47 protein-coding genes (2 of these 47 only partly in view) are annotated in these 57,671 nt (G+C 71.9%); 29 read left to right on the top strand and 18 right to left on the bottom strand.

Annotated elements, in window-relative coordinates; translation table 11 throughout:
• The 4 genes from AAME72_RS03245 to AAME72_RS03230 form a co-directional block, all read right to left on the bottom strand.
• Nucleotides 1-1,466: the 5' portion of an ABC transporter ATP-binding protein gene (locus AAME72_RS03245; RefSeq protein WP_348788804.1), read on the bottom strand. It extends 190 nt beyond the left edge of the window; 1,466 of the gene's 1,656 nt are visible here — the first part of the coding sequence; its start codon is at nucleotides 1,464-1,466; its stop codon lies off the left edge, out of view.
• Between the two features lies 1 nt (nucleotide 1,467).
• Nucleotides 1,468-2,385, bottom strand: a complete 918-nt coding sequence (locus AAME72_RS03240; protein WP_348788803.1) for an ABC transporter permease — start codon at nucleotides 2,383-2,385, stop codon at nucleotides 1,468-1,470.
• Nucleotides 2,382-3,422 carry an ABC transporter permease gene (locus AAME72_RS03235; RefSeq protein ID WP_348788802.1) on the bottom strand — a complete coding sequence of 347 codons (1,041 nt, stop codon included), beginning with the start codon at nucleotides 3,420-3,422 and terminating at the stop codon, nucleotides 2,382-2,384. The genes AAME72_RS03240 and AAME72_RS03235 overlap by 4 nt, the downstream gene beginning before the upstream one ends.
• Before the next feature lie 100 nt (nucleotides 3,423-3,522).
• Nucleotides 3,523-5,382 carry an ABC transporter substrate-binding protein gene (locus AAME72_RS03230; protein ID WP_348788801.1) on the bottom strand — a complete coding sequence of 620 codons (1,860 nt, stop codon included), beginning with the start codon at nucleotides 5,380-5,382 and terminating at the stop codon, nucleotides 3,523-3,525.
• A gap of 341 nt (nucleotides 5,383-5,723) precedes the next feature.
• Here AAME72_RS03230 and AAME72_RS03225 point away from each other — a divergent pair, with 341 nt between their 5' ends.
• The gene (locus AAME72_RS03225; RefSeq protein ID WP_348788800.1) at nucleotides 5,724-6,833 is read left to right on the top strand and encodes a C39 family peptidase; all 1,110 of its coding nucleotides are present in this window, start codon (nucleotides 5,724-5,726) and stop codon (nucleotides 6,831-6,833) included.
• An 11-nt stretch (nucleotides 6,834-6,844) separates the two neighbouring features.
• Here AAME72_RS03225 and AAME72_RS03220 read toward each other — a convergent pair whose 3' ends face one another.
• A complete protein-coding gene (locus AAME72_RS03220) occupies nucleotides 6,845-7,951 on the bottom strand; it encodes a M20/M25/M40 family metallo-hydrolase (protein ID WP_348788799.1) in 1,107 nt (368 codons plus the stop codon).
• A 114-nt stretch (nucleotides 7,952-8,065) separates the two neighbouring features.
• Between AAME72_RS03220 and AAME72_RS03215 the strand changes: the two genes are divergently transcribed.
• The 5 genes from AAME72_RS03215 to AAME72_RS03195 are packed head-to-tail and all read left to right on the top strand — an operon-like array spanning nucleotide 8,066 to nucleotide 14,385.
• On the top strand, nucleotides 8,066-8,920 hold the full coding sequence (locus AAME72_RS03215; RefSeq protein WP_348788798.1) for a GNAT family N-acetyltransferase: 855 nt from the start codon (nucleotides 8,066-8,068) through the stop codon (nucleotides 8,918-8,920).
• Nucleotides 8,917-10,041, top strand: a complete 1,125-nt coding sequence (gene menC / locus AAME72_RS03210) for an o-succinylbenzoate synthase (protein ID WP_348788797.1) — start codon at nucleotides 8,917-8,919, stop codon at nucleotides 10,039-10,041. Before AAME72_RS03215 ends, menC begins: the two co-directional genes overlap by 4 nt.
• A 13-nt stretch (nucleotides 10,042-10,054) precedes the next feature.
• Nucleotides 10,055-10,936, top strand: coding sequence for an aminotransferase class IV (locus tag AAME72_RS03205; RefSeq protein WP_348788796.1), 882 nt, complete (start codon nucleotides 10,055-10,057; stop codon nucleotides 10,934-10,936).
• A gap of 3 nt (nucleotides 10,937-10,939) precedes the next feature.
• Nucleotides 10,940-12,880 carry a membrane dipeptidase gene (locus AAME72_RS03200; protein WP_348788795.1) on the top strand — a complete coding sequence of 647 codons (1,941 nt, stop codon included), beginning with the start codon at nucleotides 10,940-10,942 and terminating at the stop codon, nucleotides 12,878-12,880.
• Nucleotides 12,877-14,385: a serine hydrolase domain-containing protein gene (locus tag AAME72_RS03195; RefSeq protein WP_348788794.1), complete on the top strand. Its 1,509-nt coding sequence runs from the start codon at nucleotides 12,877-12,879 to the stop codon at nucleotides 14,383-14,385. The genes AAME72_RS03200 and AAME72_RS03195 overlap by 4 nt, the downstream gene beginning before the upstream one ends.
• A 71-nt stretch (nucleotides 14,386-14,456) precedes the next feature.
• Here the strand turns inward: AAME72_RS03195 and AAME72_RS03190 are convergent, their stop codons facing one another.
• Nucleotides 14,457-15,395, bottom strand: a complete 939-nt coding sequence (locus AAME72_RS03190; RefSeq protein WP_348788793.1) for a LysR family transcriptional regulator — start codon at nucleotides 15,393-15,395, stop codon at nucleotides 14,457-14,459.
• 99 nt (nucleotides 15,396-15,494) lie between these two features.
• Here AAME72_RS03190 and AAME72_RS03185 point away from each other — a divergent pair, with 99 nt between their 5' ends.
• From AAME72_RS03185 to AAME72_RS03165, 5 genes are read left to right on the top strand one after another with little or no spacing between them, the layout of a single operon-like run.
• Nucleotides 15,495-17,078: an amidohydrolase gene (locus AAME72_RS03185; RefSeq protein WP_348788792.1), complete on the top strand. Its 1,584-nt coding sequence runs from the start codon at nucleotides 15,495-15,497 to the stop codon at nucleotides 17,076-17,078.
• Nucleotides 17,079-17,112: 34 nt separating this feature from the next.
• Nucleotides 17,113-18,075, top strand: coding sequence for a transporter substrate-binding domain-containing protein (locus AAME72_RS03180; protein WP_348788791.1), 963 nt, complete (start codon nucleotides 17,113-17,115; stop codon nucleotides 18,073-18,075).
• Nucleotides 18,072-19,043: an amino acid ABC transporter permease gene (locus tag AAME72_RS03175; protein ID WP_348788790.1), complete on the top strand. Its 972-nt coding sequence runs from the start codon at nucleotides 18,072-18,074 to the stop codon at nucleotides 19,041-19,043. Before AAME72_RS03180 ends, AAME72_RS03175 begins: the two co-directional genes overlap by 4 nt.
• A complete protein-coding gene (locus AAME72_RS03170) occupies nucleotides 19,040-19,804 on the top strand; it encodes an amino acid ABC transporter ATP-binding protein (protein ID WP_348788789.1) in 765 nt (254 codons plus the stop codon). The genes AAME72_RS03175 and AAME72_RS03170 overlap by 4 nt, the downstream gene beginning before the upstream one ends.
• Nucleotides 19,801-20,835, top strand: coding sequence for a P1 family peptidase (locus tag AAME72_RS03165; RefSeq protein ID WP_348788788.1), 1,035 nt, complete (start codon nucleotides 19,801-19,803; stop codon nucleotides 20,833-20,835). The genes AAME72_RS03170 and AAME72_RS03165 overlap by 4 nt, the downstream gene beginning before the upstream one ends.
• Nucleotides 20,836-20,842: 7 nt before the next feature.
• Here the strand turns inward: AAME72_RS03165 and map are convergent, their stop codons facing one another.
• On the bottom strand, nucleotides 20,843-21,616 hold the full coding sequence (gene map / locus AAME72_RS03160; RefSeq protein WP_348788787.1) for a type I methionyl aminopeptidase: 774 nt from the start codon (nucleotides 21,614-21,616) through the stop codon (nucleotides 20,843-20,845).
• A gap of 47 nt (nucleotides 21,617-21,663) precedes the next feature.
• Here map and AAME72_RS03155 point away from each other — a divergent pair, with 47 nt between their 5' ends.
• On the top strand, nucleotides 21,664-21,927 hold the full coding sequence (locus AAME72_RS03155) for a helix-turn-helix transcriptional regulator (protein WP_348788786.1): 264 nt from the start codon (nucleotides 21,664-21,666) through the stop codon (nucleotides 21,925-21,927).
• A 77-nt stretch (nucleotides 21,928-22,004) separates the two neighbouring features.
• Here AAME72_RS03155 and AAME72_RS03150 read toward each other — a convergent pair whose 3' ends face one another.
• Nucleotides 22,005-22,655 carry an NAD(P)H-binding protein gene (locus tag AAME72_RS03150; RefSeq protein ID WP_348788785.1) on the bottom strand — a complete coding sequence of 217 codons (651 nt, stop codon included), beginning with the start codon at nucleotides 22,653-22,655 and terminating at the stop codon, nucleotides 22,005-22,007.
• Between the two features lie 181 nt (nucleotides 22,656-22,836).
• On the opposite strand from AAME72_RS03150, the gene AAME72_RS03145 reads away from it, so the two are divergent.
• From AAME72_RS03145 to AAME72_RS03130, 4 genes are read left to right on the top strand one after another with little or no spacing between them, the layout of a single operon-like run.
• Nucleotides 22,837-23,922: a GNAT family N-acetyltransferase gene (locus AAME72_RS03145; protein ID WP_348788784.1), complete on the top strand. Its 1,086-nt coding sequence runs from the start codon at nucleotides 22,837-22,839 to the stop codon at nucleotides 23,920-23,922.
• Nucleotides 23,923-23,946: 24 nt separating this feature from the next.
• A complete protein-coding gene (gene pip / locus AAME72_RS03140; RefSeq protein ID WP_348788783.1) occupies nucleotides 23,947-24,909 on the top strand; it encodes a prolyl aminopeptidase in 963 nt (320 codons plus the stop codon).
• A 19-nt stretch (nucleotides 24,910-24,928) separates the two neighbouring features.
• Nucleotides 24,929-25,324 carry a hypothetical protein gene (locus AAME72_RS03135; RefSeq protein WP_348788782.1) on the top strand — a complete coding sequence of 132 codons (396 nt, stop codon included), beginning with the start codon at nucleotides 24,929-24,931 and terminating at the stop codon, nucleotides 25,322-25,324.
• Nucleotides 25,317-25,934, top strand: coding sequence for a class I SAM-dependent methyltransferase (locus AAME72_RS03130; protein ID WP_348788781.1), 618 nt, complete (start codon nucleotides 25,317-25,319; stop codon nucleotides 25,932-25,934). The genes AAME72_RS03135 and AAME72_RS03130 overlap by 8 nt, the downstream gene beginning before the upstream one ends.
• Nucleotides 25,935-26,010: 76 nt before the next feature.
• Here the strand turns inward: AAME72_RS03130 and AAME72_RS03125 are convergent, their stop codons facing one another.
• Together AAME72_RS03125 and AAME72_RS03120 are read right to left on the bottom strand one after the other, a co-directional pair.
• A complete protein-coding gene (locus AAME72_RS03125) occupies nucleotides 26,011-28,356 on the bottom strand; it encodes an arylsulfatase (protein ID WP_348788780.1) in 2,346 nt (781 codons plus the stop codon).
• A gap of 123 nt (nucleotides 28,357-28,479) precedes the next feature.
• Nucleotides 28,480-30,033 (bottom strand): helix-turn-helix transcriptional regulator, encoded by a 1,554-nt coding sequence (locus AAME72_RS03120; protein ID WP_348788779.1) that lies wholly within the window; start codon nucleotides 30,031-30,033, stop codon nucleotides 28,480-28,482.
• Between the two features lie 288 nt (nucleotides 30,034-30,321).
• Between AAME72_RS03120 and AAME72_RS03115 the strand changes: the two genes are divergently transcribed.
• The 6 genes from AAME72_RS03115 to AAME72_RS03090 all read left to right on the top strand — a co-directional run bounded on the left by AAME72_RS03115 (nucleotide 30,322) and on the right by AAME72_RS03090 (nucleotide 44,402).
• Entirely contained in the window at nucleotides 30,322-34,680 is a 4,359-nt protein-coding gene (locus AAME72_RS03115) for a CARDB domain-containing protein (protein ID WP_348788778.1), read from the top strand.
• Between the two features lie 173 nt (nucleotides 34,681-34,853).
• Nucleotides 34,854-36,419 (top strand): helix-turn-helix transcriptional regulator, encoded by a 1,566-nt coding sequence (locus AAME72_RS03110; protein WP_348788777.1) that lies wholly within the window; start codon nucleotides 34,854-34,856, stop codon nucleotides 36,417-36,419.
• Nucleotides 36,420-36,728: 309 nt separating this feature from the next.
• The gene (locus AAME72_RS03105; protein ID WP_348788776.1) at nucleotides 36,729-36,932 is read left to right on the top strand and encodes a hypothetical protein; all 204 of its coding nucleotides are present in this window, start codon (nucleotides 36,729-36,731) and stop codon (nucleotides 36,930-36,932) included.
• Between the two features lie 187 nt (nucleotides 36,933-37,119).
• The gene (locus tag AAME72_RS03100) at nucleotides 37,120-42,909 is read left to right on the top strand and encodes a hypothetical protein (RefSeq protein WP_348788775.1); all 5,790 of its coding nucleotides are present in this window, start codon (nucleotides 37,120-37,122) and stop codon (nucleotides 42,907-42,909) included.
• Nucleotides 42,910-42,983: 74 nt separating this feature from the next.
• Nucleotides 42,984-44,054 (top strand): alpha/beta hydrolase, encoded by a 1,071-nt coding sequence (locus tag AAME72_RS03095; RefSeq protein WP_348788774.1) that lies wholly within the window; start codon nucleotides 42,984-42,986, stop codon nucleotides 44,052-44,054.
• Nucleotides 44,055-44,108: 54 nt separating this feature from the next.
• Nucleotides 44,109-44,402, top strand: coding sequence for a DUF4287 domain-containing protein (locus AAME72_RS03090; RefSeq protein WP_348788773.1), 294 nt, complete (start codon nucleotides 44,109-44,111; stop codon nucleotides 44,400-44,402).
• A 91-nt stretch (nucleotides 44,403-44,493) separates the two neighbouring features.
• On the opposite strand, the gene AAME72_RS03085 is transcribed toward AAME72_RS03090, so the two are convergent.
• On the bottom strand, nucleotides 44,494-45,879 hold the full coding sequence (locus AAME72_RS03085; protein ID WP_348788772.1) for an NAD-dependent succinate-semialdehyde dehydrogenase: 1,386 nt from the start codon (nucleotides 45,877-45,879) through the stop codon (nucleotides 44,494-44,496).
• Between the two features lie 150 nt (nucleotides 45,880-46,029).
• Complete coding sequence (locus AAME72_RS03080) at nucleotides 46,030-46,608, bottom strand: TetR family transcriptional regulator (protein WP_348788771.1); 579 nt, start codon at nucleotides 46,606-46,608, stop codon at nucleotides 46,030-46,032.
• 156 nt (nucleotides 46,609-46,764) lie between these two features.
• On the opposite strand from AAME72_RS03080, the gene AAME72_RS03075 reads away from it, so the two are divergent.
• The 4 genes from AAME72_RS03075 to AAME72_RS03060 all read left to right on the top strand — a co-directional run bounded on the left by AAME72_RS03075 (nucleotide 46,765) and on the right by AAME72_RS03060 (nucleotide 49,296).
• Entirely contained in the window at nucleotides 46,765-47,010 is a 246-nt protein-coding gene (locus tag AAME72_RS03075) for a hypothetical protein (RefSeq protein WP_348788770.1), read from the top strand.
• Between the two features lie 14 nt (nucleotides 47,011-47,024).
• A complete protein-coding gene (locus AAME72_RS03070) occupies nucleotides 47,025-47,498 on the top strand; it encodes a GNAT family N-acetyltransferase (protein ID WP_348788769.1) in 474 nt (157 codons plus the stop codon).
• The gene (locus tag AAME72_RS03065) at nucleotides 47,495-48,079 is read left to right on the top strand and encodes a hypothetical protein (protein WP_348788768.1); all 585 of its coding nucleotides are present in this window, start codon (nucleotides 47,495-47,497) and stop codon (nucleotides 48,077-48,079) included. The genes AAME72_RS03070 and AAME72_RS03065 overlap by 4 nt, the downstream gene beginning before the upstream one ends.
• Nucleotides 48,080-48,156: 77 nt before the next feature.
• A complete protein-coding gene (locus AAME72_RS03060; protein ID WP_348788767.1) occupies nucleotides 48,157-49,296 on the top strand; it encodes a hypothetical protein in 1,140 nt (379 codons plus the stop codon).
• A gap of 99 nt (nucleotides 49,297-49,395) precedes the next feature.
• On the opposite strand, the gene AAME72_RS03055 is transcribed toward AAME72_RS03060, so the two are convergent.
• The 4 genes from AAME72_RS03055 to AAME72_RS03040 form a co-directional block, all read right to left on the bottom strand.
• Nucleotides 49,396-50,730 carry an FAD-dependent oxidoreductase gene (locus AAME72_RS03055; protein ID WP_348788766.1) on the bottom strand — a complete coding sequence of 445 codons (1,335 nt, stop codon included), beginning with the start codon at nucleotides 50,728-50,730 and terminating at the stop codon, nucleotides 49,396-49,398.
• 3 nt (nucleotides 50,731-50,733) lie between these two features.
• Nucleotides 50,734-52,545 (bottom strand): glycoside hydrolase family 15 protein, encoded by a 1,812-nt coding sequence (locus AAME72_RS03050; RefSeq protein WP_348788765.1) that lies wholly within the window; start codon nucleotides 52,543-52,545, stop codon nucleotides 50,734-50,736.
• Entirely contained in the window at nucleotides 52,542-53,309 is a 768-nt protein-coding gene (locus AAME72_RS03045; protein WP_348788764.1) for a glucose 1-dehydrogenase, read from the bottom strand. Before AAME72_RS03045 ends, AAME72_RS03050 begins: the two co-directional genes overlap by 4 nt.
• 145 nt (nucleotides 53,310-53,454) lie before the next feature.
• The gene (locus tag AAME72_RS03040) at nucleotides 53,455-54,639 is read right to left on the bottom strand and encodes a toxic anion resistance protein (protein WP_348788763.1); all 1,185 of its coding nucleotides are present in this window, start codon (nucleotides 54,637-54,639) and stop codon (nucleotides 53,455-53,457) included.
• Between the two features lie 100 nt (nucleotides 54,640-54,739).
• On the opposite strand from AAME72_RS03040, the gene AAME72_RS03035 reads away from it, so the two are divergent.
• A complete protein-coding gene (locus tag AAME72_RS03035) occupies nucleotides 54,740-54,961 on the top strand; it encodes a hypothetical protein (protein ID WP_348788762.1) in 222 nt (73 codons plus the stop codon).
• Between the two features lie 13 nt (nucleotides 54,962-54,974).
• Here the strand turns inward: AAME72_RS03035 and AAME72_RS03030 are convergent, their stop codons facing one another.
• On the bottom strand, nucleotides 54,975-55,451 hold the full coding sequence (locus tag AAME72_RS03030; RefSeq protein WP_348788761.1) for a DUF1801 domain-containing protein: 477 nt from the start codon (nucleotides 55,449-55,451) through the stop codon (nucleotides 54,975-54,977).
• 145 nt (nucleotides 55,452-55,596) lie between these two features.
• On the opposite strand from AAME72_RS03030, the gene AAME72_RS03025 reads away from it, so the two are divergent.
• The gene (locus AAME72_RS03025; protein ID WP_348788760.1) at nucleotides 55,597-56,070 is read left to right on the top strand and encodes a hypothetical protein; all 474 of its coding nucleotides are present in this window, start codon (nucleotides 55,597-55,599) and stop codon (nucleotides 56,068-56,070) included.
• A gap of 106 nt (nucleotides 56,071-56,176) precedes the next feature.
• On the opposite strand, the gene AAME72_RS03020 is transcribed toward AAME72_RS03025, so the two are convergent.
• Entirely contained in the window at nucleotides 56,177-56,986 is an 810-nt protein-coding gene (locus AAME72_RS03020; RefSeq protein WP_348788759.1) for an alpha/beta hydrolase, read from the bottom strand.
• A gap of 193 nt (nucleotides 56,987-57,179) precedes the next feature.
• Between AAME72_RS03020 and AAME72_RS03015 the strand changes: the two genes are divergently transcribed.
• Nucleotides 57,180-57,671, top strand: the 5' portion of a protein-coding gene (locus AAME72_RS03015) for a ScbR family autoregulator-binding transcription factor (protein ID WP_348788758.1). The gene runs 87 nt beyond the window's last position; only the first 492 of its 579 coding nucleotides appear in the window; its start codon is at nucleotides 57,180-57,182; the stop codon falls past the right edge of the window.

The raw sequence follows: 57,671 nt of genomic DNA, 5'->3' as shown, positions 1-57,671 counted from the left end.
AGCCGGTCGCGCAGCGACAGCAGCAGCGCGAGGATCTCGCCGCGCACCGACGCGTCGAGCGACGCGACGGGCTCATCGGCGACCAGCAGCTGCGGGCCGACCGCCAGGGCGCCCGCGATCACGGCGCGCTGGCGCTGACCGCCGGACAGCTCCTGCGGGATGGCGCGGAAGAAGCGCTCCGGCGGCAGCAGCTCCGCGTCCGCGAGGCTCTGCGCGACGCGCTCCTGCTCGTCGCCCGCGAAGCGCTGCACCCGCAGCCCCTCGGCGACCGACTCGTAGACGCTGATCTTGGGGTTCAGCGCGGCCGACGGATCCTGGAGCACCATCTGCACTTCGCTGCGGAACGCGCGCAGGGCGCGGCCGCGGTGCGGGATGTCCGTCCCGCGGAAGCGGATGACCGAGCCGTCGTCGGCGCGCTGCAGCCCGACGATCGTCCGGGCGAGGGTGGTCTTGCCGGAGCCCGACTGGCCGACGAGCGCGAGGATCTCGCCGCGGCGCAGGCTCAGATCGACGTTCTTGACGGCGGCGAGCGGACGGCCGCGGCCGCGGTAGGTGACGGTGACGCCCTTCGCCTCCAGCAGCACCTCGTCCGAGAGCTCGCGTTCGCGCGACCGCATCGCGTCCGCGTCGGCGCGCCGGGTGACCGGATTCAGCCGGGACGCCGGGTCGCCGATCGTGGGGAACGCCTCGGCCAGCTGGCGGGTGTACGGATGCTGTGGGCTGGTGCAGACCTCGTAGGAGTCGCCCAGCTCGACGAGCTCTCCGTCGCGCATGATCGCGATCCGCTCGCACGCGGTCGCGAGCACCGACAGGTCGTGGCTGATCATCAGCAGCGAGATGCCGCGCTCGGTGACCAGCGCGCTGATCATGTCGAGGATCTGCTTCTGCACGATCACGTCGAGGGCCGTCGTCGGCTCGTCCGCGATGATGATGTCCGGCTCGCACGCCAGCGCCATCGCGATCATCACGCGCTGCTTCTGGCCGCCCGACAGCTCGTGCGGGTACGCATCCTTCTTCGCCGAGGCCAGGTCGACGGCACGCAGCAGCTCGACGACGCGGGCCGCCCTGGCCTTCTCGGTGCGCCAGCCGTCCGCGACGTGCAGCTCGAGCGCCTCGGTGATCTGCTGGCCGACCGTCCGCACCGGGTTCAGCGAGTGCATCGCGCCCTGGAAGACGATGGACGCCTCCGCCCAGCGCACCGCACGCAGCTCGCCGAACCGCAGGTCCGCCACGTCGGTGTCGCCGATCCGCACCCGGCCGGTCAGCTTCGCGTTCGTGGGGAGCAGGCGCAGCACGCTCATCGCGAGCGTCGACTTGCCCGATCCCGACTCGCCCGCAATGCCGAGCGTTCCGCCGGCGGGGAGGGAGAGGGAGACGTTCTTCACCGCCGCGACCTCGCCGCGGTCGCCCGTGCGGCCCGCCGTGCGGTACGTGATGCTCACGTCGTCGAAAGTCAGCTCCGGCATGTCAGCGGCTCCTCAGCGTCGGGTTCACGATGGTCTCGACCGCGCGGCCGACCAGCGTGAAGGCGAGCACGACCAGGACGATCGCGATACCGGGGACGAGCACGTACCACCAGTAGCCCGCGGTGGCGGCGGACACGTCCATCGAGTTCTTCAGCACGGAACCCCAGGACTGGAGCGTCGCATCCCCGAGACCGAGGAAGGACAGCGTCGACTCGGCGATGATCGCCGACCCGACGGTGAGGGTCGTGTTGGCGAGCACGAGCGGGAGCACCGCGGGGAGCAGGTGCTTGACGATGATGTGCCAGTGGCCGGCGCCGAGCACCCTGGCCCGCTCGATGTAGTCGCGGGACTCGACCGACAGCGTCTGTGCGCGCACCACGCGCGCCGTGCCCGCCCAGGAGGTCAGGCCGATGGCGATGACGATCGTCCAGACGCCGCGCGAGAGCACGGAGGAGAGGACGATCGCGAGGATGAGCGAGGGCAGCACCAGGAAGAAGTCGACGATGCGCATCAGCAGCCCGCCGGTCCAGCCCGTGAAGTGACCGGCGGCGATGCCGACGATGGTGCCGATGATCATCGAGACCGCGGTGGCGGCGAAGCCGACCAGCAGGGACACCCGCGCGCCCCAGATCATCCGCACCCAGAGCTCGCGGCCCTGGTCGTCGGTCCCGAGCGGGTGCGCGAACGACGGCGGCGCGAACCGCGGCTGGTCGAGCAGCTTGGTCACATCCAGCATCCACGACGGGGCGAGCAGCGGCGCGATCAGCGCGAGGACGATCACGATCGCGAGGAAGATCAGGCCGACCATCCCGGCGCGGTTGTGGGAGAACTCCCGCGAGAACTCGGCGAGGGCCCGGCGCCGGCGCGCCCAGGCCATGCTGCGGGGCGACCGGGTGGCGGTCGCGGTCGAGCCGCTCATCCGCGCCTCACTCTCGGGTCGAGCCGACGGTACACGAAGTCCGCGACGAGGTTCATGACGATGATGATCGCCGAGAAGACGACGAAGGTGCCCTGCAGCAGCGGCAGGTCCGGGCCCTGGATGGCCTCGTACGTGAGCTTGCCGAGTCCGGGCCAGGAGAACACGGTCTCGACCGTGACGGCGCCGGCGATCAGGCCGCCGATGTGCATGAAGACCAGGGTGACGGTCGGCAGCAGGGCGTTCGGGACGGCGTGCTTGCGGCGCAGGTCATCGTCCTTCAGGCCCTTGGCGCGCGCGGTGATCAGGTAGTCGGCGCTCTTCTCCTCCATGACGGAGGCGCGCATCACCATCACGTACTGCGCGTACACGACGGCGACCATCGTGATGACAGGCAGCACCATGTGCGAGATCACGTCGAGGGTGAGGCCGAGCGGGTCGTCCGGTGCGTCCGGCGAGACCATGCCGCCGGTCGGGAACCAGTGCAGCGTCCCGCCGAAGACCATGAGCAGCAGCAGGGCGAGCCAGAAGGTCGGTACAGACCAGAGCACGAGCGAGGTGCTCGTCGTCACCTTGTCGAACCGCGAGCCCGGCCGCCAGCCCGCGCGCTGACCGAGCCACAGCCCGAGCGCGATCGCCAGCACGGCCGAGGTGCCGGTGAGCAGGATGGTGTTCCAGAAGTACTCGCCGATCAGCGAGGCGACGCTCTGCTTGTAGACGTAGCTCTGGCCGAAGTTCAGGGTGAACACGTTGCCGAGGTAGTCGATGAACTGCTGCCAGAGCGGCTTGTCGAGGCCGAGCTGCGCCCGCAGCTGGGCCATCTGCTCGGATGTCATCGGGTGCTCGCGCGCCATCGCGGCGACGGGGTCGCCCGGCAGGATCTTGAACGCGAAGAAGCCGAGCAGGATGACCATGACCAGGCTGATCGCCGCTCCGCCGATCTTGCTCAGCGCGAACTTCAGGGCGGGCGCACTGCGGACGGTCGCCTCGCCCTGCTCTTCGAGGATCACCGCCTCGGTGACCGGGGTTGCGTTGCTCATATGCCTTCTTCTCCGAGGCGCTTCTCTGAGGCGCTTCTCTGACGCGGCGGGGGAGAGCGGTGGCCGCGGCGGGAGGGTCCCACCGCGGCCACCGTATCGGTCACTCGACGTCGACGCTCTTGCGCCGGCGGACGGCGAAGAAGACGATCGCGCCGATCACGATGACGACGATCACGCCGCCCGTGACGAGGAGGCCGACGTTCGGTCCGCCGTCGCCGCCGCCTGCGGCACTGCCGTCACCCGCGGCCTTGACGTCCATGAAGCCCCAGTAGCCGGACTGGTTGGCGATGATGCCGCCCTTGGCCGGCATCATCCGGAAGTCGGTGAACCGGTCGGAGCGGTACGCCTCGAGGCCGCTGGCGTACCAGTAGACGATCTGCGCGGTGTCGGTGAAATTGAGCTGAAGCATCTTCTGCACGATCGCCTGGCGCTTGTCGGCGTCGGTCTCGGTCTGCTGCTGCTTGTACAGCTCGTCGTACGCGGGGTTGCACCAGCCGTCCTGCGAGGTCGCGCCGGTGCCGTCGGTCTTGGTCGGCAGGCTCGAGCAAGTGTTGATGCTCAGCTGGTAGTCCGGGTCCGGTCCGACGCTCCATCCGCTGAAGTAGATGTCGTAGTCGCCCTTCACCGTCGCGGCGTTGATCGTGTCGGAGTCGGTCGCGACCTGCTTGATCTCGACGCCGATCTCCTTCATCCAGGGCTGGAAGTACTGGGCGGCGGCCTGCTCCGTCGGATCCGTCGAGTCGACGAAGAGGCGCAGCGACAGCCGCTGGCCGTCCTTCACGCGGATGCCGTCGGAACCGGCCTTCCAGCCGTCGGCCTCGAGCTTCTGCTTGGCCTTCTCCGGGTCGTAGGCGAGCTCCTTGACCGCCGAGTCGTCGGCGGGCAGGGTCCACTGCGGGTACGAGGCGGGGATGAAACTGGTGCCCGGCTCGCCGAGGCCGTTCAGGACCTTGTCGAGCAGCGTCTTGGTGTCGGTGCCGAGCCGGATGGCCTGGCGCACCTGGAGGTCCTTCAGGGCCGGGTTGCCGTTGCCGAACGCCTGGCCGTCGACGGTCTTGATGCCGGAGTTGAAGCTGAGCGACGAGAACCGGCGCCCGATGCCGGAGTGCTCGGTGATTCCCTCCGCGCCCTTCAACGCCTGGTACTGGGTCGGCGTGAGACCGGAGACGAAGTCGACGTCGCCGGAGCGGAGCGCCTGCACCTGGGCGTCGGAGTTCGTGTAGTAGACGTACTGGATCTTGTCGATCTTCGGGGCTCCCCGCCAGAACTTCGGGTTCGCCTTGAGGGTGATGAACTGGTTCGCCTTGTAGCTCTCCAGCAGGAAGGGTCCGGAGCCGACGACGTCCTTGTCGTTCGCGTACTTCGCCGGGTCGGAGACCTTCTCCCAGATGTGCTTGGGCAGGATCGGGACCTCGATGCCGGGGTTCGGAGCCTGCGGCGCCTTCAGGTCGATGATCACCGTCTTGTCGTCCGGCGCCTGCACGTCGGCGAAGTTGGCGACGAAGCTGCCGTTCGCGACCGCGAGGTCGGGGTTCGTCATCATCTGGTCGAACGTGTACTTCACGTCGGCCGAGGTGATCGGCTTGCCGTCCGACCAGGTCAGGCCGTCCTGCAGCGTGAACTCCCACTTCTTGCCGCCGTCCTCGGCCTTCCAGTGGTCGGCGAGGCCCTTGGTGGGCGAGCCGTCCTCGTCGCTGTTCTGCACGAGGTTCTCGTACATGTAGCGGAAGATGTTCGTCGGCAGCAGGTAGATCGAGGTCCACGGGTTGAAGCTGTCCACGAAGCCGGACGTGGCGATCCGCATCGTCTTGGCGTCCTTGCCGGACGTCGGGGTCGCGGTGGCGGCATGGAGGCTGTGCGGGGTCGCGGCGTTCGCGGCGCCGGCCGGAGCGGCGACGACCGCCGCCGCGGCGGCGAACGCGAGCGCCCGGATGAGATGTGTGCGGGATCTGGTGCGCATGTGAGTCCTTCCATCGGGCCCAGGTCCAGCGATTCAGGACCACCAGGGTTGGAGTAATGGAACAGCATGGAGCGCGTCCAGGTCAACGTATTCGTTCCAGATATCTGCCGACGGGTGACGAATCGGTGAACACTCTTCGCATGCCCCGCGGTCGCAAATGTTCGCAGGGTGACCAGTTCGAGTTGGTTGATTTGCCCGAATCGACCGACTGACCGGGATCACACTGAGCATTCTGCACTCCGCGATGAATCTCGAATGCGTTGACGCCTCGTCGGCGATGGGAGATGATCCGTTCCGGATCATGCCCGACTGATGTGCCCCCAACTGATGTGAGAGAGACGATGCCGCCCGAACCGCTGTCCCGTCCCGCCGCCCGCTCCTGGCGCACCCGGCTCGTGCGCGCCTCCGTCGAGCACGGCTGGAGGGGGCGCACCTGGACCTCCGCGGTGCTCGAACCGGGATGGAGCGGGGAGGCGGCGGCCGACCAGGCCGTGGCCTCCTGGAACCTCGACGCCGGTGCGACGGCGCTCGTCGAGCTGCGCGCCAGGACGGCCGACGGCGTCTGGCATCCCTGGCAGCTGCTCGCGCGGTGGGGCGCGCCGGGCGATCGCCGCAGCGCAGGGCGGGCGGACGGCGTCACGGGTCCGGTGGTGGAGACGGACGTCTTGACCGCCGGGGACGGTGACCGGTTCGATGCGGTGCAGCTGCGGGTCTCGCTGCCCGAGGGTGCGCCGGTTTCGCGGCCGCTGCGGCTCGCGGCGGTGAGCTTCTCGGCGCCTGCCATGGCGCCGAGCGATGCGGGTCGACCCGAGGACGCGGCACCCCAGGACACCGTGCCCGGCGCGGGTGCTCTCGGGGTCGCCGCGACGGTCACGCCGCTCTCCCAGCGCGCCTATCCCGAGCGCGACGACCTCGGCGGCGGCGGGCCCTCCTGGTGCTCGCCGACCTCGCTGACGATGGTGGCGCTCGGTTGGGGTGCCGCCATCCCGGACGCCGCGCCCGAGGAGGTGCCGGACGGCGCGGACCCGCGGGTGCCGTGGGTCGCCCGCGCCGCCTACGACGCGGCCTACGACGGGACGGGCAACTGGTCGTTCAACGCGGCGGTCGCCGGTGGGCTCGGTCTCGACGCGGTGGTGACCCGGCTCTCCTCGCTGCGCTCGGCGCAGGTGCTGACGGACGTCGGCATCCCGCTGATCGCCTCCATCTCGTTCGGGCCCGGCGAGCTGGCCGGGGCCGACTACGACACGGCAGGGCACCTCCTCGTGATCCGCGGGTTCGACGCTGCCGGTGACGTCCTGGTGGCCGACCCGGCGAACCCGGGAGGAGCGGCGGGCCTGCGCACGTATCCCCGTGCGGCGTTCGACGCCGCGTGGTGCCACAGCCGCCGCACGGTCTACCTGCTCACGCCGCGCGGGCATGCGCTGCCGCCCACGGCCGGCGGGGAGTGGTGAGCGCGTCGCGGTCAGGCGTCCGGGACGTCCGCGAGCACCGCCTCCAGCAGGTCGATCCGTTCCCCGAGCGACGCCAGCGAGAAGTGCTCGCTCACGGCGTGCGCGCCGCCGCCGCGCGGACCGAAGCCGTCGACGGTGGGGATGCCGATGCTGCCGAGCAGGTTGGTGTCGCCCGCGCCGCTCGCCGGCCGCCCGGTCACATCCTGGCCGATGCGTCGCCCCGCCGCGGCGATCGCGGCCAGCAGCGAGGCGTCGGCCGCCGACGGGCTCCAGGCCGGTCGGTTGCTGAGCAGCCGGGCCTCGATCTCGGCGCCGTGGCGCACCGGCGTGAGCCCGCGCAGGGCGCCGAGCACGGCGTCCTCGGTCTCGCCGTCGAGGAAGCGCAGGCCGATCTCCGCCTCGGCCTCGGCGGGCACGACGTTGGCGCGGCCGCCGCCGCGGATCGTCCCGATGTTGCAGAGCACCTCGGAGGGCAGGGCGCCGTCGCCGACGATGCCCCGCACCGTCAGCAGCTGGTCGACGAGCTCGTCGATGGCGGAGACGCCGCTCTCCGGGTCGAGCGCGGCGTGCGACGCGCGGCCGCGGACGCCGAGCAGCACCCGGGTGCTGCCGCGCCTGCCGACCTTGAGCGCGCCGTCCGGGTGCGGGGATTCGAACCCGATCGCCCCGGCGACGCCGTCCGCGCACGCGCGCAGCAGCCCCTGCGTGGTGGGCGAGCCGACCTCCTCGTCGCAGACGATCACGACCCGGACGGCGCGGTGGCGGCGTCCGCGCAACCGCTCGAGGGCGGCGATCATCACGAGCAGCCCGCTCTTCATGTCGAAGGCCCCTGGTCCGCGCACGGTGTCGCCGTCGACGGACCACGGCACGTCGCCGTCGAGAGTGCCGTGCGGCCAGACGGTGTCCGAGTGGCCGACCAGGAGCAGCGGGTCGCCGACGCCGTCCAGCTCGGCCACGAGATTCGCTCCGGCGTCCGTCCGCTCGATCCGCACCGCGGCCCCCGCGTCGGTGAACCAGCCGGCGAGGAGCTCGGCCGTCCGCTCGCTGGCGCGCACGTCCAGGGAGGGCGACTCGATGCGGGTGAGGCGCTCCAGCCTGGCGAGAACGTCGTCGGTCATGTCGTCTCCGATCGCAATTTTACGAATCATATCTGTTGCTCAATGCGACGAACTGATAAACATAACCTGCACATCAAGCTCTCAGCGTCCGAACTTAGGAAACGTATCGTGCTCATGGCTCCCACCTCATCCCTCCGGGCGGAGACGCTGACCGGCGGCGACGACTTCCGTGCCGCCGCCGCGCTCTACACGCGGGTCTTCGGTTACGAGCGCCCCGAGTTCTCGCTCAATCCGAATCTTCTCAGCGCGCTCGCGCGCAACGGCGGATCCGCGGTCGGCGTACGCGACGCGGACGGCGAGCTCATCGGTTTCGCGTACGGTTTCGCGGCGCGCGACGAGCGCGGGCGCGACTTCCACTACTCGCAGGCCGCCGTCGTCGACGCCGCGCACCAGGGCGAGGGCGTCGGCCGGATGCTCAAGGAGCGGCAGCGCGAGGTCGCGCTCGGCTGGGGCCACCGCACGATGCGCTGGACCTTCGACCCGGTGCTCTCCCGCAACGCGCACTTCAACTTCACCTCCCTCGGCGCGGACGGCGTCGGCATCGTCCGCGACTACTACGGCCGGCCGGGCACCGACCGGGTCGTCGTCGAGTGGGCGCTCGACCGCGAGGTGGACCCCGCCGCGGACCTCCGGCATGCGACTGCCCCGCAGCTCGGCCGCGAGGACTGGGGACGCATCGTCCGCAGCGCGCTCACCCGGCCCGACGGCTCCGTGCAGGACGCTGCCTGGCTCGCGCTGCCGGCCCGTGCGCCCGCGGTGAGCGACGACGAGGAGCTGCGCGCCTCCCACGACCGTCTGCGCGTCGACGTGCGGCACGCCCTGGAGGCGCTGATCGGCGACGGGCGCATCCTGGTGGCGTGCACGCGCATCGACGAGACGACCTCCGCGTACCTCGCGATCGAAGCTCCCGGTCGGCGGGTGTCGTCGCGACCGAACCATCCCGCGTCCGACCAGGAGGTCTCCGCATGATGATCCAGAGGCTGCGGCTGTTCGACGTGACCCTCCCGCTCGTCCACGGCTTCGAGACCAGCTCGCACCGCAAGACCGGGCTGAACCACCTGCTGGTCGAGCTGACCGACGCCGACGGCCGGGTCGGCTGGGGCGAGATCGCCACGCCCGCCGACCCCTACTACGGCTCGGAGACGACACGCGTCGCCTGGGACATCGCCGAGCGCTACCTCGTGCCCGCCGTGCTCGGCGCGCCGTGGGAGGAGCCGGCGGAGCTGGAGGCGACTTGGCGGCGCATCCGGGGCCACGAGTTCGCCAAGGCCGGGTTCTCGGCGGCGGCCTGGGACCTGCACGCGCGGGCGGCGGGCGTTCCGCTCGCGGTCGCGCTCGGCGGGACACGCTCCGAGGTGGTCGCCGGTGTCTCCCTCGGCATCGAGCCGACGATCGACGAGCTGCTCGCGCAGGTGTCCCGTCAGGTGGATGCGGGCTACGGTCGCGTGAAGCTGAAGATCGCTCCGGGCTGGGATGTCGAGCCGGTGCGCGCCGTGCGAGAGGCGCATCCCGGACTCGACCTGCACGTGGACGCCAACGGCGCCTACCAGGACACGGACGAGACCACCGCGGTGATGCGCGCCCTCGACGGCCTCGGCCTGACCATGATCGAGCAGCCGTACGCCCCCCGCGACTTCGTCGCCCACGCCCGGCTGCAGGCCGGCATCGGCACACCGGTCTGCCTCGACGAGTCCGTCGTCGACGTGGCCGACCTGCGCACCATGCTCGCGCTGGACGCGGGGCGCGTGCTCAACATCAAGGTCTCGCGGATGGGCGGCCTCGGCTCCGCCCGGCTGGCGCACGACATCGCCCGCGACGCCGGGGTGCCGGTGTGGTGCGGCGGGATGCATGAGTTCGGGGTCGGCAGGGCGGCAAACGTCGCGCTGTCCTCGCTGCCGAACTTCACGCTCCCCTCCGACGTCTCCGGCTCCGACAAGTACTACGCGCGGGACGTCATCGTGCCCCCCGTCGTCGCGCACGACGGGCTCGTGCAGGTCCCGACCGCTCCCGGCATCGGCCACGATGTCGACGTGGACTGGGTGCTGCAGAACGCGGTCCGCACTCTCGACACCGCGGCCGTCGCCGCCTGAACCCGAGGAAGAAATGCACACTCTCACCCTGCACCGGCTCGATCTCGCCTCGGACGCGGCGGCCGCCGACTGCCTGACCCGCGCGGAACCGCGGGAGGCGCTGCTCGCTGCCACCGACCTGGCCGCGACCCGCGGCGACGGCGTCTTCGAGACGGTCGCCATCGTCGACGGCGTGCCGCAGGCGCTGGAGGCGCACCTCGACCGCTTCGAGCGCTCCGCCGCGATGCTCGACCTGCCGGCGCCCCGCCGGGAGCTGTGGCGCCTCGCCGTCACCGAGGCGGCCGCCGAGCTGCGCGCGCACACCGACCGCGCCGCCGTGAAGTTCGTGATGTCGCGCGGCGACGAGGCGGGCGAGCCGGTGCCGACCGGCTGGGCGCTCGGCTTCGCTCCCGACAGCCGGCCGGGCGGTGTCACCCCGGAGGTCGACGTCGTGCTGCTCGATCGCGGCTACCGCCACGACGTCGCCCAGACGTCGCCGTGGCTGCTGCAGGGCGCGAAGACGCTGTCCTACGCGGTGAACATGGCGGCGCTGCGCGAGGCGAGGCGGCGCGGGGCGCAGGACGTCGTCTTCACCAGCATCGACGGTTACGTGCTCGAGGGCCCGAACTCGACGGTGATCGCGCGCATCGACGGCGCGTACGTGACGCCGCCGACCGACCTCGGCCTGCTGCCGGGCACGACCCAGGCGGACGCGTTCACGGCGCTGGAGGGCTGGGGCGAACCGGTCGCGACCCGGCGGATCACCGTCGACGAGCTGCGCGGCGCTGACGCGCTCTGGCTGTGCTCGAGCACCCGGGGCGTCGCACCGGTGCGCTCGCTGGACGGCGTGGAGGTGGCCGTCGACGCGGCCGTCAGCTCCCGGCTGAACGCGGCCCTGGATGCGCGGGAGGCCTGAGGGATGAGCGCCGAGACGATGAGCACCGAGACCCTGATTCAGGGGACGATGAGCACCGAGACCCTGATTCAGGGGACGATGAGCCCCGGCCCGTTCATCCCCGTCATCGACGGCCACAACGACCTCGCCTGGGCCCGGCGCGAGGCGCACGGCTACGACGTCACCGCGGTCGACAGCTCCTGTCCCGACCTGCACACCGACATCCCGCGGCTGCGCGCCGGCGGTGTCGGCGGCCAGTTCTGGTCGGTGTGGGTGGACCCGGTGCTCGAGGGCGCGGAGCAGGTGACGGCGACGCTCGAGCAGATCGACTTCGTGCACCGGCTCGTCGAGGCGCATCCCGACCGGCTGCGGTTCGCCCGCACCGCCGCGGACGTCCGCTCCGCGATGGCGGACGGCCGGATCGCGTCGCTCATCGGCGTCGAGGGCGGAGCGCAGCTGGGCGGCTCGCTCGCGGTGCTGCGCCAGTACGCCCGGCTCGGCGCGCGCTACCTCACCCTGACCTGGTCGCGGACGACCGACTGGGCGGACTCCGCGACCGACGAGGCGCGCCACGGCGGGCTGACCGAGTTCGGCCGCGAGGTCGTGCGGGAGCTGAACCGGATCGGGATGCTCGTCGACCTTTCGCACGTCGCCCCGAGCACGATGCGCGACGCCCTGGCGGTGACGACCCGGCCGGTCATCGTCAGCCACTCGGGCGCGCTCGCGCTCTGCGATCATCCCCGCAACGTGCCGGACGACGTGCTGCGCACGATCGGGGCGGGCGGCGGCGTCGTGATGGTCGCGTTCGTGCCGTCGTTCCTGTCGCAGGCGCGGCACGAGTGGGTGCGCGGCGGTGAGGAGGGGGACGCTCCCGCCGTCGGCATCGGCGACGTCGCCGACCACATCGAGCACATCCGCGACGTGGCCGGCGTGCACGCGGTCGGGCTCGGCGCCGACTACGACGGGACGGACGCGATGCCCTCCGGTCTCGGCGACGTCTCGCACTACCAGGAGCTCTTCGACGAGCTGCGGCGGCGCGGCTGGTCCGAGCGGGAGCTCGCAGGCCTCGGACACGAGAACGTGCTGCGCGTGCTGGAGGCCTCCGACGCCGACCACGTGGCGTTCCTGGACGGCACCGCGCCGGCGCCGCGTGCGGCCGCGCTGACGCCTGCGGTCGACACGCTCTCGCGCACGGCCGCCTCGGTCCCCTCGTCCGACCCGGCCGACGGCGCGGATGACCGGCGCCCGCGCGTGCTCGTCGTCGTGAACGCGGAGGAGTCGTCGCCGCGCCGTCTCGGCGCCTGGCTCCAGGAGCAGGGAATCCACGTGGATCCGGTGCTCGGGACCGCCGGGCTGCCTGCGTCCCTCGACGGCTACGACGGGTTGGTCATGCTCGGCGGCGGCCTGATGCCGGACGACGACGAGCGCGCCCCGTGGCTCGCACAGGAGCGCGCGCTGGCGGACGAGGCCATCCGGGCGGACATCCCCACCCTCGGCATCTGCCTCGGCGGCCAGATCCTGGCCCACGTCGCGGGAGGCGAGGTGCGGGCGGCGTACGGTCCCAAGGAGCGCGGTGCGACTGTGATCGCCGCGTCGGAGGAGGGGCGACGGGATCCCGTGATCGGCGGATTCGGCGACGCCGCGCCCATGATCGAGAACCACCAGGACATGATCACGGCTCTGCCGCCGGAGGCCGTGCTGCTCGCCTCGAGCGACGCGGTGGCCAACCAGGCGTTCCGGCTCGGTGAGCGGGTCTACGGGCTGCAGTTCCACCCGGAGGTCTCCGCGGACGACCTGGAGCGCTGGAAGGAGCCGACCTCGCCAGCGCCCGGCGACAGGCCCGTCGCCGAGCTGGTCAGGGAGGCCAGGGCGGTGCACGAGGAGAACACGCGCGCCAGCCGCGCGCTGGTGACCGGCTTCGGCGAGCACGTGCGGTCGTTCGCCCGGCAGCGGACCGCGGGATGAGCGCCGACGCCGGGCTGGCTGCGCACGCCCGCGAGGCGCTCGCCGCGCGGCTGGACGAGCCGACCCTGCGGCGCGCGCCCGCGTCGATCGCCGCCGTCGTCCAGGACGGCCGCGTCGTCGCCGCCCACGCGCACGGCGAGCCGCGCCGCGACGGCGTCCCGACCTCGGAGGGCACGGTCTTCCGCATCGCCTCGATGTCGAAGAGCTTCCTCGCCGCCACCGCGCTCGCGCTGCGCGACGAGGGACGGCTCGACCTGCACGCGCCCGCCGCCGAGTACGTGCCCGAGCTCGCGTCCGCACGCGACGCATCCCTGCTCACCCTCGACGCGCTGCTGAGCAATCGCGCGGGTCTCGCCGAGGACAACGCGTGGGGCGACCGCAGCCTCGGCGCCTCCCGGGCGGAGCAGTCCGCGATCGTGGCGGCCGGGCTGCCGTCCGCCACGACGCCGGGCACCGCGTACGAGTACTCGAACCTCGGCATCTCGCTCGTCGGCCGCGCGATCGAGCGCGTCACGGGGCACGAAGTCGAGGACGTCATCCGCGAGCGGATGCTCGACCCCCTGGGCCTGCACGACACCCGGGCGTCCGCCGAGCTCTATCCCGCCGGCGCCGACCTCGCCGCCGGCTTCCGGACCTTCGACGACGGCGCGACGTTCGCCGCGGAGCCGTACGTCGGCACCGGCGCGCTCGGCTGCATCGGGAGCCTGTTCAGCACCGTCGGCGACATCGCCGCGTGGCAGCACTTCCTCGGCTCGGCGTTCGGGGACGCGCCGCTGCGCGAGGACGTGCTCTCGGCCGCATCCCGGCGCGAGCTTCAGACGGCCCGCACGCTGATCCCGATCGGCTCCGGCTGGTTCGCCGACCGCGTGCTCGACGGCGTCGGCTACGGCTACGGACTGGTCGTCGAGCACGACAGGCGCTTCGGCCGGGTCGTACAGCACGCGGGCGGGCTGCCAGGGTTCTCGTCCCACATGCGCTTGCACACCGCGACGGGGATCGGCGTGGTCGTGTTCGGCAACACCGACGCCTTCGGTGCGGGAAGGATCGCCGGGGAGCTGCTCACCGACGTGCTCACGCGCGCCGACGCCCCTGCGGCGCTCGTGCGGCCGTGGCCGGAGACGGTGGCAGCGGCCCGGCGGATCGACGCGCTCCTGCTCGCCGGACGCCCGCTCGACGCGGCGGATGTGCCGCTGGCCGGCAACGTCCTGCTCGACGTCCCCGCTCCGGTGCGGGCCGAGCGGCTCGCGGCGGCGCTCGCCGAGGTGGGGCCGATCCGCGCGGACGCCGCCCCTCTCGACGCGCGCATCCTCGCCGCGGCCGACCGCTCGTGGCTGCGCTGGAGCATCCCGTGCGAGCGCGGCGCCCTGATCTGCGACGTGCACCTCGTCGGGCTGCGCGAGCCGATCGTGCAGGAGTTCACGGTAGAGGTCGCGGACACCGCTGGCAGGAAGCCGCGCGACGAGCGCCCTCGCGTCACCGACCACCACCGCGTCGAGCTCCCCTGAGCGCGTCTTCCGGCCCCCGCCATCCGCTCCGGAGTCGTTCCCGCGAAACGCCGGCGCGGGGCGTGAAGAACTCAGGAACCGATGGCGGCCGGAGCGGTCTCGAAGCCGAGGTCGTCGAGGATCTCGTCGACGAGCCGGAGGAACAGGGCGGTCGTCTCCGGGGGCGCCGCGGCCGAGACCAGCGCGAACACCTCTCTGGACAGCCGCATGTCCGGCACGTCCAGCACCTCGACACCGGCCGGGAGGTCGCCGAGCGCGATCTCCGGCACCAGGGTCGCCGCGTAGCCGGTCGCGACGATGTCGAGCGTCACCGCGAAGTCGTCGCAGCGGGCGACGGCGCGGGGCCGCAGGCCGTGCTCGTCGAGGAACGCGTCGATGACGGCGGCGTCGCTCGACCCGGGATGGTGCAGGATCCACGGCCTGCCGACGAGCTGGTCCACGCCGATGCCGCCCTGGCCGTGCAGCCGCCACGCGCTCGGCACGACGAACCGCATCCTGTCCTCGCCGATCCGCACCGGCTCCACCGACCGCGGCCAGCTCAGCCCGCTGTCGCCGACCCAGTAGACCAGGGTCACGTCGGTGTCCTCGCCGCGCCGCATCGCCTGGATCGCGGGCGAGGGGTCGCGCACGCTCAGGCGCAGCGCGACGTCGTGGGCGAGCCAGCCGGGGGAGCGCAGCAGCCGCGGGAGCAGCGTGCGGGCGAGGCTCGGGTAGAGGCTGACCCGGAGCTCGGGGCGCGAGTGGTCGGCGGTGCCCGCCGATTCGAGCAGGCGGTCGATGTCGGCGAGCACGGTGATCGCGTGCCCGGCCATGACGGCGGCGGCCTCGGTGGGCCGGACGCTCCGGGCGCTGCGCTCGAACAGCCGGATGCCGGTGTCGTGCTCCAGCGCCGCCATCTGCTGCGAGACGGCCGACGCCGTGTACCCGAGCCGGTTGGCCGCCGCGGCGAAGGAGCCCAGCCGGATCACTTCGAGCAGCGTGCGGAGGTGGGTCGGGTTGACCATAAGCATCCCTTATTCTCAGCGTCGAAAACTCACGCCCACGACCGAATTCTGCCTAGATAGCCTGACAAGACGCGCGAAGACGCGCCCCCATCCTAAGGAATGCTGATGGTCACGACCCTGTACCGCCACCCGGCGATCCACCTCCTCGACGGCAGGCGGTCCACCGCGGGCGCGATGCTGGTGACCGACGGCGTGATCGCCGCGGTCGGCGACCCGCGGGAGCTGGCGGAGCAGGCGCCGGCCGGAACCGCCGTGTGCGACCTCCCCGGCGCCGCAGTGATCGCCGGCTTCCACGACGCACACATCCACACCGCGAGCCTCGCCCGCAGCCTCGACGAGCTGGACCTGCGCGACGTCACGACGCTCCGGGAGGCGCTCGCGCGGATCGAACGCTTCGTGCGCGAGCAGCCGGGCGGCGACGGCTGGGTCACCGGCGGCCGCTGGGATGCGAACCGCTGGGCGGACGGGGCCCCGACCCGGGCGGCGCTCGACCGGATCGCGCCCGAGAGGCCACTCTGCCTCTCCAGCGTCGACGGGCATTCCGTGTGGCTCAACGGCGAGGCGCTGCGCCGCGCCGGCATCGACGCCGGCACCGCCGACCCGGCGGGCGGCCGCATCGAGCGCGACGGCGACGGCGAGCCCACCGGCATCCTCCGCGAGACCGCGGCGGACGCCGTCATCGAGCGCGCCGAGCGCGAGACGACCGCCGATCTCGCCGCCCTGCTCGAACGGGCGCAGGCCCGGCTGCTCGGCGAGGGGATCACGCACGTCACCGACCTGGACGGCGAGGACGCGCGTGCCGCATTCCTCCGGCTGAAGGCGGACGGCCGGCTGCGCATCCGCGTGCACAAGGGGACGCCCGCGCACGCCCTGGAGGCCGCCATCGCGGAGGGCCGACGGACCGGGGACGGCGACGACTGGTTCACGAACGGCCCGGTCAAGCTGTTCTCCGACGGCTCGCTCGGCTCGCACACCGCGAGCATGGGCGCGGACTTCGCCGACCAGCCGGGCAACCACGGCGTCGAGGTGCTCGACCTCGACGAGCTCGCCCGGCTGGTCGAGGTCGCCGTCTCCGGCGGGATCGCCGTGGCGACGCACGCGATCGGCGACCGGGCCAATCACACGGTCCTGGACGCGTACGAGCGCGCCCACGACGCGGCGGTCCGGGGCGGTCTGCGGCTGCGCGTCGAGCACGCGCAGCACCTGCAGCCCGCGGACGTCGCCCGGTTCGCGCGCCTCGGCGTGATCGCCTCGCTGCAGCCGACGCACTGGGCGAGCGACATCCCACTGGTGTCCAGTCTCCTCGGCGGCCGCGAGCTCGCGAGCTACGCCTGGTCGGCCCTGCGCGATGCGGGCGCCGCCGTGGCGTTCGGCTCCGACGCGCCCGTCGAGCCGTCCGCGCCCATGCTCGGCGTCCAGGCGGCCGTGCTCCGGGGCACCGCCGCCTCGCCGGGCGGCCTCGAGCCGGGGCTCCGCCCGGTCGGTGTCGAGGAGGCGCTGTCCGCCTACACGGCCGGTCCGGCGTACGCCGCGGGGCTCGACCATCGCGTCGGCCGCCTGGCGCCGGGGACGCTCGCCGATTTCGTCGCGCTCGACCGCGACCCGTTCTCCACCGAGCCGTCCGAGCTCGGTTCCATCCGTCCCGTCGCCACCGTTGTCGACGGGCTGCCGGCCTTCGGCCTCGACTGAGCCCGGCACCACCCGTCAGCCAGGGAGTCCATCCATGCGATCCACCACCCTCATCCGCACCACGCTGGTCGTCGCGTTCGCCGGCCTGGTCGCCGCGAGCCTCGCAGGCTGCGGCGCACAGAGCCTCGGCGACACCGCCGACGCAAAGGGCGGCCCCGCCGCCGCCGCGATGCCCGTCCCCTCCGACGAGCCCGCCAAGTCGGTGATCGAGTCGGTGAAGGCCGACGCCGATCTGACCGCGAAGCTGCCGGCCGGGATGGCGTCCGCCGGCATCAAGTGGACCACCTCCGTCGGCTACCCGCCGATGGAGAAGTGGGGCGCGAACGGCAAGGACGTGATCGGCGTCGACGCGGCGATCGCCCAGGCGATCAGCCGCAAGCTCGGCACCGGCATGACCATCCAGGATCAGGAGTTCAACTCGATGATCCCCGGCCTCATCTCGGGACGATACGACGCGCTCGTCTCCTCGATGACCGACAACGCCGAGCGGCGGAAGACCACGACCTTCGTCGACTATGTGAAGGCCGGCAACGCCTTTCTCGTGATGGCGGGAAACCCGCAGCACATCCAGAAGCCGCAGGACCTGTGCGGCAAGACGGTGGCCGTGGTCGCCTCCGGCTCGTCCGCCGGGCTCGCCGAGCAGTACTCCGCGGACTGCACGAAGGCCGGCTCGCCCGCCTACAACATCCTCAAATTCGAGGGCGACAGCGAGGCGAACCTTGCGGTGCAGAGCGGTCGCGCGGTCGCCACGATCACGGACTACCCGGTCGCAGAGGACCGCGCCGCCGACAAAGCCAACAACGTGGCGGCCGTGAAGATCGAGGGCGACGAGTCGCTGTGGGGGATCGGGATCGACAACTCCAAGAAGGAGTTCGCCTCGGTCGTCCAGAAGGCACTGCAGGCCCTGATGGACGACGGCTCGTACGGCAAGATCCTGGAGGCGTACCACGTGAGCGGCATGGCCATCGACTCCGCCTCGATCAACGGCGGCGCATGAGCACCCGCCGGGAGCCCATCCCGCGGGCGGACGGCACCGCGGTCCCGATCGCCCCGCGCTGGCACTGGGGGCGCTGGATCGTCGGGATCGTCGCGGTCGCGGCCGTCGGCTGGGCCGTCTCGATCGTCATCCTGAACCCGCGGATCCGCTGGAACGAGGTCTGGCACTACCTGTTCTCGCCGAACATCCTGAACGGCGTCGTCGTCACGCTCTGGGTCAGCGTGGCCGCGACCCTGCTCGGGCTCGTGCTGGGCGTCGTCTTCGCGATCATGAAGCTGTCGAAGAACCCGGTGCTGCGCTGGATCGCGGAGGGCTACATCTGGTTCTTCCGCGGCACGCCGGTGCTCGTGCAGCTGATCTTCTGGTTCAACCTGGCGTTCCTGCTGCCGTACCTGACGCTGCAGATCCCGTTCACCCAGATCGGGCTGCGCTGGGACACGAACCAGCTGATCAGCGGCTCGGTCGCAGCGCTGCTCGGCCTCGGCCTCAACCTCGCCGCGTACTTCGCGGAGACGGTGCGCGCCGGCATCCAGGCCGTCGACCACGGTCAGACGGAGGCGGCGCTCGCCGGCGGCATGACCAGGACGCAGGCGATGCGGCTGGTTGTGCTGCCCCAGGCGCTGCGCATCATCATCCCGCCCACCGGCAACGAGTTCATCTCGATGCTGAAGACCACCTCGCTCATCGTCGTCGTCGCAGGCAACGACCTGATGACGAACGCGAGCAACATCTACAAGCAGAACAACCTGATCATCGAGCTGCTCATCGTGGTGAGCATCTGGTACATGTTCCTGACCGCCGTCGCCACCTACCTGCAGTCGCTGCTGGAGAAGCGCTTCGGCCGCGACCGGGTGCGGCTCGTCCGCGGCAGCGGCTTCAGCCAGCAGCTGGTGCGGCTCGCGACCGGGGCGATCCCGACCCAGCGGCGGCGCGCGGGGCGGCCGACCGAAGAGGAGGCGGCGTCATGACGGACACCCTGGTGGAGGCGCGCGGCCTCGCCAAGTCGTTCGGCGACCACGAGGTGCTGCACGGGGTCGACTTCACCGTGCGGTCGGGCGAGGTCAGCTGCATCATCGGCCCGTCCGGCTCGGGCAAGTCCACGTTCCTGCGGACGATCAACGCGCTGGAGACCGTCGACGGCGGGAGCCTCGTGGTCGACGGCGAACAGGTCGGCTACACGCTGGAGGGAGGCCGGTACCGGCCGTGGCGGGACAGCGACTTCGCGCGCTTCCGCTCGTCCATCGGGATGGTGTTCCAGCGCTTCAACCTGTACGCGCACCTCGACGCGCTCGAGAACGTCGCCGCGAGCCTCATCCACGTCAAGCGCCTTCCGAAGCGCGAGGCGCACGAGCGCGCCGAGCGGGAGCTGGCGCGGGTCGGCCTCGCCGCCCACGCGCTGAAGCGGCCGCACCAGCTCTCGGGCGGCCAGCAACAGCGCGTCGCGATCGCGCGCGCCCTCGCGATGGACCCGGCTCTGATGCTGTTCGACGAGCCGACCAGTGCTCTGGACCCCGAGCTCGTGGACGAGGTGCTGGAGACGATGCGGTCGCTCGCGTCCGGCGGCATGACGATGGTCGTCGTCACCCACGAGATCGGCTTCGCCAAGGAGGTCGCCGACACCATCTCCTTCTTCGACGACGGCCGGGTCGTCGAGCGCGGAGCGCCGGAGCGCGTGCTGACGCGGCCGGAGAACGAGCGGACGCGGAGCTTCCTGGAGCGGGTGCGGTGACGGCGGGAGGAGCGGAGCGGGCTCGCCTCTCCGACCTCGGGATCGGTTCGGGCGCGTTCCCGCGCGGGCGCGAGAACGCGATCACGGACGTCCCCGGCGTGCTGGTCGGCCACGCCACGGTGCACACCGACCGCCTGCACACCGGGGTGACCGCGATCGTGCCGGAGCAGCTGGACGCGGAGCGCCGCTGGCTGCCCGCCGGGCTCGCGGTCGGCAACGGCTTCGGCAAGCTGATCGGCGCGACCCAGCTGCAGGAGCTCGGAGCGCTGGAGACGCCCATCCTGCTCACCAGCACCCTCTCCGCCTACCGGGTGGCGGATGCGCTGCTCGGGCACATGCTGGGCCGCCCGGGCCACGAGTCCACGACCACGCTGAACCCCGTCGTCGGCGAGACCAACGACGGCTTCCTCTCCGACATCCGCTCGCGCGCGCTCGGCGTCGCGGACGTCGAGCGGGCGCTCGCCTCCGCGGCCTCGGGGCCGGTCGCCGAGGGCGCGGTCGGCGCGGGGGCGGGGACCGTCGCGCTCGGCTTCAAGGGCGGCATCGGCACCTCCTCGCGGACCGTGCCGGTGGCGGGCGAGCCGTGCACGGTCGGCGCGATCGTGCAGACGAACTTCAGCGGGACGCTGTCGATCGCCGGCGTCCCGATGCCGTCGGCCGAGCTCGTGCCAGGCCCCACCGCGGAGACGGTCGGCAACTCGTGCATGATCGTCGTGGCGACGGACGCCCCGCTGGACGGTCGCCAGCTCGCTCGCTGCGCGCGCCGTGCGATCTTCGCGATGCGCGGCGTCGGAGCCGACTTCGCCCAGGGCAGCGGCGACTACGCGATCGCGTTCTCGGTCGGCGCGGGCGCCCCGCCCGACGACGCGGTGCTGTCGCCGATGTTCCAGGCGACGATGGACGCGGTCGAGGAGGCACTGGTCAACTCGATCCTGGCCGCGACGACGACCGGGCACGCCGACGGCAACGTCGCGCACGCGATCCCGCTCGCAGCCGTGCGCGAACGCCTGGCCGCGGCAGGCCGGGTCTGAACCGCGCTCAGTCCCGCAGCCGGGTGAGGACCTCCGCGCCGTCCTCGGTGATCGCGATGGTGTGCTCGCTGTGGGCGGTGCGGCAGCCGGTCGCGCTGCGCAGCGTCCAGCCGTCGGCGTCGGTGACGAGCTCGTCGGTGTCGATCATCGCCCACGGTTCCAGGGCGAGCAGCAGCCCCGGGCGCAGCCGGTAGCCGCGCCCCGGACGGCCGGTGTTGGAGACGTGCGGGTCCTGGTGCATGGTGCTGCCGATCCCGTGACCGCCGAACTCGGTGTTGACCGGGTAGCCGGCCGCGCCGAGCACCGAGCCGATCGCGTGCGAGAGGTCGCCGATCCGCGCGCCGGGGCCGGCGACCGCGATGGCGGCGGCCAGCGCCCGCTCCGTCGCGTCGATCAGCGCCGCGCTCTGCTCGTCGATCGCGTCGCCGACGACGAAGCTGATCGCGGCGTCGGCGGCGATGCCGTCCAGGCGTACGGCGAGGTCGAGGGTCAGCAGGTCGCCGTCGGCGAGGTCGTACGCGTGCGGCATCCCGTGCAGCACGGCGTCGTTCACGGACGTGCAGATGTAGTGGCCGAACGGTCCGCGGCCGAAGGAGGGCGCGTAGTCCACGTAGCAGGACTCGGCTCCGGCCGCCACGATCAGCTCGCGCGCCCAGCGATCGATGTCGAGAAGGGAGGTTCCGACCGCGGCCCGCTCTTTCAGGGTCTGCAGGATGCGGGCGACGAGCGTGCCGGTGTCGCGGGCGCGGCGGAGCTCGTCCGGGGTCAGGATCTCGATCATGGCGATAACTATACCGGTATTTGTATCCCGGTATTAGAATCGTCAGCATGGTCCGTCTCCCGCTCACTCCCGACGAGGTTGAGCGCGGCCGCGCGCTCGGCGCGCTGGTGCGCCGCGCCAGGGGCGAGCGGCCGATGCTCCGGGTCGCCCTCGACGCCGGCGTCTCGCCGGAGACCCTTCGCAAGATCGAGTCGGGGCGCGTCGCGACGCCCGCGTTTCCGACGATCGCGGCGATCGCCGGGGTGCTCGGCCTGTCGCTCGACGACGTCTGGGCCGAGATCAGCACCGTCGGGGAGCGGAAGGTCTCCTAGCTGCGCACTCGCGCGCCGTCTCTGGAGTTGCGCGCACGCGGCCGCCGAACGGGCGCGCCCGCCTCAGTGCGCCCGCGTCAGTGCGCGGCGGTGAAGCGCCGTCGGTGGTGCGCCGGCCGCTCGATCTCGTCCACGATCGCGACCGCGAGGTCCGCGGCGGAGATCGTGGAGGTGCCGTCCTCGGCGCGCAGCAGCACGTCGTCACCCAGCCGGTACCGACCGGTCGCGGGGGCGGGCGCCCACGCGCCGTAGACCTCGGGCGGGCTGATGTAGAACCAGTCGACCGTCTCCGGCGTGGCCTTCAGGTCGTCGAGGATGGTCATGCCAGTCTCGATCTCCGGCTTCACCGTGTCGGGAAGCTCGTCCTTCGTCACGTCCCAGAGCCGCGGGCCGTCCGGCGCGACGAGAAGCGAGGACGCGCCACCGACGTGCGCGATGCGCGTCGGCGTTCCGTCGGCTCGGCGGGCAAGCTCCCGGATGACGCCCTCGAGCTCGCCGGCCATGTCGCCGCGCGGCGAGAGGGCGCTGATCACCGCATCCCGTTCCGGCACGACCCGGTCGAGCACCGCCGGATCGAGCACCGACCCGACCACGTACTCGACGCCGTCGACCGGCTCCGACGGCTCGGACCGGCTCACCGCCGTCACCTCGTGACCGCGGCGCGCCGCCTCCGCGACGATCGCCGCCCCCGTGTATCCCGTTCCGCCCAGCACCGTGATCCGCGCCATGTCGACTCCTTCGCTCGTTCTCCGTCACCGTACCTCGCGAACGACGCGAGTGTCCGCGCGGTGCTTGTTGCGCCTGCGTCCGCCGTGCAACACTGTCCATCGTGATCCGGTAGCAGTGAGTCTCCTCCCTCCCCACGACCGTGGGTGAGTCGATCGATCGATCCTGCGAACCGAGGTCCCCATGTCTTCCCGCCCTGCCTTCACCATCTCCGCGCTCACCGTGCCGGAGAGCATCGACGCCCCCGACGCCGCCGAATTCATCGGCTTCGCCGCCGTGCGCTACGCCGTCATCGCCGAGCTCCGCGGCGACACGTCCCCGCTGCCCGCGCCCGAGGTGGCCGCCGCCGAGCTGCTGCCGAACTGGAGAGACGAGGGCAACACGAGCCTCGGCCTCGTCGCCACCGTGGACGGCCGGGTGGTCGGCCGCGGCAACGTGGTCCTGCCGGCCGACGGCGCCGAGTGCTGGGCGGCGGTCGCCGTGCTGCCGGAGCATCGCGGTGCGGGCATCGGGTCCGCCCTGTACCGCGGGCTGGAACGGATCGCGGTGGATGCCGGCCGCCGCATCATCCAGAACCAGACCGACTTCCCCGCCGGGATCGGCGGCGACTCGCTCCCCGCGCCCACCGGCTACGGCTCCGTGCCCCTGGGGCTGGCGTCCACGCGCTTCGCGCTCCGCTTCGGCTTCTCGCTGGAGCAGGTCGGGCGGCTGAGCGGCTTCTCTCTCCCCGGCGACTCCGACCTGATGGCCGCGCACCTGAGCGAGTCGAGCGCCGCCGCGTCCGGCTACCGCACGGTCACCTGGCAGGGGCGCACGCCAGAGGACTGGGTGGACGCCATCGCGCTGATGCGCACCCGCATGAGCACCGATACCCCGAACGCCGGCATCGAGATGTCCGACGTGTGGACCGCCGAGCGCGTCCGCGCCGTCGACGACCTCTGGGAGGCGAGCCCGCGGACCATCCTCACGACGATCGCCGTGCACGAGTCGACGGGCGAGCCCGCCGGGTTCACCGAGCTCGACGTCCCGGCCGAGCACGACCGCCCGGTCGAGCAGATGGACACCCTCGTGCTCGCCGGCCACCGCGGCCGCCGGCTCGGGATGCTGCTGAAGCTCACGAACCTGCGCGAGCTGAGCGCCCGCTTCCCGCACAGCGCCGAGGTGCAGACGATGAACGCTGAGGACAACCGGCACATGCTCGACGTGAACGAGGCGGTCGGCTTCCGTCCGCTCGCCTACTCCGCCCGCTGGAAGAAGGTCGTCGGCTGATGGTGACCCCATAGGGTTTTGACCATGCACGCACCGATCGAGCCGTTCGACAGCGGACTGCTGGCACGTCCGGACGGCAACCGCATCTACTGGGAGGTCTCGGGCAATCCCCGCGGACGTCCCGCGCTGTACCTCCACGGCGGACCGGGAAGCGGGCTCGGCCCCGGCGGGTATCGGCGGCGGTTCGACCCGGACCGGTACCTCATCGTCGGCATCGACCAGCGCGGATGCGGCCGCAGCATCCCGTGGGCGATCGACGACCTCGTTGCGCTCGACGAGAACACCACGCAGGCGATCGTCGGCGACATCGAGGCGGTCCGGGAACGCCTCGGCATCGAGGCGTGGCTGCTGCACGGGGTCTCGTGGGGGTCGACGCTCGCCCTCGCCTACGCGCTCGCGCACCCGGACCGCGTGACCGAGCTCGTCCTCACCGCCGTGACGACGGGGAGCAGGGCGGAGATCGACTGGATCACCGAGGGCGTCGGCGCCATCTTCCCGGAAGCGTGGGAACGCTTCTCCCGGGGCACACCCCCCGGCGGCCGCGTGGTCGAGCACTACGCCCGGCTGCTGCGCGACCGCGACCCCGCCGTGCGCGCCGCCGCCGCGGACGGCTGGGACGAGTGGGAGTCGACGCACATCTCCCTCGACCCCGGCTGGAGGCCCGGGCCCCTCCACGAGGACGCCCGCCAACGCCGCAACTTCGCCACCCTTGTCACCCACTACTGGGCGAACGACTGCTTCCTCACCGGCGCGTCGGAGGTCATCCCGAGCGCCGGTCGACTCGCCGGCATCCCCGGCGTCCTCATCCACGGCCGCCGCGACATCAGCGGTCCGTCGATCACGCCCTGGCTTCTGCACAGGGCCTGGCCGGGATCGGTCCTCGAGATCGTCGAAGAGGAAGGGCACGGCGGCCCCGTCGAGATGGAACGCACCACTGCCGCGATCGACGGGTTCGGCCAGCGGGTGCGCGCGGACCCGACCCCGTGATGAACGTACGATGCTCGCTATGAGCAGCGAGGGACGCACCACCTACACGTCGACCTTCATCTTCGCCACGAAGCCGTACGACGACGAGTTCCACCGGCTGAACGACGAGATCGCCGAGCGGGCCCGTGCCATCCCCGGGTTCCTGGGCGAGGAGGCGTGGGAGAACCCGCAGACCGGGCTGCACTCCGAGGTCTACTACTGGGACAGCCTGGACGCGCTGCACCAGCTGATCGGGATGGACACCCACCGCGAGGCGAAGCGCTTGCACGAGCGCTGGATCGGCCCCTACCGGGTGGTGATCGGCCAGGTGCTCAGCTCCTACGGCGACCCCGCGCTTGCGCTCGAGCACGTGCCGGCGCCCGCGCGCGCGGACGGCGACCGCGGGGACGCCACCGGCGGGGACGAGCGTGCGTAGCGCGGAGCGAGCGGGAGACGCGGTGCGGAGCGCGTACTCGGACCGCTCGGCGGAGTACATCGACCTGTTCGGCTCGATCGACGCCGCCGATCCCGTCGACCGCGAGCGCGTGTCGCGGTGGGCGGACGGGCTCACCGGGCCCGTCCTCGACGCGGGCTGCGGACCGGGGCACTGGACGCGGCACCTCGCCGGGCGCGGCCTCGCCGCCCATGGCGTGGATCAGGTCCCCGAGTTCGTTCAGCGCGCCCGCCGGGAGTACCCGGGGCTTCCGTTCCGGCTCGGCAGCATCGACGCCCTGGACGAGGGCGACGCGAGCTTCGGCGGCGTGCTCGCCTGGTACTCGCTCATCCACCACGAGCCGTCGGCGGTCGGGACGCCGCTGCGGGAGTTCGCCCGGGTCCTCGCTCCGGGCGGCGGCCTCCTGGTCGGCTTCTTCACCGGCGAGCGGGTCGAGCGGTTCGACCACGCGGTGATCGCCGCCTACCGCTGGCCGGTGGATGCGCTCGGCGGCGAACTGGACGCGGCCGGATTCGACGTGCTCGAAGCGCACGAGCGCATCGAGGCCGGCCAGCGTCCGCAGGGAACGCTCATCGCGCGCCGGCGCGGGTAGGTGTGGGCATGACATTTGTCCCAAATCGTTGCTCCGGGCGCCCGAGAGCACCGATTTGGGACAAATCGTCACCCGCTCAGCCCCCGGCGTACTCGATCGTCACCGCCCCGATGCTCCCGTCGAAGGCGAACGGCATCTTCTCGGCGTAGGCGCGCGAGACGGCGCCGCCGTACGCTCGGCCGATGTCGAGGCAGTCGTTCGCGGAGAACAGCAGCGGTGCGCTGACGGGCACCGTGCCCGACGCGACCTCGGTGCCGTCGACGCGGAGCGAGACGGTCAGGGGACTGCCAGGGCGCGGCTCCTGCAGGGCGGTCACGATCTCGATCGTCGCATCCCCGGCCGGTAGGGCGGACGGCGCCGCGATGATCGTGCGCTGCACCAGGAACAGGTTGTACTCGTAGGTGAGGACGCCGTCCACGAGGTAGCAGGTGAGTCCGCCGCCCGCGCCGCCGAGCTTGTAGAGCACACCGTTCGCGCGCTCGGGCGCGGTCAGCCGGATCGTCACGGTGTTCGGGCGGTTGCCCAGGGCGGGTGCGCAGAACTCGGGCACGCGGACGGTGTCCCCTGTCATCTCCCAGCGCGTGTACGGCGGGCTGAACCGGTCCTCGGGATGCATCACCGGCACCCACAGGCCGCCACCGATCGGCAGGGCGTCGTTCCTGGCCGCCTCGATCGCGAACACCTCGCGCAGCTCGGCGAGCTTGTCCGGATGTTCGGCGGCGAGGTCGTGCGCCTGGCTCCAGTCCGATTCGAGGTCGTAGAGCTCCCAGCGGTCGTCGTCGGGCGTCCACGTGCGGATCCCGGGAGGCGCACCGGGCACCCAGGGCAGGCGCGGGCCGAGCGCCGACGCCATCCAGCCGTCCGCGTACACCGACCGGCTGCCCATGATCTCGAAGTACTGCACGCGGCGGGTGCTCTCCGCGGCCGGGTCGTCGAGCGAGTACGCCATGCTGACGCCGTCGATCGGGTCCTGCGGCAGCCCGTCGACGGTGTCCGGCGGCGTGATGCCGATGATCTCGTAGAGCGTCGGGGCCACATCCACGACGTGGTGGAACTGCGTGCGCGGCACCGGGTCCGGCTGGATGCGGCCGGGCCACTGGACGAACATCGGGTTGCGGGTGCCGCCCAGGTGCGAGGCGAGCAGCTTCATGCCCTGGTACGGGGTGGAGCCCGCCCACGCCCACGCGGCGTGGTACTGGTTGTCGGTGGCGGGCGTGCCGAGCGCATCCAGGCCGCCGAGATCCTCCAGCGCCGCGATGTGCTGGTCGACGGTGGTGGGGATCATGTTCTGCGCGAGCAGCTCGCTGATCGTGCCGTTCTGGCCCTCGCCGGAGGAGCCGTTGTCGCCCCAGATGTAGATGACGATGGTGTTGTCCGCGTAGCCGAGGGCGTCGAGCTCGTCGACGACGCGTCCCGCCTGCACGTCGGCGTGCTCGCCGAACCCGGCGGCGACCTCCATCAGCCGGCGCTGGAACGGGCGCTGGTGCTCCGGCACGTCGTCCCAGGCCTGCAGGTCGTCCGGCCGCGGGGTCAGCTCCGCGTCCTCGGGGATCCAACCGGCCGCCTTCGCGCCCGCGTGCGCGCGCTCGCGGTACGCGTCCCAGCCGTCGTCGAAGGCGCCGGCGTACGTGTCGGCCCACTCCTTCATGATGTGATGCGGTCCGTGCAGGGCACCGGTCGCCCAGTACAGGAAGAACGGCTGGTCGGGTGCGAGCGCCTTGTGGTTGCGCAGCCAGCCGATGGCGTCCTCCGCGATGTCCTCGCTCAGGTGGTAGCCCTGCTCCGGCGTCTTCGGCGGTCGGACGATCGTGGTGTTGCGCACGAGGTTCGGCTCGTACTGGGACGCCTCCCCGGCGAGGAACCCGTAGAAGTAATCGAAGCCGTAGCCGGTGGGCCAGTGGTCGAAGGGGCCTGCGGCGCTGGTTTCCTCCGCTGGCGTGTTGTGCCACTTGCCCCACGCGGCCGTCGCGTAGCCGTACTCGCCGAGAACCTTGGCGAGCGTCGAGCTGGTCTTCGGGATGCGCCCGGAGTAGCCGTCCCAGTCGTTCGCGAGCTCGGCGATCTGGCCGTAGCCGACGCGGTGGTGGTTGCGCCCGGTCAGCAGGGACGCGCGGGTGGGGGAGCACATCGCGGTGGTGTGGAACCGGTTGTAGCCGACGCCGTTGTTCCGGATGCGCTCGAGGGTCGGCGTGCGCACGGCGCCTCCCAGCGGCTCCGGCAGCGCGGGGCCGGCGTCGTCGATCAGGATGACCAGCACGTTCGGCGCGTCCGCGGGCAGGTGCCGCTCCGGCGGCTTCGGGCTGTAGGTCGACTCTTGCATGGTCCGCCGGGCGACGCTGCCGGAGGACGGCGGCGGGAAGGGGAGGGTCGTCGCCGGTGGCAGCGGGCTTCCGACGATCGGTTTCTGCTGCTCCTCGCTCATGTGCGCGCTCCTGACGTCCGCGTCCGTCCCCGCCGGGCGGCGGAGACGCGACCGAAAGCTAACCCGCGGGCGGAGGGCGTGGCTATACCCGGGATTCCGCGGGCCCAGCCCCGCGAGCGCGGGTCAGTGGCCGTCGAGGGCGTTGCGGGCGACGTCGGCGGCGGCGGCGCGCGAGCTGACGCCGAGCTTGCGGTAGAGGGCACGGACGGTGGACTTCAGGGTGTTCGGGCTGATGTAGAGCTCCGTCGCGATCCTGGCCATCGAACGGCCGGTGGCCAGCAGCTCCAGGATCTCGCGCTCGCGCTTCGTGAGCCGGGGTCGGGCCGGAGCGCTGCCACCGGCGAGCGTGGCGCTGTGGATCGGCTCCTCCGCCAGCTCGGCCAGCGCGGCGACCGTCGCGGCGGGCACGAACCAGTACGCGGACAGCATGCGCTCATCCGCGATCACCCGGTTGGCGATCCGGAACGCGTCAGCGGCCGTGCGCGAATGCCCGAGGGCGAGGTGGGATGCCGCGGCGATCAGGCTCGCCGGCGCCTCCACGCGCGGGACAGAACTCATCGCGAGTGCCTCGTCGCTGTGCATCAGCGCTTCGCTGTGGTCCCCGCGCAGATGGGCGGTGGTCGCGGCCAGAACGTGGTCGAGCGCCGTCGGGACGTCGGGGAGGGGCGCGGCGGCCCGCAGCCGCGGGCGGAGCCGGGCGAGCCGGGCGTGGGCGGCCTTGATGTACCTCCCGTTCGCGCCCCGCAGGTCACGTGCCTCGGGGTGTCGTTCCAGCTCGAGTTCCAGGCGGGAGTGCACCGTGGACGCCCCCGGCTTGGTGCGCTCCATCATCGCGGCCATCCAGAGCGCCGCGGCCCAGTGCTCCCCGAGCCGCAGGCCGAGCGCCCTGGCGAGGTCGCGCGGCGCGTCCGGATCCTCCCGGTCGTGCTTGAGAAGCGCGGAGGTCAGGAACACGACGACGTCGTACCTGCCGTTCGTCGCCGGCTCCGCCTGGGCACGCGCGAGCCAGAGGTCGGCGAGGCGCAGCCGGCCGCGCTCCGCGTGGAACCACGCGATGTGGCCGGCCGAGCGTCGCGCGATCACCGGCTGCGCCGTCAGCCGGGCGACCTGGTACGCCTCCTCGTACTCCGCCAGGGCCCCGGGCGCGTCGGCGGCATCCAACGTCCGGCCCCACTGGAATCGCAGGTGCGGGATGGACCCGGCGATCGGCGCGCGCTCCGCCGCCGAGAGCCCGAGCAGCGCGTCGCGCGCCTGCTCTGCCACCCGCTGCGCCTCCTGAAGCTGACCGGCCGTTCGGGCGCCGGCCGCCTCCGCGGTGAGCAGGATGAGCGCGTTCAGGTCGGTCGCGCGCGGCTCGCCCGGCGGTGCCACGAGCCGGCCGTCGTGGAAGAAGCGCCGAGGGTCGCCGTCGATCGTGATGTGCTGCAGATAGTTCGCGGCGACGAGGAGTCCCGGTGTCTCGACGAACGCTTCACCGGGCAGCGCCTTCAGCGCCTCGAGAAGTTGCTGCGGGGCCGCGCTCGCGAACGCGTCCCAGTTGCGCTGGATGACCGCCGCCGCCTGACGCCATCCGTCCCGCGCCGCGACGTCGGCCACGAGCGGGGGGAGGGCTCGAGGGTTCCGGCGTGGATCGACGGTCGTGGGGTCGGCGTCGTCGCTTCTCTCGGCAGAACTCATCGTGCATTCACCTCGTCAGACTGCCAGACGCGCGTCGACCGCTCGCTATTCCCTCATCCCGCGATCGCGCCGGGCTCGTGCGGAACCGTGCGGGATTCGCGGCCTACCCCGAACGAGGGGCCTGGGCACTCGTTCCGGCTACCCCCATTCGGGGGGTTTCAGGGGTTAAGTTCCCGGGCCTCGGGGGTGGTCTTTGCGAATCCGCAAAGAAACCGGCGTGTCGCGATCGCTTAGCTGAGACCCGACGTGGGGGATGGTGTGTCCTCCAGGCGAATCGGGGAGGTCTCTGTGGGGACGCACGGAAAGACGAAGGCGAGAGCGGGCCTGCTGCCGCGGCTGCGATCGCGGCGGTTGCGGCTGGCGGCGTCGCTGGGGGCGCTGGCGCTGGTCGTATCGACGGTGAGCGCGAGCGCGCTCGTCCTGACGGCGGCACCGGCGCAGGCGGCGCCCGGAACACCGGGCACGCCGCAGGCGCCAACCGTCGCGTTCCAGGAGGACTTCGAGAACGGCGTGGGGAACGCCCCCGTCGGTCTCGCCGCGTATACCGGGGCGACCGGCCAGAAGTACACCGCGGACCCGGCGTGGCTGGCGAACTGCAACGGTCAGATCCGCAACTACAACACGCCGTCGACGAACCTCGGCAACTGCCAGATCGAGAACGACTCCGCCAACCTGAACCAGCTCGCGTACGCCCTGGGCGTGCACGGTGGCTCGGCCACGCCAGGGGCCAACCACGCCGTCACCGCGTACACCGAGAACAACCCGGGGGTGAACGCCACCCAGTTCCGGACGGCGAGCAACATCCCGCTGGCGTCCGCCTCCGGCCGGTTCCTCACCTTCAGCGTCGACACGGCCGCGGTGAACTGCAACGCGTCGGCACCGCTCTACCAGTTCGCCTTCCTGAACCAGGCGGGCACGGCCACTAACGTCGGCGGCCAGCTGAACGCGTGCTCGTCCGGCAAGACGGTGAACGTCCCCGCCAGCGGTTCGGTCGGCGCGAAGACGGCGAGCGTCGGGACCTACACCTCGAACGGCTCGCTGCTGTTCAACGGCTCGTCGCTCGGCATCCGCATGCAGAACGCGAACGGCTCCGGCGCCGGCAACGACGCCGCATTCGACAACATCCGCATCCTGGACGTCACCCCGCAGCTCGACAAGGCGTTCACGCCGACCGCGGTGCAGACGGGCGGCACCTCCACCCTGACCTTCACCGTCACCAACACGAGCGAGCTCGCGTCCAAGGCCGGCTGGGGCTTCACCGATACGCTGCCGACCGGGCTTACCCTGGCCAACGGCACCGTGGGCGGCACCTGCACCGCCACCACCACCGCCGTGGCGGGCGCCACCTCGATCGCGGTCACGAACGGCACGCTCGCGGCCGGGCAGGCCTCTTGCACCATCACGGTCCAGGTGACCTCGTCGAAGGCGGGCAGCTTCACCAACGGCCCCGACAACGTCACGACGGTCGGCCTGAACGAGCCGGGCACCAGCACGGTCACCTTCTCCGACCCGTCCTACACCGTCTCGAAGACCGCTTCCTCCGCCACCGCGCACCCGGGCCAGAAGGTCACCTACACCGTCACGGTGAAGAACACCGGAGCCTGGGCGTACACGGCGGCGAACCCGGCGACGTTCACGGACGACCTCTCGAAGGTCCTCGACGACGCGACCTACAACGGGGACGCCACCGGTGGCGCCACCGTCAACGGGAACACCCTCTCGTGGTCCGGCCCGCTCGCGGCCGGCGCGACGCAGACGATCACCTACTCGGTGACCGTCGACAGCCCCGACTCCGGGGACAAGACGCTCACCAACGCGGTCGTCCCCGGGGACAACGGCGGCGTCTGCGACCCGGACGCGTCCTGCACCACCACCACCGAGGTCCAGTCGTTCTCGGTGACGAAGACCGCGGACGCGACGGACGTGATCCCCGGTGACACGATCACCTACACGATCACCGTGAAGAACACCGGCATCGTCGACTACACCGCGGCGAACCCGGCCACGTTCAGCGACGACCTGTCCGCGGTGCTCGACGACGCGACCTACAACAACGACGCCACCGGCGGAGCCACCTACACGGCGCCGACCCTGTCGTGGTCCGGCGCCCTCGCCGCCGGCGCCACCGCGACCATCACCTACTCGGTGACGGTCAACGACCCCGTCACCGGCGACTCGCACTTGGACAACACCGTCGTGACGCCCCCGGGCGGCGACTGCCCGGCGGACTCCGGGAACCCGGACTGCACCGTCCTGATCCCGTCCGGTTCGTTCACGGTCGCGAAGACCGCGTCCACGACCGAGGTCACCGAGGGCAGCACCGTCACCTACACGGTCACCGTGAAGAACACCGGCGCACGCGACTACACCGCGACCGCACCGGCCAGCTTCACCGACAACCTCTCGAAGGTGCTCGACGACGCGACCATCACGGCCGGTCCGGACAACGGGGCGACGGTGACCGGGAGCACGCTCACCTGGTCCGGCCCGCTCGCGATCGGTGCGACGGCGACGATCACCTACACGGTGACCGTCAACAGCCCCGACACCGGTGACAAGGTGCTGGCGAACACGGTCCGCCCGACGTCGCCCGGCGGCGCCTGCGACCCGGCGGGGGAGTGTTCGACGACCACGAACGTCCGCTCGTTCACGGTGTCGAAGACGGCCAGTCCGGCCGGACCCGTCGCCCAGGGTGACGAGGTGACCTACACGGTGACCGTCACGAACCACGGCACCGCGGACTTCACGGCCGCCGACCCGGCCTCGTTCACCGACGATCTGTCAGCCGTCCTGGACGACGCGACCATCACCTCCGGCCCCGACAACGGCGCCACCATCTCGGCAGGCACGCTGTCGTGGTCGGGCGCGCTCGCCGCGGGCAAGACGGTGACGATCACCTACACCGCGACGGTGAACACCCCGGACACGGGCGACCACACGCTGAAGAACGCGGTCGTCCCCGGCGACGGCGGCTCGTGCGTGACCGGTGAGTGCACGACGATCAACCCGGTGCGCTCCTACAGCGTCTCGAAGACGTCGTCCGCAGCCGGCGCCGTGCACCCCGGCGACACCGTCACCTACACGGTCACGGTGAAGAACACCGGCACGGCCGACTACACCGCCGCCACCCCGGCGACCATCACCGACGACCTGTCGAAGGTTCTGGATGACGCGACCTACGTCGCCGGCTCGGCGACCGCGGGCGCCACGGTCAGCGGGAACACCCTGACCTGGTCGGGCCCGCTCGCCGTCGGCGCGACCCAGACCATCACCTACAAGGTGCTGGTCGGCCCGGCCGGAACCGGCGACGGGACGCTGGCCAACAGCGTGACCGGCGGGGACTGCGACCCGGCGGGCAGCTGCACCACCAGCAACCCGGTGCAGGCGCTCCAGGTGACCAAGACCGCGGACAAGACGGAGGTCGTCCCGGGCGAGACCGTCACCTTCAGGGTCACGGTGAAGAACACCGGTGTCGTGGACTACACGGCCGCCGCTCCGGCCTCCTTCACCGACGACCTGTCGGCGGTGCTGGATGACGCGACGTACAACAACGACGCGACCTCCGGTGCGACTTACGCGGAGCCGACGCTGTCCTGGTCGGGTGCGCTCGCCGCGGGCGACACGGCCACCATCACCTACTCGGTGACGGTGAACGACCCCGACACCGGTGACAAGCACCTGGACAACACCGTCGTCACGCCGCCCGGCGGCAACTGCCCGCCAGGCAGCGACGACGCGGCGTGCACGGTGAACATCCCGTCCGGCTCGTACACCGTGTCCAAGTCCGCTTCGAAGGCGACGGTCACCCCCGGCGGCACCATCACCTACACGGTGACGGTGACGAACACCGGAACGGCGGCCTACACCGCGGCCAAGCCGGCGTCCTTCCGCGACGACCTGACCAACGTGCTGGACGACGCGACGTACAACGGCGACGCGTCGAACGGCGCGACGGTCACCGGCAGCACGCTGAACTGGTCCGGTGCGCTCGCGGTCGGCCAGACCGTGAAGATCACGTACTCGGTCACCGTGAACAGCCCCGACACCGGCAACCACCACCTGGTCAACGCCGTCGTCCCGAACGGCCCCGGCGGAGCCTGCGACCCGGCCGGCGACTGCCTGACCGACACCCCGGTGGCGTCGTACACGGTGACGAAGACCGTCTCCACCACCAAGACGGTCAAGCCGGGCGACGCGGTCTCCTACCGGATCACCGTCACCAACACCGGCGAGTCGGCGTTCACCGCGGCGCACCCGGCGTCGTTCACCGACGACATGTCGGATGTGCTCGACGACGCCGCCTACAACGGCGACGCCACCCACGGCGCGACGCTGAAGGGTGAGACGCTCACGTGGTCCGGCCCGCTGGGCATCGGCGAGGTCGTCCAGGTGACCTACTCGGTGACGGTGAAGGACGCCGGGTCGGGCAACGGCCGCCTGATCAACACCGTCGACCCGGCGGTCGACGGCGGATCGTGCGACCCGAGCGGCAGCTGCGACACCAGCACGCCGATCGACCCGCCCGCCCCCGGCACCGGGCTGGCTTCCACCGGTAGCGACCTGGTCGCGCCCGGGATCATCGCCGCCCTGCTGATCGGCGCGGGAGCCGCCTTCCTCGCCATCCGCCGCCGCCGCGCGGCCGAGTAACCGCCCGGCGCCACCGAGGCCCGGCACCGCGAGGTGCCGGGCCTCGGTGCATCCACAGGCGGTTCCGCGTCATGATGCGAACGTTCCCACGTCGTGAAGAATAGGAAGGAAAGGGGAGCACGTTGGAGCAGCGCGGGGATCGGGATCCGATCGCAGACGTACGAGAGGGGTCCGTGCCGACGAGCGACGGCCACGAGCAGCTGGCGAGCCTGGCGGCGGCGGTCGAGGGCGGCGACGTGGCCGGGACCCTCGCGGCCGTCCGGGCGGGCTGGTTCGAGCTCTCCACCCGTCACGGCGAAGCGACCAGGATGCTGCTCGAGCGGCTCCCGCAGAGCACGATCAGGGCGCAGCCGCTGCTCGCCATGATGCTCGGCATCGCCTACAACGTCCTCGGCTTCCACCGGGTGCGCGCCCTCCGCTACTTCGCGCTCGCGGTCCGCGCCGCGCGCGCCGAGCGGAGCGGGATGGACCCCATCGACCGCGCGCTCATCCGCGCCGCCGAGAGCGCCGCGTACCGCCTGCTCGGCCGTCCCCGGATGAGTATCGGCCCGTCGCGCGCCGCGGTCGCCGCGCTCGACGCGCTTCCGGAGGAGGAGCGCGCCTCCCTCGACTACCTCCCGCGCGTCTACGCGCAGGTCGGCATCTCGCTCTACTACGGCGGTGACGTCGACGCGGCGATGGACACCTTCGCCAAGGGGCTCGCCGCCTCCCCGACGACTCCGCCGTCGCCGGGCTTCGGCAACCTCGCGATGCTCGCGGGCATCCACGCGTTGCGCGGCGACATCCCGGAGGCGCTGGAGCACATCGAGTACGCGCGCACCGGCCCGTGGACGGACGAGCAGCGCCGGATGTACACCGGCACCTTCTACCGGCTCGCAGAGGCGATGGTCGCGGTGGAGCGGCTGGACGGCGAGGTCGCGCTCGCGCAGCTGGAGGCGATGGAGCACGACCGCCGTTCCATCGAGCACTGGATCGCGATCGCGCAGGTCGAGGGACTCGCCCGCCTGCTGGCGGGCGATGCGGGCCGGGCGCTGGCAGACCTCGACGCGTTCGCCGCGATGCGCGGAGCCGAGGGCCGCTCGGCGAGCACGCGGAACGCCCTCGCGCGGGTCCGTGCGCTGCTGCAGCTCGCCCTGGGCAGCCCGGACGCGGCCTCGGTGATCCTCGATCGCGACCTCGCGGGCGACCCGCTCGGCCGCATCGAGCGCGCCCGCGTCGACCTCGCGCTCGACCGGACGGGGAGCGCCCTCACCGGGTTGCGGGCTCTGGCGGGCGAGCACCTGCCGGCGCGGGGTGCGGCGGAGGCGGCGGCGCTGGAGGCGGCCGTGCTGCTGCGCTTCTCCGACTCGGCGCGGACGCGCGGCGTCGTCGGTCAGCTCGGGGCGCTGCTGGCGCGGACGGAGCAGCGCCTCGCGCTCGCCCTGCTGCCGCCGCGCGACCTGGAGCGGGTCGTCTCGGCGCTCAGGGACGCCGGCTTCGCCGAGGTCGTCGACGATGTCCCGCTGCGCTCGCTGCTGCCGGAGATCCGGCAGGAGACGCTGCTGACCGAGCGCGAGCTCGCGGTGCTCGCGGCGCTGATGGACACCGGCTCGACCGCCGAGATCGCTGCCGCGCTCGTCGTATCGGCGAACACGGTGAAGACCCAGCTGCGCAGCGTCTACCGCAAGCTCGGGGTGTCCAACCGGGAGGACGCGATCGCCGTGGCCATCGACCGTCACCTGCTGGTGGAGCACGACTGAGCCGGGGTGAACCGCGGGTGATCCCGGGGTGAAAGCGGGGCCGCCACGGGGATCCCGCTGGTAGGAAAGAACCGTCGCCTCCCGTCGTACCCGACGACGAGGTGCCCGACCGCGACCATCCTGAACGCGGCACCACCCGAAGTGCAGCGCGCCATCCAGCAGGCGATCAGGGAAGCCGCGGCGCGTGCAGGCGGCATGACCGCAGCCACGAGGCTCCGGTCGGTGAGCGCGTCGGTGCGCCCGCGCGGCTGCACCCGACGGCCGCACGGTGCGCGCCGGCGCTCCGCCCGAGCATCAGGAGGAGCAGCCGTGGACCTTCCGGTGAGCGGGCCGCCGCTGATCACCGACCACTCCGAGATCTACGTCTCCCGCGCCACGGGCGAGACCATCCGGGTGCGCTGCAGGTGTGCGGTCGGCCACGACCACACCTTCGCCGAGTGGATGGACGCGGCACCGGAGCAGGAGCTGCACTGGGCGCAGGCGCGCCTCCGCGACCGCCTGCGCGGCCGGTGAGCGCCCTCGCCTCCCGGCGGTGCGAAGGCGGGCCCCCGGCGTGACCCCTGCAGGGGCCATCGGCGCAGTGCGGGGTGAGCCCGGGGTGAAATCGGGCGGAAGGCTGTGAGCCCGCCGATAGCGTTTCCGCGCGGGCCGGTCTCCTCGTGACCCGCGATCTTCGACGCAGGATGAAGGGGATACGACTGTGTCTGCAGGACGGTATGGGCGTGCGCGCCATCGGGACGGACGACTCACGCTGCGCACGCCGTGGCGCTGGCTGGCCGGACTTCTCGCCGGCGGTCTCGCCATCGGGACCGTGATGGTCGGCGTGCCGGCCGTCGCCGCGCCCGTCTACGAGATCGAGGCGCAGTGGGCGCCCGGAACCCCGACGGCGGTGAAATCCGGCGACGTCGTCACCGGCGTGTGGCGTGTCAACGTCAACGACGACTCCCCGGCGCCCGCCAACGACCCGGTCGACGACGTCACGGTGACGATCGCCGCCGCCAACGGCCGCTACACCGCGCTGCCGTCGCTGTGTCTGACGAACGGCGTCACCCCCGCGTCCAGCATCTCCGCCGACGGGCACACGCTCATCTGCAACCTCGGCACGCACGACGAGGGAACGGCGGTCACCCTGCAGGCGCCGATCGTCGCCGACGGCGCGACGAACGCGCAGATCACCGCCACTGGATCCATCGGCGGGGCGTCCGCCGCGCTCCCGCCGATCGCGCTCTCGAACCCGTTCGCGATGGACATGCGCTGGGGCGTCGGGACGCCGACCTTCTCCGTCGGCAACGGCGGATACCTGCTCGACTTCGAGTGGACGCTGAGCAAGGGCCTCGGCAGCGAAGCCGGCCCGCAGTCCATCGTCTACAACCTGAACATCGCCTCCCCGCAGGGCGGCGCGGTCTCGGTCGACGCGAAGGGCTGCACGCCGTTCTCCGGCCCCGCCGCCGCCGACGGCCACCCGTGGTCGGGGGGCTCCCACCCGGCCGACCACATGACGGTGCCCGCCGGGACCTGCACCATCGTCCAGACCGGTGCGACCACGTTCCGCATGACGATCACCGGCATCGACTACCAGCCATCGAACCCGCCGACGCTCGACTCGGCCGGAAGCCGCCTGCCCGTCGACAAGGTCGCCCTCGCATCCGGCTCCATCTGGATCCGGGTGAACACGGCCGCCTCCGGTTCCGCGGTGCTGAACTCGGATGCGCCGACGTACACCTCGACCTCGGGCAAGACGGTCGTCGACCTCGCCTCCAACAACGCCGAGTCGAAGGCGTGGACCACCCCCGGCCTCTACTCATCGGGCTGGGGCCGCGGATACACCAACAGCGGCGGCACGCAGTGGGACGACACCTACCGCGTCGCCGCTGGGACGACGGTCGGCCAGTACATGGACACCGCGTACCAGCTGCACACCGACCGGCCGGACGACCGTCTCGTCGGAATGTGCACGGCGCTCGACACCAAGTACGTCACCTTCGGCGGGTGGGCGTGGGGCCAGCCGCTCGACGACACCATCGGCGCGACGGCGGAGTACTACGTCGGCACCGACCCGACCGTCGACCCGGCGAGCGCGGGCTACGACCCGAACGCGTTCAACTGCGGCTCGACCACGGGGTGGACGACGACCCCGCCGGCTGACCTCTCCACGGTGAAGGCGCTGCGGATCACCGGGACCCAGGGACAGTTCGAGAAGCTCTCGACGCAGTCGAACATCACGCCGATCGTCACCCAGCACATCAAGCCGGGTGTCCCGGCCGGCACCGACATCTGGTCGTTCTTCTCCGGCATCGTCGACGTGCCGCTGAACAACTGGTGGAACGGCACCGGCTGCATCACCCCGACGCCCGGGTCGCGCTACCCCTGCACCACCGGCTTCCGCGATGTCCTGCGGATCGTGACGGCGGAGCCGTCGATCGCGAAGTCCGTCGACCGCTCGGTGGTCAGCCCCGGCCAGCCCGCCGCATACACGCTCACGTACTCGGCGAACGGCGCGGGCGCCATCCCGGCCACGGTCGACGGCTTCCAGCTCGTGGACACCCTGCCCGCCGGGGTGACGTACGTGTCCGGTTCGGCGAACCCCGAGCCCGCCGTGAGCGCGAACGGCTCCGGCCAGCAGGTCCTGACCTGGACGCTGAACGGCGTCGCCACGAACGCCGACCACGCGCTCACCTACCTGGCGGTCGCCGACTCCTCGGTGACCCCGGGCGCTGCGCTGACCAACGCGGTGACCGCGACCTACGCGGGCATCTCCAAGAGCGCGTCCGCCCAGGTGACGGTCGCGACCGACGGCTACACCACCATCGGCAAGGTGGCGACGACGCCGTTCATCCCGAACACGGACGGCAAGGGCAACGGCTCCGGCTCGTGGACGGTGACGCTGAAGTCGTTCGACCCGGTGAAGCAGCCGTACACGGACACGATCGACATCCTCCCGTACGTCGGCGACGGCCGGGGCACGGCGTTCTCCGGTGACTACACGATCGGGCAGATCGCGGCGGCGGCGGGCGCGACCGTGTACTACACGACGAAGGACCCGGCGACGCTGAGCGACGACCCTGGCGCCGCGTCCAACGGCTCCGCCGGCTCGGTGACGGGCAACACGGTGGGCTGGTCGACGACGTACACGAAGGACGCGACCGCGATCCGGGTGATCGGGCCGGCGCTGGCGCCGGGCGCGACGCAGGAGTTCAGCATCCCGGTGACGACGGCGGGCGCGACGGGCGGCGACACCCTGGTGAACAGGGCGCAGGCCCGCGACGGCAACACCAAGCTCGTCATGCGCACCTCTGCGGCGATGACCGTGGCGAACTACTATTCGGCGGCCCTGAAGAAGGAGGTGCAGGACGCCGACGGCACGTGGCACGACGCCAACGACGTGACCGACTACCCGACGTTCCGCACCGGCGACCAGGTGCACTACCGGATCACCGTCACGAACACCGGTCAGGGCACGTTGAAGAACATCGTCGTGACGGACGACAAGTTCAGCGAGGGCGGCTTCACCGTCGGCTCGCTGGACCCGGGCAGGTCGACCAGCTTCGACTACTTCCCGACGCTGAACGGCGGCGGCACGCTCATCAACACCGCCTGCGCGACGGCGGACACCCCGGCGGACTCGCAGCAGGCGCCGACGATCAACTGCGACCCCGCGGGTGTGCAGCTGACCAACTACACGGTGGAGAAGTCGTCGAACCCGGCGTCGGGCGCGACCGTGCACCCGGGCGACCGGATCACCTACACCGTGACGGTGAAGCAGCAGGGCGACGCTCCCGCGGCCGCCTCCTTCACCGACTCGCTGGCGAAGGTGCTGGACGACGCGACCTACCAGGGCGACGTGACGGCCTCCCTCGGGACGGCGGCGGTCTCCGGCAGCACGCTGAGCTGGAACGGGACGGTCCCCGTCGGCCAGACGGCCACGATCACCTACTCGGTGATCGTGAAGGGCGCAGCGGCGCTCGCCGCGAACGGCGACTACACGATCGGCAACCAGGTCACCAGCGCGGGCTGCGTGGATGCGGCATCCTGCGCTACCGAGCACGAGGTCGCCGCCTACCGGGTCCAGAAGACCTCGGACCCGGCGACCGGCTCCAACGTGGAGGTCGGCTCGACGATCGACTACACGATCACCGTGACCCAGCAGGGCGAGGCCGCGTACACCGGAGCGTCGCTGAGCGACGACCTCTCCGGGTTGCTCGATGACGCGACCTGGAATGACGATCCGTCTGCCTCGGCCGGAACGGTCGCGTACGACCCGGCCGCCCAGAAGATCACCTGGACCGGTGACCTCGCGGTCGGCCAGAAGGTCACCATCACGTACTCGGTGACGGTGACCGGCGTCGGCGACACGCATCTGCTGAACGTGGTCACGAGCGACGGCTGCTTCAGCGCAGGCGACTGCACGACCGAGCAGTGGACGGCGACCTACAAGACGGTCAAGACCGCCTCCCCGGCCTCCGGCGCGAACGTGCAGGTCGGCGACACCATCACCTACACGGTGACGGTGAGCCAGGCCGGCCTCGGCCGGGTGGTGGCGCAGTTCTTCCGCGACGACCTGACGAACGTGACGGACGACGCCACGTTCGATCCGGCTACGCTGACCGCCAGCGCGGGCACCGCGTCCTACGACGCGGCGACCGGCCGGATCGGCTGGACGGGGAACCTCGGCCCCGGCGACGTCGCGACCGTGACCTACAAGGTCGTCGTGACCGGCAAGGGCGACACCGTGATCGGCAACACCGTCACGAGCCCCGGCTGCGAGAGCGACGCCGACTGCACCACGGTGCACCACACCGGCACCTACACGGTCGAGAAGACCGCGGATCCCGCGTCCGGTTCCAGCGTGCAGATCGGCGACATCGTGAAGTACACGGTCACCGTCCGCCAGCACGGCACCGGTCCGGTCAACCAGGCGGCCTTCCGCGACGACCTGTCGAAGGTGCTGGATGACGCGACCTGGAACGGCGATCTGCGCTCCACCGACGGCGGGGCGACGTACACCGCCCCGGTCGTCGACTGGGCGGGCCGGCTCGCCGTCGGCGATGTGGTGACCGTCACCTACTCGGTGACCGTGACCGGGGCCGGTGACATGACGCTCGACAACGTCGTGACCAGTGACGGCTGCGCCGACGCCGCGTCCTGCTCCACCGAGCACCTGACCGGCGACTACACGGTGACCAAGACGAGCGCCCCTGCGCCCGGAGCCGACGTGAAGATCGGCGACACCATCACCTACACCGTGACCGTCGCCCAGCACGGCCCCGGCGTGGTGACGGGTGCGTCCGCGAAGGACGACCTGTCGAAGGTGCTCGACGACGCGATGTGGAACGACGACGCGAAGGCGAGCAGCGGAACGGTGAAGCGGGTCGGCGACACGCTGACCTGGTCGGGCGACCTGGCCGTCGGCGCGGTGGTGACGATCACCTACACGGTGACGGTGACCGGTGCGGGCGACATGACGCTGACCAATACCGTCGCCCCCGGCGACAGCCGCGGCGAGTGCGTGCCGGCGCCGGACCAGAACCCGGACTGCACGACGACGCACGAGACCGGAAACTTCACCTACTCGAAGATGTCCGACCCGGCGTCGCCGGCGACGGTCGCCGTCGGTGACACCGTCACCTACACCGTGACCGTCACCCAGGTCGGCCCGGCCGCCGTGCCCGGCGCGGCCCTGGTGGACGACCTCTCCGGCGTGCTGGACGACGCGACGTTCGTGGACGGCAGCGCGAAGGCGACGGCCGGCACGGTCGCCAGGAACGGGAACGCGCTCACCTGGACCGGCGACCTCGCGGTCGGCCAGGTGGTCACGATCACCTACCAGGCGACAGTGAAGGGCGGTGGCGACACCACGCTGCACAACACCGTCGCCCCGCCGCCCGGCTCCCACCTCGGCGAGTGCGTGACGGCCCCGGATGGGACGCCGGCGTGCGAGACGACGCAGAAGTACGGCGGCTACGTGTTCTCGAAGACCGCGGACCCGAAGCCCGGCGCGACGGTGAAGATCGGCGACACCATCCACTACACGGTCACGGTCGCGCAGACCGGCGCCGCTGCGGTCACGGGGCACCTCACCGACGACCTGTCGAAGGTGCTGGACGACGCATCCTGGAACGGCGACGAGAAGGCGACCGCCGGCACGGTCGAGCGTGCGGGGGACCTGCTGACCTGGACCGGGCCGCTCGCGGTCGGTGGCACCGTGACCATCACCTACTCGGTGACCGTCACCGGTGACGGCGACCAGAGGATCGCCAACGTCGTCACCAGCCCGGACACCACCGCGGCCTGCGTGCCGGCGGCGGACGGCAACCCGGGATGCGCCACCGAGCACACCCTGACCGACCCGCCCACACCCGCGCACCCTCAGGACCCGCTGGCCGCCACCGGGGCGACCATCCAGCGCGGCCTCATCGGCACCGCGGTCGCGCTGATGGCCGCAGGCGTCGTGCTCCTCTTCGTCCGCCGCCGCAGGCGCGCGGAGCACTGAGGCCCCGGAGGCGGCCGGCCGACCAGGCCGGCCGCCTCCCGGGATCGACGCCGTGGATGTGTGAGGGTGAAGTCATGAAGGTCGCCTCCTCGGCGGAGCTCCCGCGCCGGCCGCTCCTCCGGCCGCGCACGCGCCGCGTCGTCTCCGTCCTGCTCGTCGTCGTCCTCGTCCTGCTGATCGTGGGGAGCGTCGCGTCCTCCTCGCCCTGGCCGTCCGCGCTCGTCATCCGCTCGGTCTTCGCCAAGGGCGCGGCCGACACGGTGGCGGAGATGACACCGTACGTCCCGACGTCCGGGGTCAGGGCCGAGCTCGGGGTGCGCTACGCGCCCGGCTCGCCGGACACCACGCTGGACGCGTTCCGGCCGGAGGCGGGCTCCGAGCCGCTGCCCGCCGTCGTCTGGATCCACGGCGGCGCCTGGATCTCCGGGGCGAGCGCAGACGTGGACCCGTACCTGCGCATCCTCGCCGCGCACGGCTACGCGACGATCGGGCTGAACTACACCGTCGGGCCGGAGGCGCAGTACCCGACGGCGGTGCGTCAGCTGAACGACGCGCTGGCCTATCTGAACGCCAACGCGGCGCGCTTCCGCATCGACTCCGGCCGGATCGTGCTCGCCGGCGACTCGGCCGGATCCCAGCTCGCCAGCCAGCTCGCAGTGCTGACGACGAGCCCCGACTATGCGCACCTGATGGGGATGCGGCCCGCTCTCGAGAGGGACCAGCTCGTCGGCGTCGTGCTCAACTGCGGGGTCTACGACCTGGACGCGCTGGCCGACCTGACCGGTATCGAGGCGTGGGGCTTCAAGACCGCGCTGTGGTCGTACAGCGGCGACAAGGACTGGTCGCAGACTTCCGTCGGCAGCACGATGTCGACGATCCGGCACGTGACGCCGCAGTTCCCGCCGACCTACATCTCCGGAGGCAACGGCGACGGCCTGACGTGGATGGAGTCCCTCCCGATGGCGCGGGCGCTGCAGGAGCAGGGCGTCGACGTCACGCAGCTGTTCTGGGCGGCCGACCACGAGCCGGCCCTCCCGCACGAGTACCAGTTCCACCTGAAGTTCACGGAGGCGCGGCAGGCGCTGGACGCGACCCTGTCGTTCCTCGCGGAGCGCACGGGAGGCGGGGCCGCGGCAGGGCGCTGAACCCGGCGGGGGCGGAGACGGTACGGTCGGACCGAGACGGAGAAGGGGGATCCCATGTCATTCCAGGCGTACCTGGACACCATCGAGAAGAAGACCGGCCTGACACCGCGGCAGCTGGTCGACATCGCCCACGAGAAGGGGCTGGACGCGCCCGGCGTGAAGGCGGGGGAGATCCTCGCCTGGCTGAAGGACGACTACGACCTCGGCCGCGGCCACGGCATGGCGCTGGTCCACGTCATCCAGAAGGGACCGACGATCGGCACGAAGCACGTCGGCACCGACGGCGTGCACCGCGACGAGTCGGAGACGCTCTGGCTCGACGGGATCGCGACCAAGCCCGCGTCGTAGCGGCGCTGGACGGAGAGAGGGGCTGCTGGGCGGATGCCCGGCAGCCCCTCTTTCGCGCGCTGGCGCGGTTCAGGCGTCGTTCAGACGTCGGTCAGGCGTCGACCGACCAGTCGTTCGAGACGCGGATCAGCTTCTTGTTGACGAACTCGTCGGCGCCGAAGCGACCGAGCTCACGACCCGAACCGGAGCGCTTCACTCCGCCGAACGGCAACTCGGCGCCATCGGCGAGCACGACGTTCACGAAGACCATGCCGGCCTCCATCTGGTCGGCCACCCGCAGCGCCTGGTCGCGGTCCGTGGTGTAGAGGTAGGAGCCGAGGCCGAACGGGGTGTCGTTCGCGATGCGGACGGCGTCCGACTCGTCCTTCGCGCGGAACACCTGGGCGACGGGTCCGAAGAACTCCTCCTTCGACGCCGGGTTCTCCGGGGTCACGTCGGTGAGCACCGTGGTCTGGAAGAAGGCGCCGTCGCGCGATCCGCCGCGCACCAGGGTGGCGCCGTTCTCGACCGCGCGCTTGACCTGCTCGTCCAGGTTCTCCGCCGCCTTCAGCGACGAGAGCGGGCCGAGCGCCGAGTCGGCGGACGTCGGGTCGGACGCCTCCACCTCGGCCAGCTTCGCGGTGAACCTGTCGAGGAACGACTCGTACAGGTCGTCGATGACGACGAAGCGCTTCGCGGCGTTGCAGGACTGGCCGCTGTTGTCGAGTCGCGCGTCGACCGCGTTCTGCACCGCGGCATCCAGGTCGTCGGTCGAGAGCAGGATGAACGGGTCGGAACCGCCGAGCTCCAGCACGACCTTCTTCAGGTTGCGGCCGGCGATCTCGGCGACCTTCGCACCGGCGCGCTCGGAGCCGGTGAGCGAGACGCCCTGGACCCGCGGGTCGGCGATGACGCGCTCGATCTGCTCGTGCGACGCATAGATGTTCGTGTACGCACCGGCCGGGAAGCCCGCGTCCAGGAAGATCTGGTGGATGGCGGCCGCCGACTCGGGGCACTGCTCGGCGTGCTTGAGCAGGATGGTGTTCCCGATGACCAGGTTCGGGCCGGCGAACCGCGCCACCTGGTAGTACGGGAAGTTCCACGGCATGATGCCGAGGAGCACGCCCAGCGGCGAGCGGCGCACGATCGCCGAGCCGTCGCCGTCGAGCAGCGTGATCTTCTCGTCGGCGAGGAACTCCGCGGCGTGGTCGGCGTAGTACTCGTAGATGGCACCGGCGAACTCGACCTCGCCGACGGCCTGCTCGATGGGCTTGCCCATCTCCTCGACGATGATGTTCGCGAGCTCATCCTTGCGCTCGACGTGGAGCTCGCCGACCCGGCGGATGAGCGCGGCGCGCTCCTCGACCTTGGTCGTGCGGGCCCAGTTCCGGTAGGCGTCGTCGGCACCGGCGATGGCGGCGTCGAGGTCGGCGTCGCTGATGGGATCGTAGGTCCGCACCGTCTGACCGGTTGCGGGGTTGGTAACGGCGTACTGCATCGGGGTCCTCTTTCTCGTCGGACGATTGGTCACCAATCTCCACACACTACGAGAATCGGCGAGCCGCCGACACCGGACAGCGCGTCCGATTTGCTGGCAATCCGTCGACAGCGTGTCGGATGCGCCGGGCGGGATTCCGTTCCAGCCCGCTCAGCGCGCGTCGCCGGCCACCCGGTCGATCGCGGCGGCCACCGTCCCTTCGTCGTACGGCTCGGTGTCCAGGGCGCGGTGCAGGGTCATCCCCTCCACCAGGGCGTCCAGGATCGCCGAGGTGGTGGGGTCGAAGAAGCGCTCGAGCGTCCGGCGGCTGCTGCGCATCCAGCGCGTCGTGATGCTGCGGAGGGCGGGTTCCCTCGCCGCGAGGGTGTAGAGCTCCTGGGTGAGGATCAGCTCCCTGCCAGTGCCGAAGACGCCGTGCACGATGTGGTCGACGAGGGCGGATCGCGCCTCGGCCGGGGAGTCGCAGCGCTCCATCCGCGCCTCGAACGCGGCGGCGAAGGCGCGAGCGAACCGCTCGAACGCCTCGCGCAGCAGGTCGGCCATCCCGTCGAAGTGGTAGGTCATCGAGCCGAGGGACACGTCCGCCGCGGCGGCGACGAGGCGGTGGGTCGTGCCGGAGACCCCGCGCTCGGCGATCACGTCGAGGCAGGCGTCGATGATCCGGTCCCTGCGCTCGGGATCGTGCCGGCGGCGGGGGCGCGCAGGCGAGTCGGGGGCGGATTCGGCCATGTCGCCAGCGTACACACGTACGCATCCCGGCTCCCACCGCGGATTCCGCGCGATGTCAACCCGATGCGCGGGGCCGGGATCGGCCTAGCGTCGGGGCATGAGGCACGTGACGTACGCCGAGAAGTCGCTCCTGGTGGGGACGAGGCCGCCGACCTGTTGATCCGGTACGCCGCCCTCCTCGCCTCGTTCGGGTGCACCGACGTCGTCACGTTGCGCGGCATCGGGAGCGACGGCAACGAGGTGGAGGCCTCGTTCCTGCTGAGTCCCGCCGTGGAGCTGATGGTGGAGACCGCATCCACCACGTCCACGGAACCCGAGAACCACCTCGCGGCCGGATACCTCCACGAGAAGATCGAGGAGCTGAGCGAGCTGCCCGCCGCACCGAGCGTCGGACACGAGTGACGTAGGCTCGCGGCGTGGATGCGCTGCGGGAGGACACGGCACGGGAGAGCGACCTCCCGGGCATCGAAGCGCTCGTGCGGGAGGCGTACGAGCCCTACGTCGAGCGGATCGGACGCGAGCCGGGTCCGATGCGCGCGGACTACACCGCGATCGTGGGGGAGGGCCGCGCCCTCGTGCTGCGACGCGCGGGACGCGTCGTCGCTCTGCTCGTGACCTCCGTGCATCCCGACCACCTGCTCATCGAGAACATCGCGGTGGCGGCGAGTGAGCGCGGCAACGGCCTCGGAACGCGCCTGCTGGCGGTCGCCGACGACCTCGCCCGCGCGGCCGGCGTCGCCGAGGTGCGTCTCTACACGCACGTGATGATGACCGAGAACCTCCGCTACTACCCGCGCCGCGGCTTCCGCGAGACGGGTCGCCGCGTCGACGACGGCTTCGAGCGGGTGTTCTTCTCCCGGACGGTGCCGTCGCAGGATGTCCCGTCGTGACCGCCCAGCGCACCGCGACCCGCACCCTGCTCCTGATCGCGGCGTTCGCGGCGATCGGCGCGGTGCTGATGGCCGTCGTCGCGCCGTTCACGTCCGTGCTCGCCGCGGCCGCGCCTCCCGCCTACGCGCTCGTCGCCGGCGGGCACAGTCTGCTGCCGTTCCTCGCGCGGCGTCTCCTCGGCGTCCGCTGGGCGGCCACCGCGGTCGGCGCGTTCGTCGGCGTCCTCTCGGTCGGCTCGACGCCGCTCGGCATCCTGATCGTCGTGCCGCTCGTCGTCTCCGGCGCCGCTTTCGACGGGACACTGCTGGTGCTCGGGCGGTGGAGAGGCGGAGAGGTGCGGGGCCGGTTCGGGGAGGCCGTGTTCGCGGTGGCAGCGCTGGTGAGCGCGGTCGCGCTGTTCCTCGTCTCGATCCCGGTGATGTCGCCGGAGCACCTGGCGCCGGTGGTGCTGACGCTCACCCTGGCCGGACGCGCGGGCGGGCAGCTCGGCGCCTCGGCGCTGAGTGCCGTCGTGGCGCGGCGCGTGCTGCGGGCCGGGATCCTGCGGGCGCCGTCCGGGTCGACGCACGCGTCGTCCTGAGCGTCCGCCGTCTCGTTCCGGTAGCGTTGCGCACGGGGGCGGCCGCCCCCGTGCGTCGAGGGGAATGGAGTCTGCACGTGGCTGCCAGCAGAGGTGCGAGTGCGATCGGTTCGTGGGCGTTGCGCGTCCTGATCGGGGTGGTGGTGCTCGCGGCCCTGCTCTCGATCGGCTTCGTGTTGTTCGGGGTCAGCGGCGAGACGCTCGGCCGGGTGATCAGCACCAACGTCGCCCTGGTGGTGTTCGCGCTGCTGGTGTGGGTGGACTCGGTCATCGGCCGCTACCGTCCCGACTGGTTCGAGCTGTCGTCCCTCGCCCTTGACGCCTACCTGCTGCTGGTCTGGATCGGCGTGATTTGGTTCGGGTCGTACGGCCCGGGCGAGATGGTCGCCGCGTTCTTCCTCGGCCTGGGCACGCTGCTGTGGGTGCGCGCGATGATCGGGCTGGGCGACCTGCTCCGGCTGCTCTGGATGCGCTGGCGCTCGCAGGCGACGGACGCGATCGCCATCGTCGGCCTGATCGCGATCGCCCTGGTCGCGATCCTCGTCACCCTCCCCGCCCCGGAGCCGTTCCACGACTTCTGGGACTTCGACTACTACGGCCGCATCATCGGCGCCATCAGCATCGTGGCCGGCGTCTGCTTCGTGCTGGTGCCGCTGTGGGCACTGGTGAGCGCGCGGGCGCAGCGGGACGCGGCGGTCGCCGCCGGCTACTATCCGCCGGCCGTGCCACCGGCGACTGGCGCGCCGTACGCGGGTGCGCCGTACGGCGGGACGCCGGCGGCTGCCACGGTGGGCGCTCCCGTGTCGACCGCGCCTGCGGCACCCGCGGCCCCTGCTGCTGCCGCTCCCGCGCCGGCGCCTGCAGCGCCGGCGCCGGAGGCTGCCGCGCCTGTCGCTCCGGCCTCTGCGGCGCCCGCCGCCCCTGCCGCTCCCACCTCTACGGCTCCCGCAGCGCCTCCGTTCGCCCCCGTCGCTCCCGTCCCCGCGGCTCCCGCTCCCGCACCGGCATCGCCCGCCTCGGTGCCGCCCGCGGCGGCCGCGCAGCCGCCGCGTCCCCTCGCCTGGCCGCGCCTGCTGGACGGGCGCCCTGTCCCGGCGGGTGCCAACGGCATGCCGGACTTCGCCGCCCTCGCCCCGACCGAGCGCCTGGCCTGGCCCACCTTCATGGACGGAACCCCCGTCCCCGCCGCCCCGGACGGCTCCCCGCTCTACCGCTGATCCGCCGCGACTGACCCCGCCCGGTACGTTTGCCCCTGCTCGCGCAGGACCTTTCCTACCGGGCGGCCACAGTCACCGCCCCACGCCCCGGACGCGCCCTCAGGACTTCTTCGCCTGCGCCGCCGCCGCCCGCTCGAAGCGCTCGCGCGGGTGCCGCACGGTCGCCGTAGGGGAGACGTCCCTCGGCGTCAGCGCGTTGCCGAGCCAGCCGAGCACGAGACGGAACCGTCTGCTCGCGCTCGGCAGCGCGATCGCGTGGTACACCTTGTCCACCGCCCACGCGGGAACGCCGCGCAGCGGCACCCCGCGCACCACGGCCGCGCCCTGCATCCCGCCGTAGCTCGCGAGCGTGCCGAGCGAACGGTGCCGGTACTCCACCGGCGGCTCGCCCGCGACGGCGTTCCGCAGGTTCCTGGCGAGCACGCGCGCCTGGCGCACGGCGTTCTGCGCGTTCGGCGGGTAGTACGCGGGCTGCTTCGCGGCGGTCAGGTCCGGCACCTGGGCGTCGTCGCCGAGCGCCCAGACTCCGTCGAGCACGGCGCCGTCGTCGGTGACGGCCTGCAGGCACGCGTTGCACTGCACGTGCCCCTTCGGGCCGCGCGGGACGTCCGCGCGGTCCAGCACCGGGTTCGGCGTCACCCCGGCGACCCAGACGATCGTGTCGGCGGGATGCGTCTCGCCGTTGCTCAGCACGACCACGCCGTTCTCGAAGCTCTTCGACTCCGTCTTCAGCAGCACCCGGATGCCGCGTCGGCGCAGCAGCCGCAGCGTCCAGGCGGACAGCTGCTCCGGCAGCTCCGCGGCGATGCGGTCGGCGACCTCCACCAGCAACCAGGTCATCGACGTTCCGTCGAGCTCCGGCCAGCGGTCCAGCTCGGCCGCGGCGAGGCGCTGCAGCTCGGCGATCGCCTCCACGCCGGTGTAGCCGCCGCCGACGAACACGAACGTCAGCGCCCGGCTGCGCTCCGCGGCGTCGGAGGTGGATGCGGCGAAACGCACCCGCTCGAGCACGTGGTCGCGCAGGTAGGCCGCCTCCTCCACGCTGGAGAAGCCGATCGCGTTCTCCGCCAGGCCCGGGATGGGCAGCACCGTGCTCACCGCGCCCAGCGCGAACACGACGTGGTCGTAGTGGAGCGGACGCTGCGTGCCGTCGAGCGACCGGACGACGGCGACCTTGGCCGACGTGTCCACCGACTCCAGCGAGCCCGCCACCAGGTCGACGCCCTTCAGCGGCCGTCGCAGCGGCACGGCGGTGTCCCTCGCCTGCGTCTCGCCGCCGGCGACCTCCGGGAGCAGCGGCTTGTAGGTCAGGTAGGGTTCCGGCTCGACGACCGTGAGGTCGATGCGGCGGGCGGCGACGTCCCTGCGCAGCTCGCGCGCGAGCTCGAACCCGGCGATGCCGGCACCGAGCACCAGGATGTGCGGTCTGGTCATCTCTCACTCCTTCCGTGTGGCGATGGGGATGCGGTCCTGCGTGGTGGTGGTCCCTCCGGCGAGCAGATGGAACGCGGACCGGATGAGTGCGAAGTGGCTGTACGCCTGCGGCATGTTGCCGAGCTGCCGGGAGGCGTGCGGGTCCCACTCCTCGCTGAGCAGGCCGACGTCGTTGCGGAGGCCGAGCAGGCGGTCGAAGAGGGTCTCCGCCTCGTCGCGGCGGCCGGCCCCGATGAGCGCGTCGACCATCCAGAACGAGCAGGCGAGGAACACTCCCTCGCCGCCCGGCAGCCCGTCGTCGCTCGCGCCCGGCCGGTACCGCAGCACCAGGCCGTCCTCCGTGAGGTTCCTCTGGATGGCGTCGATGGTCCCGACCACCCTGCGGTCGTCCGGCGGCAGGAAGCCGACCCTCGGGATGAGCAGCAGCGCGGCGTCCAGCTCCTTCGACCCGTACGACTGCACGAAGGTGTTGCGCTTCTCGTCGTAGCCGTTCGCCAGGATGTCCCGCCGGATCCGCGCGCGCAGCCGCTCCCACGAGCGCACCGGCCCCGGCAGCCCGAAGCTTCGCACGCCGTCGATCATCCGGTCGACCGCGACCCAGGCCATCAGCTTGGAGTGCGTGAAGTGCCGGCGGGGACCGCGCATCTCCCACAGCCCGTTGTCCGGCTCCGTCCAGTTCTCGGCGAGGTGGTCGAGCAGGGCGCGCTGCACCGCCCACGCGTCGTCGTCGCCGGAGCCGATCGTCGTCCTGGTGAGGGCAAGGCCGTCGAGCACCTCGCCCCACACATCCAGCTGCAGCTGCTCCGCCGCCGCATTGCCGACGCGCACCGGGGACGAGCCCTCGTACCCGCGCAGCCAGGGGATGGTCTCCTCCGGCAGCCGCCTGCGACCGTCCAGCCCGTACATGATGCGCAGGTCGGCGGGGTCGCCGGCGACGGCGCGCACGAGCCAGTCGCGCCAGGAGCGCGCCTCGTCCGTGTACCCCGCGGTCAGCAGCGACTGCAGGGCGAGCGCCGCATCCCGTAGCCAGCAGAACCGGTAGTCCCAGTTGCGCGGGCCGCCGAGCTGCTCCGGAAGGGAGGTGGTCGGCGCCGCGACGATGCCGCCGGTCGGCTGGTAGGTGAGCGCCTTCAGCGTGACCAGCGACCGCTGCACCGCGTCCCGGTGCGGACCGTACACCGCGCTCTGCGCGCTCCACCGGTCCCAGTACAGCTCGGTCGCCGCGAGCGCGCCCTCGGCATCGGCGGGCGTCGGCTCCGGCTCGTGGCTCGGGAACCAGGTGAGCACGAACGGCGCCGTCTCGCCCGCCGCCACGGTGAACTCGGCGACCGTGCGCATGTCGCGCCCCTCCAGCGGAACGGGGGAGCTGACGAGCACCGCGTCCGGGCCGGCGACCGCGCGGATGCCGCCGTCCTCGGCTGTGACCCACGGCACGACGTGGCCGTAGTCGAAGCGCAGCACCAGCTCCAGCCGCATGGTGACCGTGCCGGAGAGGCCCTCCACGATCCGGACCAGGTCGGCCGCGTGGTCGCGCACCGGCATGAAGTCGGTGATCCGCACCGCTCCCTCCGGCGTCTCCCACTCGGTCTCCAGGATCAGCGTGTCGCCGCGGTACCGCCGCCGCGTGCAGCGTCCGGCACCGACGGGGGCGATGCGCCAGCGCCCGGCTGACTCGTCGTCGAGCATCGCGGCGAAGCAGGCGGAGGAGTCGAACCTGGGTAGGCAGAGCCAGTCGATGGACCCGTCGGCGCCGACCATCGCCGCCGTGTGCAGGTCCCCGATCATCGCGTAGTCCTCGATGCGGCGAGCCGTCACAGGCCAACGCTTCCCTGCATGATGCCGCCGTCGACGAACACCGTCGTCGCGGTGATGTACCGCGCGTCGTCGGAGAGCACGAAGGCCACGACGTCCCCGATCTCGGCCGGGTCGGCGACCTTCCGGAGCGGGATGGAGTTCTCCAGCTTCTGGCGCATCGAGTCGTCCTTCATGGTCTCCTCGTTGATCGGGGTGTCGACGGCCCCGGGCGCGACGTTGACGATCCGCACGTTCTGCGGGCCGAGCTCGACGCCCGCGGTGCGGGTGAGCATCCGCATCCCGCCCTTGGCAACGCAGTACATGAGGTTCCCCGGCATCGGCCAGTCCTCGTGGACCGACGAGACGTTGACGACGACGCCGCCGGTGCCCTGCTGGATGAACTGCTTGGCCGCGAGCTGGGTGCCGAACACGGCGCTCTTCATGTCGACCGTCATGATCTTCTCGAACGACTCCTCGTCCACCTCCAGGAGGCTGTGCCGGTCCTCGATGCCCGCGTTGTTGACGAAGCCGTCGAGCTTCCCGAACTCGTCGACCGCGGTGGAGACCAGCTTGCTCAGGCCGGCGATCGTCGACACGTCGGCGTCGACCCCGATGGCGTGGCCGCCGTCGGCCGTGATCTCCTTGACCAGGTCCGCCGCGTCCTCGGGATGCGACACGTAGTCGATCACGACGCTCGCGCCGGCCGCCGCGAGCGCGCGCACGATGGCCGCGCCGATACCGCTGTTGCCGCCCGTGACGACGATGCTCTTCCCACTCAGGTCCATGTGTCTCCTCACCTCGTGCCTGCCGCCCATTGAACGCTGCCTGTGCGTTCGCGCAACGGTCGCCCACTGGGAGGCCTGTGTGAGATCGCGAAGGACGCGGTCCCGGAGACGGAGACGAAGGATGCCGTACGCAGGTGCGGGCGGGTCAGACGCTCCCGGCCCCCGAGCCCGATCCCGAGTTGCGCGAGCGCCGCAGGTAGCCGCGGGAGCGGGCGACCTGGCGCTCGAGCGCATCCACCGTCGTCGCCATGCTGTCGATCGCCCTGCTGCGGTAGGTGTCGATGCTGTCCATGGTCGCGAACACGTTGTCGAACGCGCGCTGAAGCACCTCCACATCCACCGCGGACGTTGTCTGCTCCTTCTGCACCTGCTCGGTCTGCTCGCGCAGCACCTCGCCCGTCCTGCCGATCAGGGCGTTGGTGCTCTGGTGCAGCGCGCCGAGCTGGTCGATGACGAGCCGCTGGTTCTCGAGCGCCTGGGCCACCACGACCGCCGTGCGCAGGGCGGACACCGTGGTGGTTTTCGCTCGCTCGACGCCCTTGATGAGCTCGACGTTGTTCTGCCGGATCACGTCCAGCGCGAGGTAGGCCTGCACCGACACCGCGATCTGCGTTGTCAGGTCCTGACGGCGCTGGCGGATCGGGAACAGCGCCTCCTTCTCCAGCCGCGTCGCGCGGTCGGGGTCGGTGACGCGCAGGTCGCCGGCGCGCGCGACCGTCGCCTCGTCGAGCGCCGCCGCGAGCGTGACGTACTCGTTCAGCCGCTCGGTCGTCTTCCAGAGTGCAGCGCGCTCCTTCTCGATGTCGACGTTGTCGCGCCGCAGCCACTCCTGGCCGTGTTCGAGGGACTCCACGATCGCGTCCAGCTGCTTCTGCGCAGACTCGAAGCGCTGGGCGTACTGCCGCAGTCGCCGTCCGCCGGGGAGGCGGGCGAGCATCCGGTTGCGTCCGGTCAGGTGCTGCGGGTCGAAGTCGCTGACGGTGGCGCGCAGCTGCTGCAGGGTCCGGATCACGCCGTACTGCGGGTCCGACGGCACCTGCTTGCCACGCGCGGCGGCGAGGGAGGCGGCCGGGCGGCTGAGCAGCTGCCGCGAGGCGTCGCTCGACGCGCGCATCTCCGCATCGCCGAGCAGCGAGAACCCGGCGATCTTGCGGCGGAACGCGTCGCTGTCGGGGTCGGCCGCGGCGAGCTCGGCGACGAACTCCCTGGCGCGCGCCTCCAGTTCCGCCACGCGCTCGGGCGGGATGCTGACCATGCCGACCGCCTGGTCGTCGGCGACCTCGGGGACCGCGTCGGGCGGCCGGAGACCGTCGTCGGGGCTGGTGTCCATGTGCTGCTCCTTCTCCACCGCTCGGAGCCGATCCCATCAGGGTAGGCCGGGCCTCGCCTGGCCGGAAGGGGCCAGCGGTGCGGGTACAGTTCTGGCAGTCATGGAACGCACGAACGACTGCCCCTCCTGCGGGCGCCCGCTGACCAGGGTGCGGAACCCGTACATGGGCGCGGGACTCGCGGTGCACGAGCATGTGGACGTGTGCGACCGCTGCGGAACGGTGGTCTACGTCCCGACGGCAAGCGTGCCGGCGCAGCCGGTACGACGCACGCCGCGGTGGCGGCTCGCGCTGCGCAGGATGCTGGGCCGCGCGAGGCGCTGAGCGACGCCGGCGGTCAGCTCCCGGCGCCGGGGGCGCCCTCGGTGGCGGCGGCGCGGCGCACCAGCTCCGCGATCCGCTGCTCGTCCTCGGGCGTCAGCGTCGTGATCGCGTATGCGACCGGCCACATCGTGCCGTCGTCGAGTGCGGCCGCGTCGTTGAAGCCGAGCGTCGAGTAGCGCGCCTTGAACTTGGCGGCCGGCTGGAAGAAGACGATGTTCTTGGCACCCCGGTAGTAGGCGGGCATCCCGTACCAGAGCTTCGGCGTGAGCTCGGGCGCCGCCTCCAGGACGATCGAGTGGATGCGCTCGGCGAGCGCCCGGTCGGTGTCGTCGAACGTCGCGATCTTCTCCAGCAGTTCGGCCAGCTGCGTCTCCGGCGTCGCCTTCTTCGACGACTTCAGCTCGCGCGAGCGCTGCTTCATCGCGTCGCGCTCGTCCTCGGTGAAGCCCTCGTACGACTTCGCCCCTGCCGCCTTGTCCGTCGTGGCCATGCGCTTTCCCCTCCTGGTGTGCGCCGGCGTCTGCCGGCTGCATCCAACCTAGGGAACCACGCGGGAGGTGCGCTTCTCCAGATCTGCTCGGTCGCGGCGCCTGCCGCGGCTGGCTTCGCACCCTCCCGGGTGGGATACTCGCGCCATGGGCAGCGTGACCACCGACAGGGCGGCGTTCTTCGACGGCGTCGCCACCGAGTTCCTGCAGCACTACCGGCGCGGACCGCGCTTCGTGGCGGTCACCGGGGTCCCCGGCGCTGACCGCGCCGCGGCGGCCGATGCTCTCGCGGACGCCCTGCGTGCGGAGGGGCAGACGGTCGAGCGGACGAGCGTCGCGACCGGCATGAGCCCGGACGCCTTCCGGGAGTCGGTCGTCGCGCCGTTCCGTGCGGGCGAGGGGGTGCTGGTCGTCGACGGGGAGCACCTGCTGGAGGACGCCTTCCACGGCTTCTGGAACTTCTCGGTGTGGGTCGAGCACGACCCGGAGCGCGACGCCGACTGGTCGTTCGTGTCGACCGGCCGCAAGGACCCGCTCGGCGCCCCGCGCGAGGTCGCCTCGGTGATGTTCGACGACGCCGACCCCGAGCGTCCGCGCCGGCTGTTCGCCGACTCCTGCTGACGCCCGGCGGCGCCTCCCGATTCGTGCCGAATGTCCGCTTTCGTGCACGAATTCGCTACATTCGGCACCAATCTCCGCTGCGGGCCGATGGCCGGCGGTCGCCGCGCTAGGCGAAGAACCGCCGCAGCTCCACGGCCACCCGCTCCGGCGCGCTCTCGTCGGGGGCATTGTGGTCGGCGCCGTCGAGCGACACGCGGTGCGAGCGGGGGATGATCCTGCTCAGCGGCTCGAGCACGCCGGTGAGGTAGCCGGGCGAGCGGGTTCCGGCGACCAGGAGGGTGTCGGCCGTGATGGCGGCGTATGCCATGCCGTCGCCGTCCGCGCGGGCGACCTCGTCGAGTTCCGCGGGCGTCGTCGGCATCAGGTCGCGCATCTCGCCGCGGCGGCCGACCATCAGCACCGACAGCGCCCAGCAGACCGGGTACGGCGTCCAGCCGAACGGGAGCAGCCGCGTCCGGTGCAGGAACAGCGCCATCGCGCGCACATGCTTGCCGCGCCCGAGCAGCTCCCGGAACCGGCCGCGGAAGGAGAGGTCGAACGAGCCGTCGATGGACACCCCCGGCTCGTAGACGGCGAGGCGGTGGATGATCCGGCCGGCGCGCGCCGCGACCAGCGCGACAAGGCCCCCGTAGCTGTGCCCGAAGACGTCGCTCGCGCCGACCGCCTCGGCCACCGCCGCCAGATCCTCCACCTCCCGGTCGAGCGCGTAGTCCGCGCCCTGCGGCCCGCTCGCGCCGCGTCCCCGTCGCTCGATCACGGTCACGGCGAAGGCGTCGCCGAGCGCCGTGGCGAGCCGGTCGTAGTCGTGCGCCATGCGGTTGTTGCCGGGGACGACGACGAGCGCGCGGCCGGCGCCGGTCGTGCGATAGGCGATGGTCGTGCCGTCCTGGGAGGTGACGCTGCCCGTTGTTGTCATGATCGGATCATCCCGTCGCCGGCTTTCAGCGCGCTTACACGGCGCTTGCAGGGCTGGCGGGACGTCGACCGCACGGTTGCGCGCGCGGGGGCACGGCGTGTCCCTGCCGCCGCCGCGGCTCCGGCGCCCTCCGACCGCTAGTGTTCTGCGCGGGGGACCGAACGAACCGCAAGCCTACGGATCGAGGAGCCCCATGCCACGCCAGGAGCGCGCCGAACGCAGCCGTGCCCGCATCCTCGACGCCGCCGCGGAGGAATTCGACAGCCACGGGTTCTCGGGAGCCCGGCTGGAGCGCATCGTGGAGCGCACGGGCCTGACGAAGGGCGCGGTGTACTTCCACTTCCGCTCCAAGCTCGACCTGGCCGGTGCGCTCGTCGCCGAGGACCACGTCGACTGGCCGGGGATCGTCGAGTCCGTCGAGGCGAGCGGCCTGCGCGGCCTCGCCGCCGTCACCGAGCTGACCAGCCGTGTCGCCACGATCTTCGTCGAGGATGTCCGCGTGCGCGCCGCGCTCAAGCTGTCGCAGACCGTGCTCCCGCCGGAGCCAGGCGCCGACCCCTACGCGCAGTGGGCGGGCATCGTCGCCGGTTACCTGCGCCAGGCCGCGGAGGACGGCGAACTCCACTCCGCCGCCGACCCTCAGGACATCGCGGCGGTCGCCGTCCAGGGCTTCTTCGGCGCGTAC

This window comes from Leifsonia sp. NPDC080035, from assembly GCF_040050925.1.
In the GTDB taxonomy this organism is placed as follows: Bacteria; Actinomycetota; Actinomycetes; order Actinomycetales; family Microbacteriaceae; genus Leifsonia.
This window is presented reverse-complemented; position numbering and strand designations above follow the sequence as displayed.

Coding starts and splice junctions, on each gene's coding strand:
- AAME72_RS03240 (WP_348788803.1), bottom strand. CDS start 2,385: ATGAGCGGCTCGACCGCGACCGCCACCCGGTCGCCCCGCAGCATGGCC.
- AAME72_RS03235 (WP_348788802.1), bottom strand. CDS start 3,422: ATGAGCAACGCAACCCCGGTCACCGAGGCGGTGATCCTCGAAGAGCAG.
- AAME72_RS03230 (WP_348788801.1), bottom strand. CDS start 5,382: ATGCGCACCAGATCCCGCACACATCTCATCCGGGCGCTCGCGTTCGCC.
- AAME72_RS03225 (WP_348788800.1), top strand. CDS start 5,724: ATGCCGCCCGAACCGCTGTCCCGTCCCGCCGCCCGCTCCTGGCGCACC.
- AAME72_RS03220 (WP_348788799.1), bottom strand. CDS start 7,951: ATGACCGACGACGTTCTCGCCAGGCTGGAGCGCCTCACCCGCATCGAG.
- AAME72_RS03215 (WP_348788798.1), top strand. CDS start 8,066: ATGGCTCCCACCTCATCCCTCCGGGCGGAGACGCTGACCGGCGGCGAC.
- menC (WP_348788797.1), top strand. CDS start 8,917: ATGATGATCCAGAGGCTGCGGCTGTTCGACGTGACCCTCCCGCTCGTC.
- AAME72_RS03205 (WP_348788796.1), top strand. CDS start 10,055: ATGCACACTCTCACCCTGCACCGGCTCGATCTCGCCTCGGACGCGGCG.
- AAME72_RS03200 (WP_348788795.1), top strand. CDS start 10,940: ATGAGCGCCGAGACGATGAGCACCGAGACCCTGATTCAGGGGACGATG.
- AAME72_RS03195 (WP_348788794.1), top strand. CDS start 12,877: ATGAGCGCCGACGCCGGGCTGGCTGCGCACGCCCGCGAGGCGCTCGCC.
- AAME72_RS03190 (WP_348788793.1), bottom strand. CDS start 15,395: ATGCTTATGGTCAACCCGACCCACCTCCGCACGCTGCTCGAAGTGATC.
- AAME72_RS03185 (WP_348788792.1), top strand. CDS start 15,495: ATGGTCACGACCCTGTACCGCCACCCGGCGATCCACCTCCTCGACGGC.
- AAME72_RS03180 (WP_348788791.1), top strand. CDS start 17,113: ATGCGATCCACCACCCTCATCCGCACCACGCTGGTCGTCGCGTTCGCC.
- AAME72_RS03175 (WP_348788790.1), top strand. CDS start 18,072: ATGAGCACCCGCCGGGAGCCCATCCCGCGGGCGGACGGCACCGCGGTC.
- AAME72_RS03170 (WP_348788789.1), top strand. CDS start 19,040: ATGACGGACACCCTGGTGGAGGCGCGCGGCCTCGCCAAGTCGTTCGGC.
- map (WP_348788787.1), bottom strand. CDS start 21,616: ATGATCGAGATCCTGACCCCGGACGAGCTCCGCCGCGCCCGCGACACC.
- AAME72_RS03155 (WP_348788786.1), top strand. CDS start 21,664: ATGGTCCGTCTCCCGCTCACTCCCGACGAGGTTGAGCGCGGCCGCGCG.
- AAME72_RS03150 (WP_348788785.1), bottom strand. CDS start 22,655: ATGGCGCGGATCACGGTGCTGGGCGGAACGGGATACACGGGGGCGGCG.
- AAME72_RS03145 (WP_348788784.1), top strand. CDS start 22,837: ATGTCTTCCCGCCCTGCCTTCACCATCTCCGCGCTCACCGTGCCGGAG.
- pip (WP_348788783.1), top strand. CDS start 23,947: ATGCACGCACCGATCGAGCCGTTCGACAGCGGACTGCTGGCACGTCCG.
- AAME72_RS03135 (WP_348788782.1), top strand. CDS start 24,929: ATGAGCAGCGAGGGACGCACCACCTACACGTCGACCTTCATCTTCGCC.
- AAME72_RS03125 (WP_348788780.1), bottom strand. CDS start 28,356: ATGAGCGAGGAGCAGCAGAAACCGATCGTCGGAAGCCCGCTGCCACCG.
- AAME72_RS03120 (WP_348788779.1), bottom strand. CDS start 30,033: ATGAGTTCTGCCGAGAGAAGCGACGACGCCGACCCCACGACCGTCGAT.
- AAME72_RS03095 (WP_348788774.1), top strand. CDS start 42,984: ATGAAGGTCGCCTCCTCGGCGGAGCTCCCGCGCCGGCCGCTCCTCCGG.
- AAME72_RS03090 (WP_348788773.1), top strand. CDS start 44,109: ATGTCATTCCAGGCGTACCTGGACACCATCGAGAAGAAGACCGGCCTG.
- AAME72_RS03085 (WP_348788772.1), bottom strand. CDS start 45,879: ATGCAGTACGCCGTTACCAACCCCGCAACCGGTCAGACGGTGCGGACC.
- AAME72_RS03080 (WP_348788771.1), bottom strand. CDS start 46,608: ATGGCCGAATCCGCCCCCGACTCGCCTGCGCGCCCCCGCCGCCGGCAC.
- AAME72_RS03055 (WP_348788766.1), bottom strand. CDS start 50,730: ATGACCAGACCGCACATCCTGGTGCTCGGTGCCGGCATCGCCGGGTTC.
- AAME72_RS03045 (WP_348788764.1), bottom strand. CDS start 53,309: ATGGACCTGAGTGGGAAGAGCATCGTCGTCACGGGCGGCAACAGCGGT.
- AAME72_RS03040 (WP_348788763.1), bottom strand. CDS start 54,639: ATGGACACCAGCCCCGACGACGGTCTCCGGCCGCCCGACGCGGTCCCC.
- AAME72_RS03035 (WP_348788762.1), top strand. CDS start 54,740: ATGGAACGCACGAACGACTGCCCCTCCTGCGGGCGCCCGCTGACCAGG.
- AAME72_RS03030 (WP_348788761.1), bottom strand. CDS start 55,451: ATGGCCACGACGGACAAGGCGGCAGGGGCGAAGTCGTACGAGGGCTTC.
- AAME72_RS03025 (WP_348788760.1), top strand. CDS start 55,597: ATGGGCAGCGTGACCACCGACAGGGCGGCGTTCTTCGACGGCGTCGCC.
- AAME72_RS03020 (WP_348788759.1), bottom strand. CDS start 56,986: ATGACAACAACGGGCAGCGTCACCTCCCAGGACGGCACGACCATCGCC.